The 55,081-nt window shown below is 64.7% G+C and carries 54 protein-coding genes (1 of these 54 cut by a window edge); 25 read left to right on the top strand and 29 right to left on the bottom strand.

The genetic code is table 11. The features are described from left to right. The 7 genes from ACR652_RS24975 to ACR652_RS24945 all read right to left on the bottom strand — a co-directional run. Positions 1-744, bottom strand: the 5' portion of a protein-coding gene (locus ACR652_RS24975) for a tyrosine-type recombinase/integrase (protein WP_434509176.1). 513 nt of this gene lie to the left of the window's left edge; 744 of the gene's 1,257 nt are visible here — the first part of the coding sequence; the start codon lies at positions 742-744; its stop codon lies beyond the left edge, outside the window. Positions 745-1,037: 293 nt separating this feature from the next. Continuing rightward, a complete protein-coding gene (gene guaA, locus ACR652_RS24970; protein ID WP_434509175.1) occupies positions 1,038-2,642 on the bottom strand; it encodes a glutamine-hydrolyzing GMP synthase in 1,605 nt (534 codons plus the stop codon). A 58-nt stretch (positions 2,643-2,700) separates the two neighbouring features. After that, the gene (locus ACR652_RS24965) at positions 2,701-3,063 is read right to left on the bottom strand and encodes an endonuclease domain-containing protein (protein ID WP_434509174.1); all 363 of its coding nucleotides are present in this window, start codon (positions 3,061-3,063) and stop codon (positions 2,701-2,703) included. Between the two features lie 192 nt (positions 3,064-3,255). Then, complete coding sequence (locus ACR652_RS24960) at positions 3,256-4,545, bottom strand: RsmB/NOP family class I SAM-dependent RNA methyltransferase (protein WP_434509173.1); 1,290 nt, start codon at positions 4,543-4,545, stop codon at positions 3,256-3,258. A gap of 57 nt (positions 4,546-4,602) precedes the next feature. After that, on the bottom strand, positions 4,603-5,589 hold the full coding sequence (locus ACR652_RS24955) for a fructose-bisphosphatase class II family protein (RefSeq protein ID WP_434509172.1): 987 nt from the start codon (positions 5,587-5,589) through the stop codon (positions 4,603-4,605). 9 nt (positions 5,590-5,598) lie between these two features. After that, positions 5,599-6,897, bottom strand: a complete 1,299-nt coding sequence (locus ACR652_RS24950) for a homoserine dehydrogenase (RefSeq protein WP_434509171.1) — start codon at positions 6,895-6,897, stop codon at positions 5,599-5,601. A gap of 152 nt (positions 6,898-7,049) precedes the next feature. Then, entirely contained in the window at positions 7,050-7,322 is a 273-nt protein-coding gene (locus ACR652_RS24945) for a hypothetical protein (protein WP_434509170.1), read from the bottom strand. Between the two features lie 197 nt (positions 7,323-7,519). Between ACR652_RS24945 and ACR652_RS24940 the strand changes: the two genes are divergently transcribed. Beyond that, on the top strand, positions 7,520-8,149 hold the full coding sequence (locus tag ACR652_RS24940) for a MarC family protein (protein WP_434509169.1): 630 nt from the start codon (positions 7,520-7,522) through the stop codon (positions 8,147-8,149). Positions 8,150-8,210: 61 nt separating this feature from the next. Here the strand turns inward: ACR652_RS24940 and ACR652_RS24935 are convergent, their stop codons facing one another. The 3 genes from ACR652_RS24935 to petA all read right to left on the bottom strand — a co-directional run bounded on the left by ACR652_RS24935 (position 8,211) and on the right by petA (position 10,933). After that, on the bottom strand, positions 8,211-9,062 hold the full coding sequence (locus tag ACR652_RS24935) for a cytochrome c1 (protein ID WP_434509168.1): 852 nt from the start codon (positions 9,060-9,062) through the stop codon (positions 8,211-8,213). A 34-nt stretch (positions 9,063-9,096) separates the two neighbouring features. Next, positions 9,097-10,335, bottom strand: coding sequence for a cytochrome b (locus tag ACR652_RS24930; protein WP_434509167.1), 1,239 nt, complete (start codon positions 10,333-10,335; stop codon positions 9,097-9,099). 64 nt (positions 10,336-10,399) lie between these two features. Further along, a complete protein-coding gene (petA, locus tag ACR652_RS24925) occupies positions 10,400-10,933 on the bottom strand; it encodes a ubiquinol-cytochrome c reductase iron-sulfur subunit (RefSeq protein ID WP_434509166.1) in 534 nt (177 codons plus the stop codon). A 287-nt stretch (positions 10,934-11,220) separates the two neighbouring features. On the opposite strand from petA, the gene ACR652_RS24920 reads away from it, so the two are divergent. Together ACR652_RS24920 and hemF are read left to right on the top strand one after the other, a co-directional pair. Continuing rightward, a complete protein-coding gene (locus ACR652_RS24920; protein WP_434509165.1) occupies positions 11,221-11,706 on the top strand; it encodes a tRNA (cytidine(34)-2'-O)-methyltransferase in 486 nt (161 codons plus the stop codon). An 88-nt stretch (positions 11,707-11,794) separates the two neighbouring features. Then, complete coding sequence (gene hemF, locus ACR652_RS24915; protein WP_434509164.1) at positions 11,795-12,706, top strand: oxygen-dependent coproporphyrinogen oxidase; 912 nt, start codon at positions 11,795-11,797, stop codon at positions 12,704-12,706. Positions 12,707-12,710: 4 nt separating this feature from the next. Here the strand turns inward: hemF and ACR652_RS24910 are convergent, their stop codons facing one another. Both ACR652_RS24910 and ACR652_RS24905 read right to left on the bottom strand, forming a co-directional pair. Then, the gene (locus tag ACR652_RS24910; RefSeq protein WP_434509163.1) at positions 12,711-13,085 is read right to left on the bottom strand and encodes a GtrA family protein; all 375 of its coding nucleotides are present in this window, start codon (positions 13,083-13,085) and stop codon (positions 12,711-12,713) included. Positions 13,086-13,092: 7 nt separating this feature from the next. Further along, complete coding sequence (locus ACR652_RS24905) at positions 13,093-13,383, bottom strand: c-type cytochrome (protein ID WP_434509162.1); 291 nt, start codon at positions 13,381-13,383, stop codon at positions 13,093-13,095. A gap of 180 nt (positions 13,384-13,563) precedes the next feature. Here ACR652_RS24905 and ACR652_RS24900 point away from each other — a divergent pair, with 180 nt between their 5' ends. Beyond that, positions 13,564-14,280, top strand: coding sequence for a response regulator transcription factor (locus tag ACR652_RS24900; RefSeq protein WP_434509161.1), 717 nt, complete (start codon positions 13,564-13,566; stop codon positions 14,278-14,280). 63 nt (positions 14,281-14,343) lie between these two features. Here ACR652_RS24900 and ACR652_RS24895 read toward each other — a convergent pair whose 3' ends face one another. Further along, a complete protein-coding gene (locus ACR652_RS24895; RefSeq protein WP_434509160.1) occupies positions 14,344-14,571 on the bottom strand; it encodes a hypothetical protein in 228 nt (75 codons plus the stop codon). Positions 14,572-15,083: 512 nt separating this feature from the next. Between ACR652_RS24895 and carB the strand changes: the two genes are divergently transcribed. The 5 genes from carB (at position 15,084) to ACR652_RS24870 (ending at position 21,350) form a co-directional block, all read left to right on the top strand. Next, positions 15,084-18,419 carry a carbamoyl-phosphate synthase large subunit gene (gene carB / locus ACR652_RS24890; RefSeq protein WP_434509159.1) on the top strand — a complete coding sequence of 1,112 codons (3,336 nt, stop codon included), beginning with the start codon at positions 15,084-15,086 and terminating at the stop codon, positions 18,417-18,419. Between the two features lie 128 nt (positions 18,420-18,547). Continuing rightward, positions 18,548-19,021, top strand: a complete 474-nt coding sequence (gene greA, locus ACR652_RS24885) for a transcription elongation factor GreA (RefSeq protein ID WP_434509158.1) — start codon at positions 18,548-18,550, stop codon at positions 19,019-19,021. Between the two features lie 39 nt (positions 19,022-19,060). Continuing rightward, a complete protein-coding gene (locus ACR652_RS24880; protein WP_434509157.1) occupies positions 19,061-20,092 on the top strand; it encodes a mitochondrial fission ELM1 family protein in 1,032 nt (343 codons plus the stop codon). Between the two features lie 42 nt (positions 20,093-20,134). Next, positions 20,135-21,100: a thioredoxin-disulfide reductase gene (trxB, locus tag ACR652_RS24875; RefSeq protein WP_434509156.1), complete on the top strand. Its 966-nt coding sequence runs from the start codon at positions 20,135-20,137 to the stop codon at positions 21,098-21,100. Between the two features lie 10 nt (positions 21,101-21,110). Continuing rightward, positions 21,111-21,350 (top strand): CDGSH iron-sulfur domain-containing protein, encoded by a 240-nt coding sequence (locus ACR652_RS24870; protein ID WP_434509155.1) that lies wholly within the window; start codon positions 21,111-21,113, stop codon positions 21,348-21,350. A gap of 170 nt (positions 21,351-21,520) precedes the next feature. On the opposite strand, the gene rsmI is transcribed toward ACR652_RS24870, so the two are convergent. Next, positions 21,521-22,435, bottom strand: coding sequence for a 16S rRNA (cytidine(1402)-2'-O)-methyltransferase (gene rsmI / locus ACR652_RS24865; RefSeq protein WP_434509154.1), 915 nt, complete (start codon positions 22,433-22,435; stop codon positions 21,521-21,523). 196 nt (positions 22,436-22,631) lie between these two features. Here rsmI and ACR652_RS24860 point away from each other — a divergent pair, with 196 nt between their 5' ends. Next, the gene (locus ACR652_RS24860; RefSeq protein ID WP_434509153.1) at positions 22,632-23,852 is read left to right on the top strand and encodes a penicillin-binding protein activator; all 1,221 of its coding nucleotides are present in this window, start codon (positions 22,632-22,634) and stop codon (positions 23,850-23,852) included. A gap of 36 nt (positions 23,853-23,888) precedes the next feature. Here the strand turns inward: ACR652_RS24860 and glyS are convergent, their stop codons facing one another. Then, on the bottom strand, positions 23,889-26,060 hold the full coding sequence (gene glyS / locus ACR652_RS24855) for a glycine--tRNA ligase subunit beta (protein ID WP_434509152.1): 2,172 nt from the start codon (positions 26,058-26,060) through the stop codon (positions 23,889-23,891). A 277-nt stretch (positions 26,061-26,337) separates the two neighbouring features. On the opposite strand from glyS, the gene ACR652_RS24850 reads away from it, so the two are divergent. Genes ACR652_RS24850 through ACR652_RS24840 form a run of 3 tightly spaced genes read left to right on the top strand, consistent with a single transcriptional unit; the run spans position 26,338 to position 28,557 of the window. After that, a complete protein-coding gene (locus tag ACR652_RS24850; protein ID WP_434509151.1) occupies positions 26,338-26,718 on the top strand; it encodes a YraN family protein in 381 nt (126 codons plus the stop codon). Between the two features lie 59 nt (positions 26,719-26,777). Then, the gene (locus ACR652_RS24845) at positions 26,778-27,608 is read left to right on the top strand and encodes a transketolase (RefSeq protein ID WP_434509150.1); all 831 of its coding nucleotides are present in this window, start codon (positions 26,778-26,780) and stop codon (positions 27,606-27,608) included. Next, on the top strand, positions 27,601-28,557 hold the full coding sequence (locus tag ACR652_RS24840) for a transketolase family protein (RefSeq protein WP_434509149.1): 957 nt from the start codon (positions 27,601-27,603) through the stop codon (positions 28,555-28,557). The genes ACR652_RS24845 and ACR652_RS24840 overlap by 8 nt, the downstream gene beginning before the upstream one ends. A 271-nt stretch (positions 28,558-28,828) precedes the next feature. Here ACR652_RS24840 and ACR652_RS24835 read toward each other — a convergent pair whose 3' ends face one another. After that, complete coding sequence (locus ACR652_RS24835) at positions 28,829-29,554, bottom strand: metallophosphoesterase family protein (RefSeq protein ID WP_434509148.1); 726 nt, start codon at positions 29,552-29,554, stop codon at positions 28,829-28,831. A 184-nt stretch (positions 29,555-29,738) separates the two neighbouring features. Between ACR652_RS24835 and ACR652_RS24830 the strand changes: the two genes are divergently transcribed. The 3 genes from ACR652_RS24830 (at position 29,739) to ACR652_RS24820 (ending at position 32,810) form a co-directional block, all read left to right on the top strand. Beyond that, positions 29,739-31,448, top strand: coding sequence for a multiheme c-type cytochrome (locus tag ACR652_RS24830; protein ID WP_434509147.1), 1,710 nt, complete (start codon positions 29,739-29,741; stop codon positions 31,446-31,448). A gap of 112 nt (positions 31,449-31,560) precedes the next feature. Further along, positions 31,561-32,511, top strand: coding sequence for a hydroxylamine oxidation protein HaoB (gene haoB / locus ACR652_RS24825; protein WP_434509146.1), 951 nt, complete (start codon positions 31,561-31,563; stop codon positions 32,509-32,511). A 68-nt stretch (positions 32,512-32,579) separates the two neighbouring features. Then, entirely contained in the window at positions 32,580-32,810 is a 231-nt protein-coding gene (locus ACR652_RS24820; protein ID WP_434509145.1) for a hypothetical protein, read from the top strand. 7 nt (positions 32,811-32,817) lie between these two features. Here the strand turns inward: ACR652_RS24820 and ACR652_RS24815 are convergent, their stop codons facing one another. Next, positions 32,818-34,353, bottom strand: a complete 1,536-nt coding sequence (locus ACR652_RS24815) for a PLP-dependent aminotransferase family protein (protein ID WP_434509144.1) — start codon at positions 34,351-34,353, stop codon at positions 32,818-32,820. 283 nt (positions 34,354-34,636) lie between these two features. Between ACR652_RS24815 and ACR652_RS24810 the strand changes: the two genes are divergently transcribed. Beyond that, on the top strand, positions 34,637-34,834 hold the full coding sequence (locus tag ACR652_RS24810) for a hypothetical protein (protein WP_434509143.1): 198 nt from the start codon (positions 34,637-34,639) through the stop codon (positions 34,832-34,834). Between the two features lie 443 nt (positions 34,835-35,277). Here ACR652_RS24810 and ACR652_RS24805 read toward each other — a convergent pair whose 3' ends face one another. Continuing rightward, positions 35,278-35,550, bottom strand: a complete 273-nt coding sequence (locus ACR652_RS24805) for a hypothetical protein (protein ID WP_434509142.1) — start codon at positions 35,548-35,550, stop codon at positions 35,278-35,280. A gap of 142 nt (positions 35,551-35,692) precedes the next feature. Between ACR652_RS24805 and ACR652_RS24800 the strand changes: the two genes are divergently transcribed. Continuing rightward, entirely contained in the window at positions 35,693-36,022 is a 330-nt protein-coding gene (locus ACR652_RS24800) for a hypothetical protein (RefSeq protein WP_434509141.1), read from the top strand. Between the two features lie 9 nt (positions 36,023-36,031). On the opposite strand, the gene ACR652_RS24795 is transcribed toward ACR652_RS24800, so the two are convergent. Next, a complete protein-coding gene (locus ACR652_RS24795; protein ID WP_434509140.1) occupies positions 36,032-37,123 on the bottom strand; it encodes an alpha/beta hydrolase in 1,092 nt (363 codons plus the stop codon). A 649-nt stretch (positions 37,124-37,772) separates the two neighbouring features. Between ACR652_RS24795 and ACR652_RS24790 the strand changes: the two genes are divergently transcribed. Then, positions 37,773-38,573, top strand: coding sequence for a hypothetical protein (locus ACR652_RS24790; RefSeq protein WP_434509139.1), 801 nt, complete (start codon positions 37,773-37,775; stop codon positions 38,571-38,573). Positions 38,574-38,713: 140 nt separating this feature from the next. Then, on the top strand, positions 38,714-38,905 hold the full coding sequence (locus tag ACR652_RS24785) for a hypothetical protein (protein ID WP_434509138.1): 192 nt from the start codon (positions 38,714-38,716) through the stop codon (positions 38,903-38,905). A 13-nt stretch (positions 38,906-38,918) separates the two neighbouring features. On the opposite strand, the gene ACR652_RS24780 is transcribed toward ACR652_RS24785, so the two are convergent. The 4 genes from ACR652_RS24780 to ACR652_RS24765 all read right to left on the bottom strand — a co-directional run bounded on the left by ACR652_RS24780 (position 38,919) and on the right by ACR652_RS24765 (position 45,888). After that, on the bottom strand, positions 38,919-39,902 hold the full coding sequence (locus tag ACR652_RS24780; RefSeq protein WP_434509137.1) for a histidine kinase dimerization/phosphoacceptor domain -containing protein: 984 nt from the start codon (positions 39,900-39,902) through the stop codon (positions 38,919-38,921). Positions 39,903-40,026: 124 nt separating this feature from the next. Next, a complete protein-coding gene (locus ACR652_RS24775) occupies positions 40,027-41,559 on the bottom strand; it encodes an efflux transporter outer membrane subunit (RefSeq protein ID WP_434509136.1) in 1,533 nt (510 codons plus the stop codon). Further along, on the bottom strand, positions 41,556-44,729 hold the full coding sequence (locus ACR652_RS24770; RefSeq protein ID WP_434509135.1) for an efflux RND transporter permease subunit: 3,174 nt from the start codon (positions 44,727-44,729) through the stop codon (positions 41,556-41,558). The genes ACR652_RS24775 and ACR652_RS24770 overlap by 4 nt, the downstream gene beginning before the upstream one ends. Then, positions 44,722-45,888 (bottom strand): efflux RND transporter periplasmic adaptor subunit, encoded by a 1,167-nt coding sequence (locus ACR652_RS24765; RefSeq protein ID WP_434509134.1) that lies wholly within the window; start codon positions 45,886-45,888, stop codon positions 44,722-44,724. The genes ACR652_RS24770 and ACR652_RS24765 overlap by 8 nt, the downstream gene beginning before the upstream one ends. Positions 45,889-46,495: 607 nt before the next feature. Between ACR652_RS24765 and ACR652_RS24760 the strand changes: the two genes are divergently transcribed. Both ACR652_RS24760 and ACR652_RS24755 read left to right on the top strand, forming a co-directional pair. Next, entirely contained in the window at positions 46,496-47,497 is a 1,002-nt protein-coding gene (locus tag ACR652_RS24760) for a hypothetical protein (protein ID WP_434509133.1), read from the top strand. A gap of 377 nt (positions 47,498-47,874) precedes the next feature. Next, entirely contained in the window at positions 47,875-48,105 is a 231-nt protein-coding gene (locus ACR652_RS24755; RefSeq protein ID WP_434509132.1) for a hypothetical protein, read from the top strand. 83 nt (positions 48,106-48,188) lie between these two features. Here ACR652_RS24755 and ACR652_RS24750 read toward each other — a convergent pair whose 3' ends face one another. Together ACR652_RS24750 and ACR652_RS24745 are read right to left on the bottom strand one after the other, a co-directional pair. Beyond that, complete coding sequence (locus tag ACR652_RS24750) at positions 48,189-48,578, bottom strand: hypothetical protein (protein WP_434509131.1); 390 nt, start codon at positions 48,576-48,578, stop codon at positions 48,189-48,191. A 192-nt stretch (positions 48,579-48,770) separates the two neighbouring features. Next, positions 48,771-48,962 (bottom strand): hypothetical protein, encoded by a 192-nt coding sequence (locus tag ACR652_RS24745; protein ID WP_434509130.1) that lies wholly within the window; start codon positions 48,960-48,962, stop codon positions 48,771-48,773. Positions 48,963-50,070: 1,108 nt separating this feature from the next. Here ACR652_RS24745 and ACR652_RS24740 point away from each other — a divergent pair. Continuing rightward, positions 50,071-50,262 (top strand): DUF6494 family protein, encoded by a 192-nt coding sequence (locus ACR652_RS24740; RefSeq protein WP_434509129.1) that lies wholly within the window; start codon positions 50,071-50,073, stop codon positions 50,260-50,262. A gap of 147 nt (positions 50,263-50,409) precedes the next feature. On the opposite strand, the gene ACR652_RS24735 is transcribed toward ACR652_RS24740, so the two are convergent. From ACR652_RS24735 to ACR652_RS24720, 4 genes are all read right to left on the bottom strand, one after another. Then, positions 50,410-50,760, bottom strand: a complete 351-nt coding sequence (locus ACR652_RS24735) for an integration host factor subunit alpha (protein WP_434509128.1) — start codon at positions 50,758-50,760, stop codon at positions 50,410-50,412. Positions 50,761-51,631: 871 nt separating this feature from the next. Then, positions 51,632-51,811: a hypothetical protein gene (locus ACR652_RS24730; protein WP_434509127.1), complete on the bottom strand. Its 180-nt coding sequence runs from the start codon at positions 51,809-51,811 to the stop codon at positions 51,632-51,634. A 234-nt stretch (positions 51,812-52,045) separates the two neighbouring features. After that, entirely contained in the window at positions 52,046-52,300 is a 255-nt protein-coding gene (locus tag ACR652_RS24725; RefSeq protein WP_434509126.1) for a hypothetical protein, read from the bottom strand. 84 nt (positions 52,301-52,384) lie between these two features. Beyond that, entirely contained in the window at positions 52,385-52,885 is a 501-nt protein-coding gene (locus tag ACR652_RS24720) for a CDP-diacylglycerol diphosphatase (RefSeq protein WP_434509125.1), read from the bottom strand. A gap of 616 nt (positions 52,886-53,501) precedes the next feature. Between ACR652_RS24720 and ACR652_RS24715 the strand changes: the two genes are divergently transcribed. Then, complete coding sequence (locus ACR652_RS24715; protein WP_434509124.1) at positions 53,502-54,242, top strand: FkbM family methyltransferase; 741 nt, start codon at positions 53,502-53,504, stop codon at positions 54,240-54,242. Between the two features lie 267 nt (positions 54,243-54,509). Further along, a complete protein-coding gene (locus ACR652_RS24710) occupies positions 54,510-54,959 on the top strand; it encodes a hypothetical protein (protein WP_434509123.1) in 450 nt (149 codons plus the stop codon). The last annotated feature ends 122 nt before the right edge of the window (positions 54,960-55,081 follow it).

Raw genomic sequence — 55,081 nt, 5'->3', positions numbered from 1 at the left:
GTCCCAAACTGCGTCCTGCAGCTCGCTCTTCCGGACCATGGTCAGGAGGTAGAGCTTCATGCCGAGGCGGATCGTTGGCAGCGTGGCAACATGCTCGAGCTGCTTGAGCATGATGCGGATCTCGGTCGCCGAGAGCGCACGGTCTTTGGGTGTGAAGGTGGCGATCGAGGCCGGACCGACGTCATCGGCCGGGTTTGCGACCTTCTCGCCGTGGAGAATGGCGAAGCCGTAGATCTGCTTCAGGATATCCCGCACATGGATCGCCGTCGCCGGTGCGTCCCGTTCCACGATCTTCGCGCAATGGGCGCGAAGGTCATCGGGCGTGATCTCGGTCAGCAAACGGTTCCGCCAGACTGGCATAAGCTCCCGCTCAAAGATCGAGCGGCGCATCGCGCGCGTGCTGTCAGCCATTGGCGCGTTGACCAGCCACTTCTCCCCGAACTCGCCGAAACTCTTGGCTTCCTTGATCCGGCGCTTTTCCCGCTGCTTCTCGATGGCGGGGGACCGCCCCTCTGCGATCGCCCGGCGCGCGTCCAGGCATAGTTCGCGAGCCCGGGCGAGCGAGATCCCGTCTCGGGCGTACTTGCCGAGATAGATGGTCTCCCGCCTGCCGTTCAGCCGGTAGTCGAGCCTGAAGGAGATGGCGCCAGACGGTGCCACGCGCACATACATGCCGTCACGGTCGGTCACCTTGAACATTTTCTCTCTAGGTTTCAGAGCCTTGAGCGCTGCATCGGTCAACATGCTGAGCCACCTTGCGAAAAGTACCGTCACGCGGTTTTCGGAGGCTCGTGGCGGTGAGAACGATTACTATTCAGTGTATTAGATCAAAAAAAGTACCGTCACGAGCCTCATTTGCCGTGACGGTACTTTCGATTTTCTCGTTGATCAATGGGGGCGAGGTCCGTCAGCGAGGCCGCCAGACGCGATTCATGCCCACCGATAGCCCCCGATAGGTATCGGCAGGATTATTTATTTTTTTCATATAGTTGCGTCGCGCGGTGGCGTAGTTCCGGATACCCTCGGATGGGCAAAAATTATTCCCACTCGATCGTGCCGGGCGGTTTCGACGTGACGTCATAGACCACCCGATTGACGCCCCTGACCTCGTTGATGATCCTCGTTGCCGCGCGGCCCAGGAAATTCATGTCGAAAGGATAAAAATCGGCGGTCATGCCGTCGCTGCTCGTCACGGCGCGCAGCGCGAGGACGTAATCATAGGTGCGGCCGTCGCCCATCACGCCGACGCTGCGCACCGGCAAGAGCGCCGCGAAGGCCTGCCAGATCTTGTCGTAGAGACCCGCCTTGCGGATTTCGTCGAGATAGACGGCGTCGGCCTTGCGGAGAATGTCGAGCTTCTCGCGGGTGATGAGTCCGGGGCAGCGAATGGCGAGGCCCGGCCCCGGGAAGGGATGGCGGCCGACGAAGGCCTCCGGCAGACCAAGCTCGCGGCCCAGGGCGCGCACTTCGTCCTTGAAGAGTTCGCGCAGCGGCTCCACCAGCGCCATGTTCATGCGCTCCGGCAAACCACCCACATTGTGATGGGACTTGATCGTGACGGATGGACCGCCCGTGAACGAGACGCTTTCGATCACATCCGGATATAGCGTTCCCTGCGCGAGAAACTGCGGCGCGCCGCGTCCGTCCTGCGCGATCTTCTTCGCCTCCGCCTCGAAGGTCTCGATGAACAGGCGGCCGATGGTCTTGCGCTTCACCTCGGGATCGTGAACCCCCTCCAGCGCGCCGAGGAAAAGCTCCTCCGCCTGCACATGATGCAGCGGGATGTTGTAGTGATCGCGGAAGAGACTCACGACCTCCTCCGCTTCGCCGAGCCGCAGCAGGCCATGGTCGACGAAGACGCAGGTCAGACGGTCGCCGATGGCCTCGTGAATCAGGACCGCCGCCACGGCGCTGTCGACGCCGCCCGAGAGGCCGCACAACACGCGCCCGTCGCCCACCTGCTTGCGGATCGCAGCGATGGCCTCGCCACGAAAGGCGGCCATGGTCCAGTCGGATTTCAGCCCCGCGACCTTGTGCACGAAATTCGAGAGCAGCCTGGCGCCGTCGGGCGTATGCACGACTTCAGGGTGGAATTGCAGGCCGAAGTAACGACGCTTTTCATCCGCGATCGCCGCCATGGGCGCGTTCCCGGAGGCCGCGATGACGCGGAAGCCCTCCGGCAGTTTCGTCACGCGATCGCCATGGCTCATCCAGACCGTATAGCTCGCGCCCTGTTTCCACACCCCGTCGAAGAGGGCGCTATGCTCCAGCGCGGTGATGTCGGCGCGGCCAAACTCGCGGTGATGCCCCGCCTCCACCATGCCGCCGAGTTGCGTGGCCATGGTTTGCTCGCCATAGCAGATGCCGAGCACCGGCACGCCGGACTCGAAGATCGCCTGCGGCGCCCGGGGCGAACCCTCGTCGGTCACCGAGCAGGGCCCGCCGGAGAGGATCACCGCTTTCGGCCGGATGTCGGCAAAGGCGCGGTCGGCGCTCTGGAAAGGCGCGATCTCGCAATAGACCCCCGCCTCGCGCACGCGCCGCGCGATGAGCTGCGTGACCTGCGAGCCGAAGTCGACAATGAGCACCTTGTCGTGGCGGTCGGCGATGTCGTGGTGGAAGCTGTCCGTGGCGGCAGTCATGGGTTCTCTTTTCGAGGCCCCCTCCCTACGCTCATGGTCGGCGCCGACGAGCCTGAGCCTATCGGCGACGAGGCTCTGACTCCCTCTCCCGCGAAGCGAGGGAGGGTTGGGGAGGGGGCGTTAAGGCCTCGGCGCGCAGACGTATCGTCTCCAGCACGCCCTCAAACTCTGAGTAAACCTGCCCATTGGTGACTCGCAAGACAGAAAAGCCGTTCGCCGCGAGCCATCTGTCGCGGGCGGCGTCCCGGCGCAGCTCGTCGTCGGTCGAGTGCGTGGCGCCGTCGACCTCGACGATGAGCCTTGCGCCGTGACAGAGGAAATCCGCGACATAGGGGCCGCAGGGGGCTTGCCGGCGGAATTGCAGGCCGTGGAAGCGGTGGCCGCGCAGGGCATGCCAGAGCTTGCGCTCGGCTTCGGACATTTCCCGGCGGAGTTTTCGTGCGAAAGCGATTTTTGGGAGCTTTCGCGGCACGACCCCCTCCCTGTCCCTCCCCCGCTTCGCGGGAGAAGGGACGCTCACCGGCAAGCATGACCATAAACTGAGCCGCACCGACATCTAACTCCCTCTCCCGCGAAGCGGGGGAGGGCTGGGGAGGGGGCCTCAACGCCCCACCTACCCCCTCCGCATCACACAAACATAAAACCCGTCAGTCCCGCTGGTCGCGGGCGAGAGCCGCAATCCCGCCCCGTGCAGCGAAGCGAAGCGGGCCAGCTCCGGCAACCCGGCCGCCTCGGTCATGTCAGCAGCCGAAACCGCCTTGAAATCGGCATGGGCCGCCAGAAACGCGGCGGCCTGATCCTCGTTCTCCTCGCGCAGCAGCGAACATGTCACATAGACCAGCCGGCCGCCCGGCTTCACGTAACGCGCGCCCTGCTCCAGCAGCGCCGCTTGTTCCTTCAACCGCAAGTCCAGCGCGCCGGGCGCGAGGCGCCATTTGGCGTCGGGATGCCGCCGCCAGGTGCCGACGCCGGTGCAGGGCGCGTCGATCAGCGTCAGGTCGCAGCGGCCTTCGAGATCGGCCAGCACATCGGCCTTGCCGCGCGGTTGACGCACCTGAATGTTTCGCGCCCCCGCCCGCTCCAGCCTGTCGTGGATCGGCATCAGCCGGCGGCCGTCGGCGTCATGGGCGTAGAGCTGCCCGCGATTGTGCATCTGCCCGGCCAGCGCCAGCGCCTTGCCCCCGCCGCCCGCGCAGAGATCGAGAACCTGCTCGCCCGGCGCGGCGGCGCAGAGGAGAGACGCAAGCTGCGAGGCTTCGTCCTGCGGTTCGACCAGCCCTTTGACATAGGCCGTCTCGGCCGCGAGCGCCGGTCCCCTGCCCTGCCCGGCGTCGATGCGCAGACCGATGGGCGAGAGCGGCGTCGGCGCCGGATCGAGATGGGACAGCCGCGCCTGCGCCTGCTCGCGCGACGCTTTCAATATGTTGACCCGAAGGTCGACTGGCGCGCGGGCCGCCAGCGCGGCGCCCTCCACGGCGGCGCGATCGCCGAAAGCGGCGGCGAAGCGATCCGCCAGCCATTCCGGAAAATCGCCGCGCACATGATCGGGGGCGCCCTCCAGCGTCGCCGTCTCCAGCCGATGGCGCTCCCCGTCCAAGAGCGGAGCGGGGGCGTGGCGCTCGCCGGAGCAGAGCGCGGCGATCGCCGCGGCGTCCAGACCACGCGCCTCGCGCAACGCCCCGAGCATGGTCGCGCGGGGCGTATCGGCGCCCATGATCCACTGGGCGGAGGCGCTCTTGCGCAACGCGTCGAAGACCAGGCTGGCGATGGCGGCGCGATCCTTCGAGCCCGCGAAACGATGCGACGCGCCCCAGTCCTTCAGCAGATCGGCGACGGGGCGGCGGCGCTGGGTCAGCTCGCCGAGAATCTCTATGGCGGCGGAAATCTGGGCGGCGGGAGTCATGCGGATCGGGCCTTCAGAAACGGCGAACGGGGCGAGGGCGCCCTGTGAAAAGGAATGTCAGGCGCCGGCGCGAGGCCGCCGCCGCGCGCCGATGCAGCGCACCGTGCCGGTGGCCGAGCGATAGACGAGGGTCTCGGTCTCGATGCGCCCCTTGTCGAACACCACGCCGTCCACCAACGGCCCGTCGGTGACGCCGGTGACGCAGACGACCACGTCGCCGGTCACCATCTCGCGCACGCCATATTTCTTGCGCGGGTCGGTGAGACCGTAGCGGATCGCGCTGGCGCGTTGCTCCGGCGTCTCCAGCACCAGACGCCCCTGCATCTGCCCGCCAGCGCAACGCAGAACCGCCGCCGCCAGAACGCCTTCCGGCGCGCCGCCACGGCCCAGATACATGTCGACGCCGGTCTCCGACGGATCGGTGACGAGCACGATTCCCGCCACGTCGCCGTCCGAAATCAGCCGCACGCAGGCGCCCGCCTTGCGGCATTTGGAGATGATCGCGGCATGGCGCGGCCTATCCAGCACGCAGACGGTGATCTCATTGGTCGCCACGCCCTTGGCCTCGGCCAGCGCGCGGACATTGTCGGCCGGGTCGCGGTCGAGGTCGACCACGCCCTCGGGATAGCCCGGCCCGACGGCGATCTTGTCCATGTAGGAATCGGGCGCGTGCAGAAACGTGCCGGAGGTCGCCGCGGCGGCGATGGCGATGGCGCCGGTCATGTCCTTGGCGCAGAGCGTCGCCCCTTCGAGCGGCGCCACCGCGAGTTCGACCAGCGGCCCCGCCGCCGCGCCGAGCTCGGCGCCGACGAAGAGCCCCGACGAATCCGCGTCGTCACCCTCGCCGATGACGATGCGCCCGCGCACCGGCAGCCGCGCCAGCTCCTCCTGCATGGCCGCGACGGCGGCGCGGTCGGCGCTCATTTCGTCGCCGCGACCGCGCAGATGCGCTGCGGCCACCGCCGCGCGTTCCGTGGCGCGCGCCAGCTCGATGGTCAGCAGGCGGTCGATCGAAGGGGCGTCGAGCTGTGGCGGTTGCGCCATGGGTGAGACCTACTCGCGCTCGATTCGGATGACCTGGGCGCGGGAGACGATGGTGCCGTCCTCGAAAATAAGGTCCAGCGCCTCGCGGACGAGATGCTCGCTCGTCGCATGCGTGATGAGGATCACGTCCACGGCCGCCCCCGGCGCGCCGCGGCGCCCGCGCTGCATAATGCTTTCGAGCGAAATCTGCCGCTCGGCCATGCGCCCGGCGATTTTCGCGAAGGCGCCGGCGACGTCGCGCACCGACATGCGGATGTAATAGCCGCCCTCGTGCCGGCGCATCGGCGTGCGCTTGAGCTCGACGAGCTGGGTCGACGGCAGGCCGAAGGGCGCCGAGCGCACGCCCTTGGCGATGTCGGCGATATCCGCGACGACCGCCGAAGCCGTGGCGTCGCCGCCGGCGCCGGGGCCGACGAGAGTCAGCTCATGCACGGCGTCGGCGTCGATGGTGACGGCGTTGAGCACGCCCATCACCTGGGCGATGGCGGAAGTCTTGCTCACCATGGTCGGATGCACGCGCTGCTCGATGCCGTCCGCCGTGCGCTGGGCGACGCCCAGCAGCTTGATGCGGAAGCCGAGTTCATCCGCGGCCTCGATGTCCGCGAGCGTCACGCGCTCGATGCCCTCGATGTCGATGGACTGGGCGGAAATGCGCGTGCCGAAGGCGAGCGAGGTCAGAATCGCGAGCTTGTGCGCCGTGTCGAAGCCGCCGATGTCGAAGGTCGGATCGGCCTCGGCGTAGCCGAGCTTCTGCGCCTCCGTCAGACATTCCTCGAAGGAGAGCTGCTCGCGCTCCATGCGGGAGAGGATGTAATTGCAGGTGCCGTTCAAAATGCCGTAGACGCGCTCGATCGAATTGCCGGCGAGGCCCTCGCGCAGCGTCTTGACGATCGGGATGCCGCCGGCGACCGACGCTTCGAAGGAGAGCGCGACATGCTTTTCTTCAGCAAGCTGCGTCAGATGCACGCCATGGGCGGCCAGCAGCGCCTTGTTGGCGGTGACGACCGATTTGCCATGCGCCAGCGCGGCCTCGACGCTGGCGCGGGCCGGGCCTTCAGAGCCGCCGATCAACTCCACGAACAGGTCGATCGTCGGGGAGGCGGCGAGCCTGACCGGGTCGGAGAAAAACTCCACGCCGGAGAAGTCCGCGTCGCGCTTCTTGTGCTGGTCGCGCGCGGAAACGCCCGAGACGACGATTCGCCGGCCGGTGCGCGCCATGAGCGCCTCCGCCTGACGGTGGAGAAGCCGCGCCACAGCCGCGCCCACGGTGCCAAGCCCCGCGATGCCGACGCGCAAGATCTCCGACATTTCGACCTTCCGGAAAAAAGCGACGACCCCGACAAATTCGGGGTCTGGAAGGGGCCTTGTGCACGATTTCGGGTGGGCGATCAAGGAAGACGCCCGGTTGCGCGTCGGGACCGGGCCTTGCGGCCAGACGGATCAGCTCGCGGGCCGTTTTTTCACGGCGCCAGGATGTAGATCGGCGCGAGAACCAGCGCCAGCGCCAGCATTCTGCCCGCGAAGCCGAGCGGACCCCCGATGAAGATCCAGTAGCCGAGGCGATTGGGCAGTCCGCCGACAAACATGAGGACCTCCGCCCTCAGCCTCGTAAGCCAGAGCATGCGCAAGGCGATGACGCCGCACAGCAGGAAAACGAAATTGAGGCCGTAGTTCTTCTCCGAGGCGAAGATGACCACGGCGACGATGAAAAGCGCATTGGCGAGCGATCGCATGTGCGCGCCCTTCTCTCGCAGGCCCCCGCGGGCCCGAATACTCAAGACATGGGGCGCGCGGCGACGGCGGCAATTCGGGACGCCGCTCACGCCCCTGTCGCGCCGCCGCGCGATGCCGCTTCCTGCGCGAATCCGCCCTAGGTGAGGACGAGGAAGGTGAGGTCGCGGCGCGCCCGTCGCCGTGGCGGGGTGCGCGAATGACCACGGTGCTCAGCGACTTCATCGGGGCCTTCGTCACCTTGTTCGTGGTGGTCGAGCCCCTGGGGCTCGCCCCCGTCTTTCTCGCCGCGACGGCCGGTCACAGCGGTGCCGCCCGCGCCAGCATCGCCGCGCGGGCCTGTTTCTACGCCTTTCTCATCCTGACCGGCGCGGCGTTCGGGGGCGCGGCGCTGCTGCGCGCCATGGGCATCACTCTGCCCGCCTTCCGCGTCGCGGGCGGGCTGCTGCTGTTCTCGATCGCGTCGGAGATGGTGCTCGGGGTGCGCCTTGGCCGCGACTCCGCGACGGCCCATCAGGCGCTGGGCGAAAACGGCCGCAACGTCGCCGCCTTCCCGCTGGCGATACCGCTGATGGCGGGGCCTGGCGCGATCACGGCGACGCTGCTGATCGCGGGCGAGGCCCATGGCGACGCGGCGCGCCTTGCCGCGCTCATCGGCGCGATCCTCGCGGTGGTCGTCCTCTGCTGGATCGTCTGCCGGCTCGCGACGGGCGTGCAGCGCCTCGTCGGCGCCTCGGCCAGCATCGTGATGGAAAAGCTGATCGGCGTGCTGCTGGCCTCGCTCGCCGTCCAGTTCGTCATGGACGGCGCGAAAAGCCTGTTTTCATGAGCGCGCCGATGAAGGCCCCTCCCAAGCGATGACGGGAGGGACAGTGAGCATCGAACGCCGCTCAGTGGGCGACGTTCGACCAGATCTTGCGCTTGGTGAAATACAGCAGCAGCGCGAACACGATGAGGAAGGCCAGAACGCCCTGCCCGATGTGTTTGCGGGCCTCGAGATGCGGCTCGGCGACCCACATCATGAAGGCGGTCACGTCCTTCGCATATTGGTCGACCGTCTGCGGCGCGCCGTCGTCATAGGTGACCGCCCCGTCCGAAAGCGGCGGCGGGATGCCGATGCGATTGCCCGCCATATAGACATTGTAATACTGGCCGTCGGGCACCTTCACGTCATGCGGCGGGTCCTGATAGCCCTTCAGCAGCGAGGCGATGTAATCGACGCCGTGCTCCTGGTAGGAGAGACCCGGCAATGCGTCGAGCAGGAAGGTCGGGAAGCCGCGGCCATAGCCGCGCGCCTTGGCCAGCACCGACATGTCCGGCGGATAGGCGCCCGACATCGCCGCGCGCGCGGCCTGTTCGTTGGCGAAGGGCGGCGGGAAGCGGTCGCTCGGCCGCGCCGGCCGGTCATAATATTCGCCGCTGTCGTTGGGGCCGTCCTTGACCTTGTAGGTCGCAGCCAGCTCCGCGACCTCCTTTTCGGAAAATTCCGGTCCGCCCGGCTGGCTGAGGTTGCGGAACGCCAGCATCTTGATCGAGTGGCAGGTCGAGCAGACTTCCTTGTAGACCTTGAAGCCACGGCGCAACTGCGCCTTGTCGTAATGGCCGAAGAACCCGGCGAAGGTCCAGCTCTGGACCTCGGGTTTCTTCTCGTGATGTCCTTCCGCCAGCGCCGGCGAAGCGGCGACTGCCGCTGCGAGCAGAGCGGCGCCCGAAAGGAAAGACAAGAACAGTCTGCGCTTCATCGAAGAGTCCCGTTGGGCAAACATGTGTCCGGCGTCACGCATGGGAGGCGCTCCCGGCGGCGACGGCGGCGTCGATCGACTCCGGCAGGGGCTCGGGCTTCTCGTATTTCGCGATCAGCGGCAGGATGAGCACGTAGTGGAGGAAGTAATAGAAGGAGAAGATGCGGGCGAGCAGCAGGTAGACCCCTTCCGCCGGCTGTGCGCCAAGGTAGCCGAGGCCAATGCAGACCGCGACAAAGACCCAGTACGCCTTGCGGAACATCGGGCGGTAGCTGCCGGACTTCACCGGCGAGCGATCAAGCCAGGGCAAGGCCGCCGCGATCAGGATCGACAGGAACAGCGCGATGACGCCGAGAAGCTTGTTCGGGATGGCGCGCAGGATCGCGTAGAAGGGCAGGAAATACCACTCCGGCACGATGTGCGGCGGCGTCACCAGCGGGTTCGCCTCGATGTAATTGTCCGGATGGCCGAGATAATTCGGCACGAAGAAGGCCATCCAGGCGTAGAGCACGAGAAAGGCGCCGATCGCATAGCCGTCCTTCAGCGTCGCATAGGGCGTAAAGGGCACGGTGTCCTTCTTGATGTCCTTCACCTCGACGCCGGTCGGATTGTTCTGCCCCGTCACGTGCAGCGCCCACACATGCAGCGCCACAATGGCGATGATGATGAAGGGCAGCAGATAATGCAGGGCGAAGAAGCGGTTGAGCGTCGGATTATCGACCGAATAGCCGCCGAGCAGCCAGGTCGTGATCGCCGTGCCGACGACGGGGATCGCGGAGAAGAGGTTGGTGATGACCGTCGCCGCCCAGAAGGACATCTGGCCCCAGGGCAGCACATAGCCCAGGAAGCCCGTCGCCATCATCACCACGAAGATGATGACGCCGAGTATCCACAGCACTTCGCGCGGCTCCTTGTAGGAGCCGTAATACATGCCGCGGAAGATGTGGATATAGACGGCGAGGAAGAACATCGAGGCGCCATTGGCGTGCAAGTAGCGCAGCGCCCAGCCCCAGTTCACGTCCCGCATGATCTTCTCGACAGAGTCGAAGGCGAGCGTGGTTTCCGGCGTGTAATGCATCGCCAGCACGATGCCGGTCACGATCTGCGCCACCAGCATGAAGGAGAGGATGGCGCCGAAGGTCCACATGTAATTCAGATTCTTAGGAGTCGGATAGGACACGAAAGAATCATGCATGAAGCTGAGGATCGGCAGCCGGCGCTCCAGCCAACGGGCGAAGCCGCTCTTGGGCTTGTACTGGGAATGTCCGCTCATGGAACTTTCTCGAATGCGTGCGGCGCGGAAAAGGGCGCGGGAAAAGACGGAGAGGCGAAAACGACTATCCGATCTTGATCTTGGTGTCGGTCAGGAAGCTGTATTGCGGCACTTCCAGATTGCTGGGCGCGGGGCCGCTGCGGATGCGGCCGGAGACGTCATAGGTCGAGCCATGGCAGGGGCAGAACCAGCCGTCGAACTCGCCGGCCTTGCCCGTCGGGATGCAGCCGAGATGTGTGCAGACGCCGATGATCACGAGCCATTCCGGCTTCTGGACGCGCTTCGAATCGGGCTCCGGGTCGGGGAGTTCGGCCAGCGGAACGTCTTCGGCGGCCTTGATTTCCTCCGGGGTGCGATGGCGAATGAAGACGGGCTTGCCGCGCCATTTCACGGTCACGATCTGGCCGACGGGGATGGCGGACAGATCGACTTCGGTCGACGCGAGAGCCCGCGTGGAGGCGTCCGGGTTCATCTGGGAGATCAGCGGCCAGACCATGCCGCCGGCGGCCACGGTCGCCGCCGCGCCGGTCGCGATGTAGAGAATGTCCCGACGGCTCGGCTCAGCCGGCGTCTTCTGTGTGCCGTTAGTGATGTTCACGCCTGACCTCTCCCGTCGCGCCGCCGCCACGCCCGCCCCCGGAACAAGCGCGGGCTCGACTCGGCGCAATCGTTCCACTTTTACCTGCCGCACGCCAGCCTGCAAGGGCGCAGCCCGGCAAAAGACGCTTGAACCACGCTCGCGCGCGGCTTATGTGGCGCCGATCCGCCACCATGTCCACTTGGGCGAGGCGGGATTTTGCGCCTTTGCCGCCCACTTTGCGCCCGGGCGCGCCATCGCGGCGATTTGCCGCAAATTCCAAAGGCTTCCCGCTGGTTTCTCCGCACATGCCCCCCCTCGCCCTCGCCCTCTACCAACCCGACATTCCGCAAAACGCCGGGACCATGCTGCGCGCCTGCGCCTGCCTCGGCGTGGAGGCGGCGATCATCGGCCCGGCCGGCTTTCCGGTCACGGACGCCGCGTTCCGGCGCGCCGGGATGAACTATCTCGACCTCGTGACGATTCACCGACACGCCTCCTTCGACGCCTTTCAGGCCTGGCGCGCCGCCTCGGCGGCCGGGGGCGCGGCGCGGCGGCTGGTGCTGCTCTCGACCCGCGCCGCCGCGAGCTATACCGCCTGCGCCTATCAGCCGGGCGACATTCTCCTTGTCGGCCGCGAATCCGCCGGCGTGCCGGACGCGGTCTTCGCGGCCGCCGATCTCGCCGTGCGGATCCCCATGCAGCCGCGGGCGCGCTCGCTCAATGTCGCCGTCGCGGCGGCGATGGTCATGGGCGAGGCGCTGCGTCAGCTCGGCGCGGGTGAAGGAGGCTGACGGCCGTCGCGGCCGGGGCCTGTCATCGCGCCATGAATTGACAAGGCCCGGACCGGCGTTGAAAAGGCGGCGCAACCAGGAGACGCCCATGATCGCCGCGCAGGACCAGATCGACGCCCGCAAGACCGCCGCGCGGGAGTGGTTCGAGGCGCTTCAACTGCGCATCTGCGCCGCCTTCGAGGCGCTGGAGGACGAGGCGACCGGCCCCTTCGCCGAGGCGACCGCTCCCGGCCGCTTCCAGCTCACGCCCTGGGAGCGGCTGAACCATGACGGCGCGCCGGGCGGCGGCGGCCGCATGGGCATGATCCACGGCCGCGTTTTCGAGAAGGCTGGCGTGCATTGCTCGACCGTCTTCGGCACATTCAAGCCGGAATTCGCCAAGCAGATCCCCGGCGCGGCGGACGACCCGCGCTTTTTCGCCACCGGCATTTCGCTGATCGCGCATCCGTGGAATCCCAATGTGCCGGCGGTCCATATGAACACGCGCTTCGTCGTGACGACGAAAGCCTGGTTCGGCGGCGGCGCGGACCTCACCCCGGTGCTCGACGCCCGCCGCACGCAGGAAGACCCCGACACGATCGCCTTCCACGCAGCCATGCGCGGCGCCTGCGAAAGGCATCCGGTCGCCGACTACGCGCGGTTCAAGGACTGGTGCGACGAGTATTTCTACCTCCCCCACCGCAAGGAGCCGCGTGGGATCGGCGGCATTTTCTATGATTATTTCAACAGCGCGGGCGACCCCGACAACAGCGCCTGGGACAAGGACTTCGCCTTCACCCGCGACGTCGGCGAGAGCTTTCTCGCGATCTATCCCGAACTCGTGCGCCGCAATGTCACGAAACCCTGGACGGCCCAGCAGCGCGAGGAGCAGCTCATCCGCCGCGGCCGCTATGTCGAATACAACCTGCTCTACGACCGCGGCACGATCTTCGGGCTGAAGACCGGCGGCAATGTCGACTCCATCCTGTCCTCCATGCCGCCGAGCGTGAAATGGCCCTAAAGGCTCAGCGTCGCCCGAAGGTCCATGTCCTGTTGATGGAGAAGGTCAGAAACATGGCCAGCACGGTCGTGACGATCTGCGCGGGCAGATAGGGCGCGCCGAGGCGCTCCACGAACAGGCTCATCGACATGTACGTGACGCAAAAGCCGAGAAAGGCGGTGAGCGCAAAGCGCCACCCGGCCTCGGCATGCGGGCGATCGCTGGCGAAAGTGTGCCGCCGGTTGAGCGCATAGGCGACGACGCCGCCGGCGACGTAACCGATCAGGGTCGCCGGAACCGGCCGCCATCCGCCAGCCTCCACGAGGCCCACGAGAATCGCATAATGGACAGCCGTGGCCACGGCGCCGACGGAGGCGTAGGTCGCAAGCTGACGGAACATCAACCGATCAACGCGGCAATTGGGCGTAATAGCGGGCGAGGCCCTGCATTTCAGCGTCGGAAAGCTGCCGGCTCTCGTAGCGCATCTCCTTGTGCGGGCGCTTGCCGGATTTGAAGTTCTGCAGCTGCCGGTAGAGGTACAACTCGTGCTGGCCGGCGAGATTGGGGATCTCGACGTCCCGCCCGATTCCATCATCGCCATGGCAGGCGGCGCATTCCGTGAGCGCGGCGAGCAGATTTTCGGCCTGCGCCGGCGGGCGCGCGGCGATCGACAGCCCGCAGAAGGCGGCGGCCGCCATGATCGCGCGTTTCCAACGCCGACATGGCGCCACGTAACGCGGCATATTGCCTCGCTTTGGACGACAGGCCCAAAATGAGCATATTAACTGTTCGATTTCATTTCCCAATTTGGCAATTTGCTCCGGTAACGCTTGTGCATTTGTCACGAAGTTCCATCTGACGAACCCTTGGGGGGCTCTTTGCCCGATTCCAACGATAGGCGCCTGAGCAAGATCGCCGCTGGCCTCGAGCTGGTCAAGCGGCTCGAGCAGCCGGCGGGCCGGGCCGAGTTCTACGCCCATTTGCTCGAGTTGGTCGGGCCGTTCAACGTCGTGTCGATCGCTGTGGGCGTGATCCCCTATGAATGTCGCGCGGGAGAGCCCGGCCTGTGCGAAGAGATCGGGATCGCACCCTTTCCGCCACGTGTGCGAAACTCGGACGCCCCGCTGGGCCCCCTCCCCCTGCAGCTTGGGACGCGTTTTTTCACGCGCGACCCGGGCGGCGCGCTGCTGTGCTGGTCTTACGACGGAGCGGGCGCCCAGGACGTCTGGGCGCCTGGAAAAGGGCTTGTCTTTCCCAGAATAGCCGACAACCAGCGCGCTTATGGGCTTTGTTGCTTCGGGCCTGAGCTCGCCTCGGACATGGCGGCGAAGAGGACCCTTTCCTTCATCGCGAGCTACAGCTTTGCGAGACTTCTGCGGGCGCAGGGTCTGGGCGCGCCGCCGCGGCTCTCGTCGCGTCAGTTGGAAGCGCTGCAATGGGCGGCGGAAGGGAAGACGAATCAGGAAATCGCGATGATCATGGGCGTGTCGGAATACACGGTGGACAAATACATGAGGCAGATGAACGAGGCGCTGAATGCGGTGAACCGCACGGCGGCCATTGTTCAGGCCATGCGGTATGGATTGATCGCCTGAAGGAGCGACCCCGGCTGCAGGCGGGAAAACCCCAACCGCGCCGGCGCCGCTCCCCCCGTCAGCCTAGCCCCCCGGCTGAACCTTGATCCCCGCCCGACTGACGCGCAGCGTCACGTCAGCCTTACGGTTCGTCTCTTTGAGGAAGTCGATGAGTTTCGCCTGGTTCTCGAAGCTGAGCGTGGAGAAGGCGCGCAGCATCTCCAGCGAGTTCTCCTCCTCCAGGAAATAAAAGATTTCGATCAGATTGGACCCTCTGAGATCGAGAATCCTCCTGCCGATAGCCTCGGCCATGGCCGATTCAGTAAAATCGCGCCTTTCAGTGCCCATCCTGTGCCCCCAAGCGCGCCGTAGCACGACTCAACTCCTTGATCTTTGCCATTTAAAATCCGTTTGAAAAGTACGTAATTCCGTACGTACGTACGGTTACAAGTTGTTGCAGAAAAAAGAGATTTTTCTTCCTGGCGCCAAATCCGCGCGCTACGTCGCGCGCCTGCCCTCTTCTCATCCGAGCGATAATCGTCTAACAGAACGACGACTTTCGAGCCGGGCGCGCCCCGCTCGCCGCCCGCAAGACGGGCATCACGGGACGCGTGCCGGTCCTAAAGGCCGGAAATCGCGGCCTTTTTTTATGCGCGCTCTCCCAAGGGGAGCGTGGACGGGCGAAGGCGACCGATTCCGTGCCGGAAACGGAAGCCGGCGGAACAATTCTCCTGCCTGTCCCGCCGTTCGCGGCCTGCCCTGCAGGCCCGCGGGCTCGGGATGGGCAAAAGCGCGCGCACGCCGCGCCGAACCACAGAAGCGACATGCCGAAAAGAACCGACATCTCGACCATCCTGATCATCGGCGCCGGCCCCATCGTCATCGGCCAGGCCTGCGAATTCGATTATTCCGGCACGCAGGCCTGCAAGGCGCTGAAGGCCGAGGGCTATCGGATCGTGCTCGTCAACTCCAATCCGGCGACGATCATGACCGACCCGGATCTGGCGCACCGCACCTATGTCGAGCCGATCACGCCGGAATTCGTCGCCAAGATCATCGAGAAGGAGCGCTACGCCGTCCCCGGCGGCTTCGCCCTGCTGCCGACCATGGGCGGCCAGACCGCGCTCAACTGCGCGCTCTCGCTCGAAAAGATGGGCGTGCTGAAGAAATTCGACATCGAAATGATCGGCGCCACGGCCGAAGCGATCGACAAGGCCGAGGACCGAGAACTCTTCCGCGAGGCGATGACCAGGATCGGCCTCGACACGCCGCGCTCGCATCACGTGAAGACGCTGACGGCGGCGCTGGACGCGCTCGACGACATAGGCCTGCCCGCCATTATCCGCCCATCTTTCACGCTGGGCGGCACCGGCGGCGGCATCGCCTACAACAAGGCGGAATTTATCGAGATCGTGGAGCGCGGCATCGACGCCTCGCCGACGAGCGAGGTGCTGATCGAGGAAAGCGTCCTCGGCTGGAAAGAGTATGAGATGGAAGTGGTCCGCGACAAGGCGGACAATTGCATCATCGTCTGCTCCATCGAGAACATCGACCCGATGGGCGTTCATACCGGCGACTCCATCACCGTCGCCCCGGCGCTGACGCTCACCGACAAGGAATATCAGATCATGCGCGACGCCTCGCTCGCCGTGCTGCGCGAGATCGGCGTCGAGACCGGCGGCTCGAACGTGCAGTTCGCCGTCGATCCGCGCACCGGCCGCATGATCGTCATCGAGATGAATCCGCGTGTGTCGCGTTCGTCGGCGCTGGCCTCCAAGGCCACCGGCTTCCCCATCGCCAAGGTCGCCGCGCGACTGGCCGTCGGCTACACGCTCGACGAGATCGCCAACGACATCACCGGCGGCGCGACGCCGGCCTCCTTCGAGCCGACGATCGAGTATGTCGTCACCAAGATTTCCCGCTTCGCCTTCGAGAAATTCCCCGGCTCCGAGCCCGTTCTGACGACGGCGATGAAATCGGTCGGCGAGGCCATGGCCATCGGCCGCAATTTCGCGGAATCGCTGCAAAAGGCGCTGCGCTCGCTGGAGACGGGCCTGTCGGGTCTCGACGAGATCGAGATCGACGGGCTCGGCAAGGGCGACGACATGAATGTGCTGCGCGGCGCGCTCGGCACGCCGACGCCGGATCGCCTGCTCGTCGTCGGACAGGCGCTGCGCCTCGGCATGAGCCAGCAGGAAATCCACGAAGCGAGCAAGATCGACCCCTGGTTCATCGCGCGCGTCGCGGAGATTGTCGCGCTCGAAGCAAAGGTGCGCCAATTCGGCCTGCCGAAGGACGCCGAGAATCTGCGCAGATTGAAATTCGCGGGCTTCTCGGACGCGCGTCTCGCGACGCTCGCCAGGATGGAGGAGAAAGACGTGCGGGCGGCGCGCCATGCGCTGGACGTGCGCCCCGTCTACAAGCGCATCGACACCTGCGCCGCGGAATTCGCCTCGCCCACGGCCTATATGTATTCGACTTATGAGACGCCTTTCGTCGGCGTTCCGGCGAGCGAGGCGCAGCCGTCGGATCGCCGCAAGATCGTCATTCTCGGCGGCGGACCGAACCGCATCGGCCAGGGCATCGAATTCGACTATTGCTGCTGTCACGCCTGTTTCGCGCTGGACGACGCCGGCTACGAAACCATCATGATCAACTGCAATCCCGAGACGGTCTCGACCGATTACGACACCTCGGACCGTCTGTATTTCGAGCCCCTCACCAATGAGGACGTGAGCGAAATCCTCGACGTCGAACGGTCGCGGGGCGAGCTCGTTGGCCTCATCGTGCAATATGGCGGGCAGACGCCGCTCAAGCTGGCGCATGGGCTCGCCGCCGCCGGCGCGCCGATCCTCGGCACGCCGGTCGACTCGATCGATCTCGCGGAAGACCGCGACCGCTTCAAGCGCCTGCTCGACAAGCTCGGCCTCAAGCAGCCGAAGAACGGCATCGCCTATTCGGTGGAGCAGGCGCGCATCGTCGCCGGCGAGCTCGGATTGCCGCTGGTCGTGCGTCCCTCCTATGTGCTCGGCGGCCGCGCCATGGCGATCATCCGCGACACGAACGATCTGGACGATTATCTCCTCGGCACGCTGCCGAGCCTCGTGCCGTCCGAGATCAAGACGCGCTATCCCAATGACAAGACCGGGCAGATCAATATGGTGCTCGGCAAGAATCCGCTGCTCTTCGACCGCTATCTCACGGATGCGATCGAGGTCGACGTCGACTGCGTCGCCGACGGCGAACAGGCCGTCATCGCGGGCGTGATGGAGCATATCGAGGAAGCGGGCATTCATTCCGGCGACTCGGCCTGCTCGCTGCCGCCGCGCTCGCTGACCCCCGAGACCGTCGCCGAGCTCGAAAAGCAGACGAAAAGCCTCGCCATGGCGCTGGGCGTCGTGGGTCTGATGAATGTGCAGTTCGCGCTCAAGGACGGAGAAATCTACGTCCTCGAGGTCAATCCGCGCGCCTCTCGCACCGTGCCCTTCGTGGCCAAGGTCGTCGGCGCGCCCTTCGCCAAGATCGCCGCCCGCGTCATGGCCGGCGAGAAGCTTTCCGCCTTCACTTTGCCGAGCGGGCCGCTCGAGCACATTGGCGTCAAGGAGGCGGTGTTCCCCTTCGCGCGCTTCCCCGGCGTCGACACGGTACTCGGCCCGGAGATGCGCTCGACCGGCGAGGTCATCGGCCTCGACACCGCCTTCGACGCGGCCTTTGTCAAAAGCCAGTTGGGCGGCGGCACCAAGGCGCCGCGCGAGGGCGTGGTCTTCGTCTCGGTGCGCGACGCGGACAAGCCCCGCATCCTGCCGGCGATTCGGGAGCTGAAGGAGATCGGCTTCAGCGTGGTCGCGACCGGCGGCACCGCCCGCTATCTCCAGGAGCAGGGCATCGCGGCCCAGAAGATCAACAAGGTCTCGGAGGGCCGGCCGCATATCGTCGACGCCATCAAGAACGGCGGCGTTCAGCTCGTGTTCAACACGACCGAAGGGGCGCAGGCGCTGGCGGACTCGCGTTCCTTGCGCCGCGCCGCCCTTCTGCATAAGGTTCCCTATTATACGACCCTCGCCGGGGCTGTCGCAGCGGCGCAGGGGGTGAGAGCCTATGTGTCGGGGGATCTGGAGGCGCGGGCGCTGCAGGATTATTTCCCGGCCGGCAGGGACTGAGAAAACCGGGCAGAACGGCACGCGGGCGCTGCGGCGGGATTGGCCGGCGGCGCCGCTTTTGCTGCAATGAGCTCATGATTCGGGGTCCGCTTTCCCCGAAGGCAACCGAAAGGCGAAGAGCGAGAGCAATGGAGAAAGTCCCCATGACAGCCCCGGGCTATGCGGCGCTCGGAGAGGAATTGCGCCGCAGGCAGCAGGAAGACCGCCCGCGCATCATCCAGCAGATCGCCGAGGCGCGGGCCCATGGCGATCTCTCGGAGAATGCGGAATATCACGCCGCAAAGGAGGCCCAGTCGCTCAACGAAGGCCGCATCGCCGAGCTCGAGGACAAGCTCTCGCGCGCCGAGGTCATCGACGTTTCGAAGCTTTCGGGCGCGACGATCAAATTCGGCGCGACGGTGACGGTGGTCGACGAGGACACCGAGGAGGAGAAAGCCTATCAGATCGTCGGCGAAAGCGAAGCCGATGTGAAGAGCGGCCGCGTCTCGCTGACGAGCCCCATCGCCCGCGCGCTGATCGGCAAGAAGGTCGGCGACACGGTGGAGGTGAAAACCCCCGGCGGCGGCAAGAGCTACGAGATTCTGAAGGTTGCGTTTGTGTAATCCGCTCCCCTCTCCCCGCGCAACGGGGAGAGGGTCAGGGTGAGGGGCAAGGCCACATCCGGCGCGCTCGGGGAAGCGGCTTCGCCCCTCATCCCAGCCCTCTCCCCGCAAGCGGGGAGAGGGGGGGATTGCGGGGGCGCAACCCTCCGCGTCCTCACCGACGGTCGCGCCGGCCATGAAGCGCAGGCGCTCGGCCTCGCCGAGGCGCTGCGGCTTGCCCCCGATATCCGCCGGGTCGCGCCCGGCAAGCCCTATGAATGGCTCGCCCCCTTCGGCCCGCCGGACCCCCGCGACGCTCCCGCCTACACGCCGCCCTACCCCGATCTCTGCATCGCCGCCGGACGCCGGACCATCCCCGCGCTGCGGCGTCTCAAGCGCGACTCCGGCGGCAGGACCTTCACCGTCTATCTCAACGCCCCCGCCACCGGCCCGCGCACGGCGGACCTGATCGTCGCCCCCCGCCATGACCGCCTGAGCGGCCCCAATGTCGTCGCGCCTCTGACGCCGCCCAATCGCATCAGCGCGGAACGCCTTGCGCGCGCCCGCGCCGCGCCCGGCCCGCGCATCGCCCGCCTGCCTCATCCGCGCGTCGCCATGCTCATCGGCAGCGCGGAAGGGATCGCCCATGATCTCGACCATATCGCCGCCTCGCTGCTTTCCGGCGGCTTTGGCGTGATGGCGACGGCGTCGCGGCGCACGCCGCCGGAACTCATCCGAGCGCTCGGCGCGGCGCTTGCCGCGCCCGGCGGCTGGTTCTGGGACGGGACGGGCGACAATCCCTATCTCGACATGCTCGCCAACGCCGACCGCATCCTCGTCACCGGCGACAGCGTGAACATGATCGGGGAGGCCGTCGCGACCGGCGTTCCCGTCCATGTGATCGAGCCATTGGCCCCGCGGCGAAAGTTGCGCGCCTATGTCTCGGCGCTCGAAGGCGCCGGGGCGGTTCGCCGGTGGCGCGGCCCCTTCGAGGACTGGCCCTGCGCGCCGCTCAATTCGACGCCCTTGGTCGCCGACCGGATCGCGGCGGCCTACGCGGCTTTCGGCGCCCGGTTGCGGCGCGGCGCATAATCGCTAGATTGCGCTCTCCTTTCAGGCCGGGAGAGAGGTCCCATGTCCGCCCCACAGCATTCGCGCGTCATCATCATCGGCTCCGGGCCGGCCGGCTACACGGCCGCCATCTACGCCGCCCGCGCCATGCTGGAGCCGGTGCTGATCGCGGGCTTCGATCAGGGCGGTCAGCTCATGATCACCACCGAGGTCGAGAACTATCCCGGTTTCGCCGAGCCCATACAGGGCCCCTGGCTGATGGAGCAGATGCGGCTTCAGGCCGAGCATGTCGGCACGAAGCTCGTCTCCGACCACATCGTCGAAGCGCGCCTCGACAGGCGCCCGTTCACGCTCGTCGGCGACAGCGGGACCACGTACACCTGCGACGCGCTCATCATCGCGACCGGCGCCAAGGCGAAATGGCTCGGCATTCCGAGCGAGGAGAGATTCAAGGGATTCGGCGTCTCGGCCTGCGCGACCTGCGACGGCTTCTTCTTCCGGGGCAAGAAGGTCATCGTCGTCGGCGGCGGCAATACGGCGGTGGAGGAAGCGCTCTACCTCTCCAACCTCGCCTCCCATGTCACGCTGGTGCACCGCCGCGACACGCTGCGATCCGAGCGCGTGCTGCAGGAGCGCCTGCGCCGCCAGGCGAATGTCTCGGTGCTGTTCGACCATGTGATCGACGAAGTGCTCGGAACCGAAGGGCCGCTGGCCGTCACCGGCGCGCGGGTGAAAAACGTCAACACCGGCGAGACGCGGATCATCGACGCCGAGGGCGTCTTCATCGCCATCGGCCACGCGCCGGCCTCGGAGCTGTTCAGGGGCCAGATCACGGTGAAGCCCTCCGGCTATATCGCCGTCGAGGCCGGCACGACCCGCACCAATCTTCCGGGCGTCTTCGCGGCCGGGGACGTCGCCGACGAGGTCTACCGGCAGGCCGTGACGGCCGCCGGTCTGGGCTGCATGGCGGCGCTCGAAGTCGAGAAGTTCCTGCTCGACGCCCCCGCGCTGGCGACCGAACCCGTTTAAGGAGAAACACATGTCGGAACGCGTCATCTTCCAGAAGAAAGCCATGCCGGTCGAGGTGGAGGCCGGCAAGACCTATTACTGGTGCGCCTGCGGCCTCAGCGCGCGGCAGCCCTTCTGCGACGGCTCGCACGGGAGCACGGACATCCTCCCTGTCGCCTACAAGGCCGAAGCCACGGGCAAGGCCTTCTTCTGCGGCTGCAAGCACTCGAAGAACGGGCCGCTTTGCGACGGCTCGCACAAGGAGCTTTGAGGACGCCGCCCCTCTCCTCCGCCACAGGGCGTCTTTAGGGACGCCCGTCCAACAGACGGGCTATGGCGGGAGAGGGAGCAGAACCGGGCTTCGCTGAGAGCGCTGATCGTGAGCGTCCCCTCTCTCGCGGCAGCGGGGGAGGGACAGGGAGGGGGTCAGGCCCCCTCCACTTATTTCCCTTTCTCGACCGACAGTTGCAGCGCGCGGGAATAGACCTGCCGGCGGGGTTGTCCCGTGGCCGCCGACACGACGCTGGCGGCGTCCTTCACCGAATGAGTCGCGAGCGCGTCGACGATCCGCGCGTCGAGATCGGCCTCCGCGAGCGCCGCGGCTCCCTCCTGGGGCGGCGCCACGAGCAGCACGATCTCACCTCTCGGCGGCCCTTCCCCGGCCAGCGCCTCGGAGAGGTCGTCGAGCCGGCCGCGACGCACCGATTCATACATCTTGGTCAGTTCCCGCGCGATGGCGGCGTCGCGGGGACCGAGCACGGCGGCGCAGTCCACAAGCGTCTCGGCCAGGCGGCGCGGGCTCTCGAAGAAGACCAGCGTGCCCGGCACATTGGCGAGCTCAGCGAGGCGGGCGCGGCGCGGCCCGCTCTTGTGCGGCAGAAACCCCTCGAAGAAAAAGCGGTCGGTGGGCAGGCCCGCGACCACCAGAGCCGCCAGAACCGCCGAAGGGCCGGGGACCGAGGTGACGTGCACGCCGCGCTCCAACGCCTCCTGCACCAGCTTGAAGCCCGGATCGGACACGAGCGGCGTGCCGGCGTCGGACACCAGCGCCAGCCGCTCGCCCGCCTCCAGCCGGGCCAGCAAATGCGGACGAATCACCTTCGCATTGTGCTCGTGATAGGCGATCAGGGGTGTGGATATCCCATAATGCGCCAGCAGCGTCTTGGTGACGCGCGTATCCTCCGCGATCACGGCGGCGGCGGCCGCGAGCGTCGACAAAGCGCGGAAGGAAATATCCTTCAGATTGCCGATCGGAGTCGCGACAACGTGAAGGCCTGGCTCAATTTTCTCGGCTTCGGCGCGAAGGCCGAAGGCAGTGTAGCCCGCTGCCGGGAGGGGGGCGTCGTCAAGGGCCATTGGCGCGATCTCTCCGCAATGTTCGTTATGTCGTCTCAATTGTTCGGAATATGAAACAGTCGGGGTTCTTCGCGCAAGGCGTTCAAACTGAGGCTCGGGGCTGTCTATTGACTTTCGGCCCTGGAAACGGACCCTATGCTCAACTTAACGCGCGCGCGAGCCCGACGGGCCGGGCGCAGGGGGTTCGAAACTGGAAATGAGCAAATTTTCTGTGGGCTCCGACGGCGTTTTCCGGCGCATGCGCATGGGCCTCGCGGCCTGTGCGGCGGCGCTTGCGCTGTCCGCCTGCCACCCTGGCGCCGGCCCCGGCATCCCCGGCATGAAGATGGACGCGGGCGCGCCCGGCGCTCCGGCCGGGCAGGCCGACGCCGGCGAGACGATTGGCACTGGCGCCGTGAAGGTGGGGCTGATCGTGCCGCTGACGGGTCCCAACGGCCCGTCCGCCGTCGGCGCGTCGCTGCGCAACGCGGCGAAGCTCGCCTATGCCGACAGCGGCACGAGCGACGTCACCATTCTCGTCAAGGACGACAAATCGACCCCCGCCGGCGCGGCCGCCGCCGCGCAGGCCGCGATCAACGAGGGAGCCGAGATCATTCTGGGGCCCGTCTTCGCCACGGACGTGAAGGAAGTGGGGCGCGTCGCCCATTCGGCGGGCCGGCCGGTGATCGCCTTTTCGACCGACTCCTCCGCCGCCGGGCGCGGCAATTATCTGCTGTCCTTCCTGGTCGAGGGCCATGTCGACCGCGGCCTGACCTTCGCGGCCCAGCGGGGCAAGAAGTCGGTCGCCGCCCTGGTGCCCGAAAGTGATTACGGCACGCTGGCGCTGGCGCAGTTTCAGCAGAGCGCGGCCACCGCCGGCCTGCGCGTGCCGCTGATCGAACGCTACAAGCCCGGCGCGCCGGGCGAAGCGGTCCAGCGCCTCGCCGCCGCCCGCGACCAGTTCGACGCGATCTTCATTCCCGAGCAGGCGGACGCCATGGCCTCGGTGTCGAAGGAGCTGATGGCCGCGAACCTGGATTCGAAGAAGGTGCAGATCATCGGCACCGGCGTGTGGAACGATGGCCGCACGCTGAGCCTTCCGGCCTTGCAGGGCGCCTGGTTCACGGCGCCCGAGAACGCGGGCTTCAACGCCTTCGCGCAGCGCTACAAGGCCAAATTCGGGTCCGACCCGGCGCGCATCGCGACGCTCGCCTATGACGCCGTGTCGCTGGCGATCGCGCTGTCGCGTTCGCAGGGCTCGCAGCGTTATTCGGAAAGCGTGCTGACCAATCCGTCGGGCTTCAACGGCGCGGACGGCGTCTTCCGCTTCAAGCCGGATGGAACGAACGAGCGCGGGCTGTCGATTTTGGAGATTGGCGGCGGATCGGCGAAGATCATCTCGCCCGCGCCGCGCAACTTCACCGGAAACGGCGCCTGACAGACGCCCCTCTCCCCGCACGCGGGGAGAGGCGGCTCAAGCCGCCCCGCCCTCGCCCGCGATCTTGCCGAAATCCGCCACGCCCATCATGACCCGGCGCAACTCCGCCAGCAGGCGCAGGCGGTTGAGGCGCAGGTCGGCGTTGTCGGCGTTCACCGTCACGTGGTCGAAGAAGGCGTCGACAGGTTCGCGAAGCTTGGCCAGCGCATGCATGGCGCCGGCGAAATCTTCCGTCGCGAGCCGCTCCGCCGTCTCCTCCTGCGCGCGATGGATCGCGGCGGCGAGCTTGTGCTCCTGCGGCTCGATCCGCAGATTCGGCGCGTGGGGCAGGGAATAGGCCTCCGCTCCGTCCTTCTTCTCCTCGGCCTTGAGGATATTGCTGGCGCGCTTGTAGCCGGCAAGAAGGTTCCTGCCGTCTTCGGTCGAGAGGAAGCTGTCCAGCGCTTCCACCTTTCGCGTGATCATGAGCAGATCGTCCTGTAGGGGGGCGCTCACCGTCGCGCCATCGGCGAACGCTGTCGCCCCCAGCGCCGCATCAATCAGATCGTACCGCGCCCCCTTGTCCCGCAAGTAGACCTTCAGGCGATCGACGAAAAAGTCCAGCAGGTCGATGGCGGTCACGCCGACCATGCCGCAGTCGGTTCTTTTCACGGACTTCGCGTGGAAGGAGAAGGCGTTGTAATGGCGGTCGACGATCTGCGAGAGACGCGCGCGCAGCTCGTTCTCCAGCACGATCCGGATCACGCCCAGCGCGGCGCGGCGCAGCGCATAGGGGTCCTTGCTGCCGGTCGGCTTTTCGTCGATGGCCCAGAAGCCGACGAGCGTGTCGAGCTTGTCGGCCAGCGCCACGGCGATGGAGACCGGGTCTTTCGGAACATAGTCGCCCTGGCCCTGCGGCTTGTAATGCTCGTAGCAGGCGTTGGCGACCGACGCGTCCTCGCCCTGCGCCCGGGCGTAATAGCTGCCCATGAGCCCCTGCAACTCAGGGAACTCCCCGACCATTTCGGTGACGAGATCGGCCTTGCACAGCGTCGCCGCCCGTGCGGCCTTCTCCGGATCGGCGCCGACGATCGGCGCCAGCTCGCCGGCGAAGGCGGCGATACGCTTCACGCGCTCGCCCTGCGTGCCGAGCTTCTCGTGGAAGACAATCTGGTCGAGCTTCGGCAGACGATCCTCGAGCCGGGTCTTCAGGTCGGTTTCATAGAAGAATTTCGCGTCCGAGAGGCGCGCGGCGATCACGCGCTGATTGCCCGCCACCACCGTCTCGCCGCCGTCCGTCGCATCGATGTTGGAGACGAGGATGAAGCGATTGGTCAGCGCCTCGCCCTTGCGCAGCACGAAACATTTCTGGTTGACGCGAATGGTGGCGCGAATGACTTCCGGCGGAATCGACAGGAAGCTCTCGTCGAACGACCCCATCAGCGTCACCGGCCATTCGACGAGGCCCGCGACTTCTTCGAGTAGTCCGGCGTCCTCGACGAGGTCGAGCCCCTGCGCGAAGGCAAGGTCCCGGGCGTCATGCAGGATGATGTCGCGCCGGCGCTCCGCATCGAGCACGACGTTCGCGCGCTCCAGCGCCATGGCGTAATCCTCGAAGCGCCGGACGCGAATCTCCCCGGGCGCGAGGAAGCGGTGGCCGCGCGTGACGTCGCCGGCGACAATGCCGTCGACCTCGAAGGGCACGACGTCGGGCGTCTCGGTCTCCGGGCCGAACGTGGCGACGATGGAATGCAGCGGCCGCACCCAGCGCAGGCTGTCGGTGCGCTCGGACGCCGCGCCCCAGCGCATGGATTTCGGCCAGGGGAAGTTCTTGACGATCGCCGGAAGGATGTCGGCGAGCACGGCGATGGTCTCGGCGCCGGGGCGCTCGATCACCGCGAGATAGAATTCCGCGCCCTTCTTGTCCTTTTCGATCCGCGCCTGCTCCAGCGAGGCGAGGCCCGCGCTCTTCAGAAAGCCCTGGATCGCCGCCTCCGGCGCGCCGACGCGCGGCCCCTTGCGCTCCTCGCGCACATCGGGCTGGCGGCCCGGCAGGCCGACCACCTGAAGCGCGAGGCGGCGCGGAGTGGCGTAGGCCGCGGCGCCCTCATAGGCAAGCCCCCGATCGACCAGCGCGTTGGTGACGAGCTTTCTGAGGTCGTCCGCCGCCTGCCGCTGCATGCGCGCGGGAATTTCTTCGCAGAAGAGTTCAAGGAGAAGGTCGGGCATTCCGATTCGTCTTTTGGCGGGGCCGAGGGTTGCGACATGTTTAGTGACCCCTGCCGCGCTGCGCAAATCCTGTCGGGGCGACACGCGCGGGGCGCGGGCCGGTCCCTCCCCTCCGGTAGGGTGTCCGAGGGGACCGGGTGGGGTCCGCCCCGCTCCACAGTCATGGCGGCCAGAACCCCACCCGTGAAGGGGAGGTATGGGGATAACCGGCTGGAACCGGTTTTCTGAAATTGGAATCAGACTACAATGCCAACGTTCAAGCTGACAGGGAGCGTCGATGGAGCACAGGGACGAAAACGCCCGCCGCGCCGCCCATGCCTGGGGCCTGAAGGCCGAAACCATCGCCGCCCTCTGGCTGCGCGCGCGCCTTTATACGATCCTCGATCGCAATTACCGTGTGAAAGGCGGCGAGATCGACATTGTCGCGCGGCGCGGCGAAACCATCGCGTTCGTCGAGGTGAAAGCCCGTGGCTCGCTGGAGGATGCCGCCATCGCCATCACGCCGCAGAAGCAACGCCGCATCTCGCGCGCCGCCAACCGCTGGCTCGCGACCCACCCCTGGGCGGCGTCCTGCGCCTGGCGCGGCGACGCCCTCCTGATTGCGCCGGGGAAACTGCCCCGGCATCTCGAAAACGCCTTCGAACTCTCCGTTGGCTGATTGTCAGAGCTTTGCACACAGCTATAGCATGGCAATTCGATTCGAGCCCGCCGAGACCCATGCCCCTTGCCCCTGATTGCGACACGGCCGCCCTCGCGAAGCGCATCCGTCTCCACGTCGTCCGCATGACCAATCGCGGAAAGAGCTCGCATGTCGGCTCCGCGCTCTCCATCGCAGACATTGTCGCCGCCCTCTATGGCGCCGTTCTCGACATCGATCCGGCCAACCCTCTGAAGCCCGACCGCGACCGCTTTCTGCTCTCGAAGGGCCATGCGGGCGCGGCGGTCTATGCGGCGCTGGCGGAAACGGGGTTTTTCGATACGGGCCTGCTGGTGCAGCACTATCAGAACGGCTCGATCTTCTCGGTCCATGTCTCCCACAAGGGCGTGCCGGGCGTGGAGCTGTCGACCGGCGCGCTCGGCCATGGACTGAATGTCGCGACCGGCATGGCGCTGGCGGCGAGGCGCGGCGGCGAAAGGTGGCGCGCCTTCGCCCTGCTCTCGGACGGCGAATGCGACGAAGGCTCGACCTGGGAGGCCGCCCTGTTCGCCGCGCATCACCGGCTCGACAATCTCGTGGCTGTCGTCGACTACAACAAGCTGCAAAGCCTCGGCCCGGTCGAAGAGACGCTCGCGCTGGAGCCCTTCGCCGACAAGTGGCGGGCCTTCGGCTGGTCCGTCGAGGAGGTCGACGGCCACAGCCATGCGCAACTGCTCGCCGCTTTCGGACGCCTGCCCTTCACGGCGGGACGCCCGAGCGTGGTCATCGCCCATACGATCAAGGGCAAGGGCGTGTCCTTCATGGAGAACCAGGTCGCCTGGCATTATCGCACGCCGCTCGGCGCGGATTTTGACGCGGCGATCGCCGAACTCGAGGCCGCCGATGCGTGACGCCGTCATCGAAACGCTCGCCGACCTCGCGGCGCAGGACCTGCGCGTGATGCTGATCACGGGCGATCTCGGCTATGGGGTGATCGGCAAATACGCCGAGCGCTTCCCGAACCAGTTCGTCAACGCCGGCGTCGCCGAGCAGAACATGACCGCCATTGCCTGCGGCATGGCGCTGTCCGGCTGGCGCGTTTACACTTATTCGATCGCTAATTTTCCGACGCTGCGCTGTCTGGAACAGGTGCGCAACGACATCTGCTACCACGATTGCGACGTGACGATCCTCGCCGTCGGCGGCGGTTTCTCCTATGGCCAGCTCGGCATGTCGCATTTCGCGACCGAAGACCTCGCCATCCTGCGCGCGCTCCCCAACATGCGCGTCGTCGCGCCGACCGAGACGTGGGAGGCGCAGGATCTGGTGCGCGATCTCGCGAAGACGAAAGGCCCGGCCTATCTGCGCATCGACAAGGACGCCGGGGGCATGGCGCGGCGCGCGGGCGAGCGCGCGGTTCTCGGCAAGGCGCGCCGCGTCCGCGAGGGGGCCGACGCGACCATCATCGCCACAGGCGCGATTCTGCGCGAGGCCCTCGCCGCCTCCGATCGGCTTGCGGCGCGCGGAGTTCAGTGCCGCGTCGAGGCGATGCACACGATCAAGCCGCTCGACGCGGCGGCGATTGTCGCGGCGGCGGCGGAGACCGGCGGCGTCGTGACTCTGGAGGAGCACAGCCGCATCGGCGGCCTCACCGGCGCCGTGGCCGAGACGCTGCTTTCGGCCGGCGCGCGCCCGGGGTTCTTCAGGGGCGTCGCGCTCGACGACGTGTTCCCGACGGTTGTGGGCGATCAGGCCTGGCTGCGCGCCCGGCACGGGATGGACGCGGCGGCGGTGGAGGCGGCGGTCGTTTCGGCGCTCTCTCATGGAGCGCCGCTGGGGAAGCTGGCGGAGACAGCCTGACCTCCATGAAGGCTTACGGGGAGGGTGGTCCCGAAGGGACCCGGTGGGGTCCACCCCATCCACAGTCGTAGCGGCTCGGACCCCACCCGGCGGTCTCCGACCGCCGACCTCCCCGCAAGGGGGAGGTATGGGGATCACATCGCCAGACGGACACTTAAATCAGCCCAAGCGCTGGTCATGAGCTCATCCCTCCCCCTTGCGGGGAGGGTGATCCCGAAGGGACCGGGTGGGGTCCACCCCGATCCACAGACGTAGCGGCGCTTCAAAAAATCTAATGCGCCGTATCGAGAAACCGCCGCTCCGCGCCCTCCAGCGCGACGGCCGTCAACACGCCGCTCCTGAAGGCGTGGGTGTCGAGATTGATCCGGTTTTCGAGACTCTCGACCTTGGTGTGCGGCGTGTGGCCGTGGACGACGATCTTGCCGAAGTCGCCCCTGTATTCGAGGAACTCATATCGAATCCACATGAGGTCGCCCGGGTCCTGCCGATCGAGCGGCACATGCGGCCGCACGCCTGCGTGGCAAAAGAAGTAATCGCCGAATTCCACCGAATATTTCGTCTCTTCGAGAAAGCGGCGATGCGCGTCCGGGAAACGCGCCAGAAAGGCCGCCTGCACCGCGGGCGCGCCGCCGCGCCGCATCTCCTCGCCCGGATCGACGCCATATGAGGCGAGCGTCATCAGCCCGCCGAACATCACCCATTGCGGCAGCGCCGGCGCGTCGTCGAGAAAGCGCAGCATGGCCTCCTCGTGATTGCCGCGCAGCGGCGCGATCGGAGTCGGAAAATCGTCCAGCGACAGACGCTCCAGCACGCCGCGCGAGTCGACGCCGCGATCGACATAGTCGCCAACGAACACGGTCGTCGCCTTCGGGCAGGGCCGCGAGGCGAGATCGGCGTCGATCTTGCGGGCCAGCCGGTCGAGAAGGTCCGCCCGGCCGTGAATGTCACCGATCGCGTAAATCCGCATGCCGTCCGGCGCCGTCGCTTGCAAGGGCATTTGTCCCGATTTGGCTTCTTGTCTGATCCTCATTTAACGTGCGGGCGTGGCGGCGGCGAGCGGCGCCGCGGTGGGGAAGAAAGCTGGGGTGGCGCCATTCGCGCCCTGAGCTGTGGTCCTTTCCACTGGCTGCTCCGCTACCGACAATGCCGCCACAGGGGGAATCTCGCGCGCCGAGGGGAAAATGTTGAATTTTGGAGCGGTTCTTAGCCGACGCATCCGCGTCGGCCTCTTCGCGCTTGTCGGCGCGACTCTGGCGGCGCTCGCGCCCGCCGCGGCGGAGACGCCGGACGAAACCTACAAGGCGCTGGGCCTCTCCAAATCAGCCACGCCCAAGGATCTCTACGAGGCGCTGACGAAGCGCTATCACGACGAGGCCCAGGGCGCTGGCAAGGGCTCGCTCTCCAAATACTGGGAGCCGATCCCGATCTCGAAATATCTGAACCCGCAGAGCTTCTACAAGCCGCCGCAGACGGTCGACGTCGACGCGACGCGGGCGCAATGCGTCGAGTGCCATCAGCAGACGACCCCCGGCTGGGCGCATAGCTGGCAGAAGAGCGTCCATGGCAATCTGGACGAAATCCGCAAGCTGCCGGACAGCGACTCGCGCGCCTACAAGAAGGCGATGATCAAGGAGGTCGAGTCGAACCTCCAGTCCATGGGCAAGCTCAAGGCGGGCGAGCCCCTGAAGGACGTAGGCTGTATCGACTGCCATGTCGGCGTCGGCGCCGATCATGGCCAGCACAAGGCCGATCTGAAGATGCCGGACGCGGCCGCCTGCGGGCAGTGCCATGTGCAGCAGTTCGCCGAACGCGAATCGGAGCGGGACACCTTCACCTGGCCGCAGGACCAGTGGAAGCCCGGTCATCCTTCGCATGCGCTGTCCTACAAGGCCAATGTGGAGAACGCCATCTGGGCGGCGATGGAGCAGCGTGAAGTCGCGGAGGGCTGCACCTTCTGTCACACGCCGCAGACCACCTGCAACAGTTGCCACACGCGCCACGAATTCTCGGCGGTCGAAGCCCGCAAGCCGCAGGCCTGCGCGCAATGCCACAACGGCGTCGACCACAATGAATTCGAGGGCTACATGCTCTCCAAGCACGGCACGGTCTATCAGGCGCGGGGCGATCAGTGGGACTGGAACGCCCGCCTCGAGGATGCGCTGGACAAGGGCAATATGAACGCCCCGACCTGCCAGTTCTGCCACATGGAGTATCAGGGCAAGTTCACGCACAATATGGTGCGCAAGGCGCGCTGGGCCTTCATGCCCATGCCGAAGATCGCCGAAAACCTGAACCATCCCTGGTTCACGCAGCGCAAGGAGTCGTGGGTCTCGACCTGCTCCAACTGTCACTCCGACAGCTTCGCGCGCGCCTATCTCGACATGATTGACAAGGGCGTGATCTCCGGCCTCGACATCACCGAGCAGTCGCGCAGCGTGCTCGTCAAGCTCTACAATGACAAGCTGCTGCCCGGCCAGACGACGAACCGCCCTGCCCCGCCCGCCCCGGAGAAGGACGAAGCCGGCGGCTTCTTCCAGCTCTTCTGGCAGAAAGGCAACAACCCCTCGGCCGTCGAATATGAATTCGCCGAGATGTGGGAGCACCACCAGATCAAGCACTACAAGGCGCTCGCCCATATGAACCCCGGCGGCTACACCTATTCCGAAGGCTGGTCGCAGCTCATCAAGAGCGCGGCGCGCATCAACGACGAGGACACGAAGCTGCGCGAAGCGGCCGCGATCCGCGCCGAGCTGAAGCGCATCTCCGGCGTGAAGCGCGGCGATCTGGACCTCGATACGCCCGCGCGGCGCGCATGGGCGGCGGGTCTCGGCGCGCTTGCGGTGCTTGTCGGCGGCGGTCTGCTGCTGCGGCGCGATCGGAAGAAGGCGTGAGGCGAGCCCCTCCCTGTCCCTCCCCCGCTGACGCGGGAGAGGGACCCCTCACGATGAGCCCATGCGGTCAAGGCGCGGCCCTGCTCCCTCTCCCGCGGTTGGGGAGGGGGCGATGAAGCGTCTGATCGGCGCCGGTCTCGTCGCCGGCGGCCTCGCCTTGCTCGGCTGGGCGGCCTATTCCACCTTCCGCCCGGTCCCTCACTACGCGCTGACCATCGCCGCCGCGCCCGCCGACGCGGTGAAGGAGATCGCGCCTCTGGGGCTTTCGCCCGAAAGCCTGCAGCGCGTGGAAATCGCCAGCCCCGACGAGCGCCGGCCCATCGCCTCCGGGCTCGTCGCGCGCGAGGGCGAGCGGCTGGTCCCCCTCGTCTGGCGTAACGAAGTGACGGAGCCGATCCTCTTCGCGGACGTTTCCGCCGCCGATATGACGAAGGTTCTCGCGGCGATTCGTGAACATGCGCCCGAGGGCGCGGTCGTGCTGGCCTGGTGGGACCTCTCGCGCGCGATCCGCCTCGCGGCGAAAAAGGACGCGCCGATGGACGACCCGCAGGCGCGCGGACTGCAAATCCCGCAGACGTGGACGGATGCGCGGGAGACCGAAAGCCGGCGCTGGGGCGCGGGCGCGCCGCCGCAATCGGCGGACTCCTTCGGCCAGTTCATCGACGCCCTGCTCGGCGACGAACCGCAGGGCGCGGCGGCGCTCGCGAAGCTTGCCGGCGGAAAGCCCGCCTATGTGGCTGTCCATATTTCCGACGTGTGGAAGGCAGCGGCCGCGCGGCCCGGACGTCTCTCCGTGGGCTACAAGGATTTTCCGTCCTCCGGCGTTTCGCACGGCGTCATCAAATCCGCCACCCAGTGGATGCGCGATCAGAAGATCGACGGCGGCTTCGCGGCGGAGCCGATCAATGGCGCGACGCGCCTGCATTACTTTCAGCGCAAGGAAGACGGCGACACACTGCTCGCGAAACTGCTGCCGTTCTCGACGTCCAATCCGATGCAGCTCGAGAGGCTGGAGCTCGTGTATCAGCACAAGGGCTGGTGGGTTTACCGGCTGAAGGATTGAATGGCCGGAACACGCGCCGCTGAGGCCAGTTGAAGGGCTTTCCTTCCCGGCCCCCGGAGCGCGCCGTCATGAAAGCAGCCGCCGCCATCCTGCTCTGCGCGTTTCTGACGGAGGGCGCGCTCGGTCAGAGCGCGCCGCCGCACAACAGCGCCGCGCAGGGCGCGTATGCGGCGAGGCGGGCGCCAGAGAGCGGCTACCACGTCGCTTACACGCGACGCGGCTGCCGGATCGAAGAAAACTGGGACGGGACGCAATACAGCGCGTCTGTGAGATGCGCGCCCGGCGTTCGCCCGAATTGAGGGCCTCTTATCCCTTCAGCGCCGTGGCCAACCGCGCCACGCCCTCTTCGATTTCTTTTTCCGACAAGGCGACGAAGCCCAACATCAGGAGACGGTCGCCGCCGTCGTTCCGGTCGAAGCGCAGCGCCGAGCCCGTCGCCAGCGAAATGACGCCGACGCCCGCCGCAAGGCCCTTCTTCTCCACCTCCTCGGCGCTGGGGAAATGTTTCGGCAGTTTCCAGACGAGATGCATCCCGGCCTGTTCGCCATACACTTCACATTCGCCGAAATGCTTCTGCAACGCGCCCAGCAGCGCGTCGCGCCGCTCGCGATAGAGCTGGCGGATGCGGCGCAAATGACGGCCGAATTCGCCGCTCGCCATGAAATCCGCCATGGCCGCCTGCTCGAGCCAGCTCTGGCCGTTGTTCATGAGCATCTTCATGCGGCGGAAACGCTCGACCAGCCGGCGCGGCGCGACCACATAGCCCAGCCGCAGGCCGGGTCCCATGCATTTCGAGAAGGTGCCGATATAGATGACGCGCTCGTTGCGATCGAGGCCCTTGAGCGCGGTGAGCGGCGATCCGACGAAGCGGAAGTCGCTGTCGTAATCGTCCTCGATGATATAGGCGTCGTATTGGGTCGCCCATGACAGCAGCTCGATGCGCCGCTGAAGGCTCATCGTGACGCCGATGGGGTATTGGTGCGAGGGCGTGACATAGGCCACCGCCCCCTCGACATGCGGCAATTGCGTCACGTCCAGCCCGTCATGGTCCACCGGCACGGGATGCAATCTGGCGCCGAGGCTCTCGAGCACGAAGGCCGCGCCCTGATAGCAGGGCGATTCCACGACGGCCGTCGATCCCGGCTTCACCAGCAGGCGGCCAACGAGATTGAAACCATCCTGACAGCCGCCGACAATGATGATCTGGTCCGGGTCGCAGACGATGCCGCGCGCCGGCGCGAGATGTTTGGCGATCGCCTGGCGCAGCTCAAGCAGTCCAGCCGGATCGCTGTAGGTGGTGAGCTTGGTTCCGGCCGATTTGAGCCGCGCCTTGATGTGCTGGGACCACGCCTTCAGCGGAAACGTGCGCGCGTCCGGGCGCCCGACCCAGAAATCCGCCGCCAGGCGGCGCCGGTTGGGGTCGGCCAGCCGATGCGTGCGCAAATGCGGCTCGTCCTCGCCCCCCTGATGGGCGGCGGTCGCGTCGTGGGCGGCGGTCGGCGCGGCGGTCGCGCTTTCGGACGCGGAGAGGAACGCCGTGTCGGGCAAATCCGGCGACACGAAGGTGCCGACATAAGGCTTTGTGCGAATATAGCCTTCCGCGATCAGTCGCTCATAGGCCAGGACGGCCGTGTTCCGCGACACGCCAAGCTGCGCGCTCAATTCGCGCGTCGTCGGCAGGGGATCGTCTCCGCGCAATTGCCCGTTGAGAATCATGGTGCGGATCTGGTCGAAGATCTGGGTCTGAAGGGTCGACTTGTCCGATTCTCTCAGGATGATCGACAACTGCACATGGCCGCTTCTGACCACCGGCGATGAACGACCTAGCGTAGCAATGCCCATCTTGTTCCTTGCTCTGCCGAGGTGGACCGAAGCGGACTGGACCGCCTTGTCCGCAGAATTACGGCGGCGCGCGACAACCGCATAGAGCCACCCCGCCGGCCATGGCTGGCGCCACCGCGGCCCAGGCTGCGGCGAAACGGCGCAACCAGTGGTCAAAGTTTCACATGGTCAAAAAACTGTTAACTGGCGCCACTAGCTGGCGACTGGCTGGCGCTTTGCCAGTTTGCGCTTTTACCGGACGATCAGAGCCATGGGAGGACCGGGGAACGCCGGGGAGAAAAATATGTCGCTCGAAAAGTCCAAGATCGTGCCGACCGCATTCTGGGTCGGCTTTCTCGCCCTCGGCTTCGTCACCAGCCTTGGCGGCCCCGCCAAACACAAGGGAGTCGCGGCGGCCCGGCCGGCAAAGGCCGTGGAGGCGGTCGTCGCGCAGTCGGAGAAGCCGGCCAAGCTCGACGCCAGGGCGGCGGCGCAGGACTGATCGGCGCGCCAGGACGGCCAGCGATGAGCGCTCCCACGGCAATGGTCCTCTTTCTCCTCATGGAGCTCATCAGCATTCTGACGCTCATGGTGGCGACGCGAATGCTGGACAGCTTCATGTAACCCCGGCTCCTGCGCGCCGCCTTGCCATTCTCCGAGGCCGATCCTATTTCAGCGACAGGCGGCGCTCGAGGCGTCGTCCGGACGAGCGGCCCGAGCGCGGATGGAGCGACGGGCCGTTTTGCTGACAGGAATGCGACAATGCCTGAGGGGCTTTACAAGATCGTTCTCATTGGAACCGTTGGCTTTTTCATCGGCGCCGCCCTGATCGGCTGGGCCTACGGCTAAAAGACGGGCCTTTGTCCCGCGCGATCCTGTTCAAAAGGAAACCGCCCCGACTGCGGCGCAGCGGGGCGGTGCGTTTTTTCGCCGAGTCACAAAGCGTCAGCAGGGGGCCCTGACGCGCTGATACTGAACGAAATTGCCCCAGCTGTCGTAGATCGGCTGCCAGGCCGGGCACAGGCGGCCGCGACGCGGCGGCGCGTCGTAATAGGGCTGCGCATACTGGTTCTGTGAACTGGCGATCGCCGCGCCGGCGAGGGCGCCGAGCGCCAGGCCGCCAATTGCGGCGCCCGCGATCGCGCCGCCATTATTGTAGCCGTAGCCATAGCCCCAGCCGGGACCCCAGCCCCACTGGGCGGCGGCGGGCGTCGCCATCGCCGACAACGCCAGAACACAAATCGCGGCCCTTTTGCAAAAAGACGCCATGTTAGCCTCACTGTTGCTAAAAAAGTATTATTGCACAGTTTTCGCAGTCATGCACTGATCGTCTCCATTTCGGCAAAGGGAGCGCGAAAATATGAGACGCGTCGCAGCGGTCGTCCTTCTGGCCACGGCCTGTCAGCTCCCGCCGGGCGCCAGCGTCGCGGGCGAGGCCGTCATCAAGGTCGAGAACTGGAAGCCCTGCGCGACAGGACCCGATTACGATACGGACGTTCCGTCCTGGGCCAAGTCCAAAGCGCTGCGCCCCTATTACGATGACAATATCAGGCGCCTGGCCATCCACGGTTTATGCAATGCAAAATTCAGGCGGGTCGTGGTGTGCGATCCGGAAATGGACGATCTCGATCCGGACGGGAAAAATCCGGCCTACGCCGTCTGCCGAAAGTATTTCTCCCAACAAAAGTAAGGCGCGGCGTCAGCGACCGAGATGCGTGTCGAAAAACCGTGCAATGTCTTCGAAGATCTCTCGCGCTTCCGGCATCTCGGGCCCCGCGAATTGCGCATGGCTCATGCCTTCGTAGACGTTGAGATCGGCGAGGACGCCGGCGCGTCGCAAATTGCGATGAACGCGCACGGTATTCGACAGAAACAGATCGCGCGTCCCGACGGTCAGGATCGTCGGCGGAAAATTACGAAAATCGCCGTAGACGGGAGAGAGATAGGGATTCTTCAGGTCGCGGCCGTTGGCGTAGAGCTGCGCCGCGCCGCTCAACCAGCCGTCCCATGTGACCAGCATGTTGTCCACATATTCATTGGCGTAATAGCTGTCGCCGACCTTGTTGAGATCGGACCAGGGCGTCGCCGCCGACACCGCCGCGGGCAGCGGCAGTCCCTGATCCTTCGCGCGCAGGACCGTTGCGAGCGCGAGCCCGCCGCCCGCCGAAGACCCGAAGATCGCCATGTTCTGCGGCTTCACCGTCTGCGAGAGCGCCTCCCAGACCATCACCGCGTCGTCCAGCGCGGCCGGGAAGGGAAAGGCCGGCGGCATGCGATAATCAATCGAAATCACCCTGTATCCGCCAATGCCCGCCATCATGATGGCCTCGGAGGTCGCCGCCTCGCCGCCGCCGGAGACATAGCCCCCGCCATGCACATGAATGAGCATGCGATTGCGGTTGCCCGCGGGCAGATTGTTCGGCGTGACGAGCCACGCCTTCACGCCGGCGATGGTGGTCGGCTCGACGCTGACCCCAAGCGATTTGCGCAGCGCGGCGAGCGTCTTGGACCATTCCGTATCCATGCGCTTGTCCAGCGCGCCCCATTCTTCGCTCGTCTTTGGCGGGGGCGAGAGAGCGCCCGGCGGATAGGGCGCGCGGATCAGGGCCTGAAGCTGCTTGCTGACGTCTCCGGGCACGGGAAGGACGCGCGAGGGAACCCTGCGCGGCCCCGGCGTCGCATTGGCGGCGGCGGCGGATTGCGTGTCGGCTGAAGGCTTTGACTTGCCCCAGGCCAAAGGCGCGGCGGCCAGCGCGGCGCAGCAACAGATCAAAAGGAACCAGTTTCTCACGCGCCGTCCTCACCGCCGTTTGCGATCGCCCCGACCTGGATCGGACGCGTCTCGGGAAAGCGTCTCCGCGCCGCGTCGGCGCATTCTACCCGAACGCGCGACGCAGGGCAGTCCGCATCCCGGCGCGTGCGCTCGATGAAAATGGCGAACGCGACCAACGTCGTAATGTGAACTTTCCAATTGCGTTCATCTTACATCCACAAAATTTCCGGCCGTCCGCCCTTTCCTGCTTGGTCCGCGCAAGCACACGATGTTATAGCTAAGTTCAAGCCGCTCGATTCTCTGCCCGTTTCGAGCGGTCAGGCCCGGCGCGTGGGCCCCCCATGCGCCGGGCCGCGCAACTGCGAGATCGAGCAGCCGCAGGCTGATCACATGCGACGCCGGGGTCGCCATGCCGGGAAGGTGTGGCGCCGTTGCAACTGCGTTCAGCAGTTTGCCATGAACACTGTCTATGCCTTACTGCTACGCTTGGCGAGGCGCTTGGCCGCGTCTAGGCTTCTGGCGTTTTCAGGGTGGGATTTGAGGGGATGCGACGGCCTGTCGGGGCGCCCTGACAGGCCGTCTATTCATCCGCGGCGCTGGGGTCCGGCCCTTTTGCGGAGCGATATCCTTGCGTTAAATGCTCCCGGCAAAAGCGGGAGGGGCGCCGGTGACAGTCTTCGAGAATCTGCCGTTCTGGATCATCTTTCTCACGAGCGTGTGCCTGTTCGCGGCGGCCTCGGAGATCGGCCACAGGCTCGGGGTCCGTGACGGGGGCGAAGCCAATATCGCCACGCTGGAGGCGTCCATCCTCGGCCTGCTGGCGCTGATGCTCAGTTTCACCTTCGCCATGGCGGTGACGCGCTTCGACGACCGCCGCGAAGCGCTGCTTAAGGAGTCGAACGCCATCGGGACGGCCGCGCTGCGGGCGCGCCTGCTGCCGGCGCCGCACAACGCCGCCTGTGTCACGCTCCTGCGCGAGTATATCGGCGTCCGGGTGGAACTCGCCAAAGCGATATCGCAGCCCGCGCCGATCGAGAAGGCGATCTCACGATCCAACGCCATCCAGGAAAGCCTGTGGAAGGAGGCGAAGGCGGTTGCGTCGAAAGATACCGGCATGGTCCCGACCGGCCTTTTCATTCAGGCGCTCAATGATGTTTTCGACGCTCAGGAAAGCCGTCTCACGGCGTTTCGGCTGCGCGTGCCGCGCATCGTCTTCCTGGCGCTTTATGGCATTGCCGCCGTGGGCATCGGATTTTCGGGATACGCCAGCGGACTCGAAAAGCGCAAATGGCGGCGGCCGGTCTACATCGTCAATCTGCTCGCCGCCTCCGTGATCCTGCTCATCCAGGATATCGACCGGCCCGACTCGGGCTCTGTTCGGGTCGACACGCAGCCGATCATGGATACGGCGGAAGCGCTCGCGAACGACAGGATGGATGTCGATCCATCTCCCGCGCGTTATCGGTAACGAGGCGCGCGCGTCCGGCGTCGCGCGCTCCCCTTGCGCCCTATCTGTCATGCCATGACGGTCGCTCCGCCACGCCATGCGGCGTCGGGGCCGAGTGAAGGTTCGGCGTGATGGCTTCTTTCGAGAGCAGCGAGCACAGGATGGCGCGGATTCTGGAGGCGCATGGATGGCAGAACGTCTGGGACATCTATTGGGTCAAGATGCAGGACGGCCGGCCGGTTTCGCTCGCCCTGACGACGGAAGACGCGTTTGACCTCGTTTCAAGGGAAACGCATGGCCGCGCCGGCGACGACGGCCGCGAGCCCTCCCCTGTGGAGCGCCGCCGGAACTGAACGGGACCTGGCGCTACGTCAGCGAGCCGCCGAACTTCACCTTGAGCGACATGCCCGCCTTGTCCGCCACCTCGAGCGAACCTCCAAGCTGGGTGGCGAAGGCCTCCATAATGCCCATGCCGAGCGAACGCTCCTGCGCATTGATGACCGCGGCGCCCATGCCGGGGCCATTGTCCTTCACGGCGAGATTGAGACATCCCGTCTCGTCTCTCGACAGGGAAACTTCGAAACAGTCGCCAAGTCCTCGCGAGAAGACATGCTTGACGGAATTGAGCGCCGCTTCGTTCACGAGCAGGGTGATCGCGGTCATCTGGTCGATCGACAGGTCCGGCACGCCCGACAGCTCCACCCGGAACTTCACCGGAAGCTCGCGGAAGGCGTTGGCGAGCATCTCCCTCAGCAGCGGTTCAAAGCCGAAGACGAAAGCGGTGCCGTCGTTCAGGCGGCGATGCAGTTGCGACATCGCAATGATGCGCTCCTCCGCGTCGTGCAGGGTTTCCGCCGCGACGACCGGGTTGCGCAGATTGCGCTGCGCGCTGCGCAGCATCGCGACGACAAGCTGAAGATTGTTGGCCACGCGGTGCTGGAGCTCGCTGAAAAGCGTCTCCTGCGCGATTTTCGCGATCTCCAGCCGCCGCACCGTTTCGCGCAAGGCTGCGACGAGAAGCAGGATGAACCCGGCGACCAGGCAGAAACCGACAAGGCTTCCCACTGTCGCCTGATCCTTGATCACGAAGCTGTTGAGCGGCTCGAAGAACAGGTACCAAGCCGAAACCGTTGCCAGCAGGAGCACCAGGACCCCTTGCCGCCAGCCGCAAATCAAGGTGGCGAGCGCAATGGCGGGGTAGAAGGTCAGAAACTTCATGCCCTCCAGCAACGGAGCAGTCAGGATGCGAAGGGCAAGGGCGACGGCGAAGAGGGCGACCGCGATTCCCCACGACTCGACGCCCTTCCCATGGTTTCTCGAGAGCCTGGCGACCTGGTGCACCCACGGCATGCGCGTCCCCCGCATGTGCAAGCCTTTGCGTAGGCTTTCACATGCTAACTGGAACCACTGCGCTCAGGTTCCACGGCGACGCCCAGCCACGCACACTCGGCAGCCCAATTCGGGCGCGCGCCGCTCAACGATTCCACCAGCCGCCGCCCAGCGCCATGAAAAGCGCCGCGGTGTCCGAAAGCCGGGTCGCCTCCGCCTGCACGAGGGACAGCGAGGCGAGGAGATAGGTGCGCTGGGCGTTCAGCACCTCGATCTGCGAGACTTGCCCGTATTTGAGCTGCATGCGCACAATGTCGAGGCTTCGCTTCGCCGCGTCCTCTGATTTGCGCGCCGTCGCGACCGCCTTCGCGTCCGCTTGCAGCGCGCGCAGGGAATCCGCAACGTTTTGAAAAGCGTTGATGACGGTGCTGCGATACTGCGCGTCCGCCTGCTCCAGGGCGGCTTCGGCGGCCTTCTGCTTGTTGAGAAGGGTCATGCCGTCGATGATCGGCTGCGAGATATTCGCGGCGGCGGTGTAAAGGCCCGTGCCGGGCGTGAACAGCTCCGCGGCCTTGAAAGCGCTGGCGCCAAGATTGGCCGACAGCGTGATGTTGGGCAGCCGGTTCGCGATCGCCACGCCGACATCCGCCGAGGACTGATGCAGCGCCGCCTCCGCCGCCCGGATGTCCGGCCGCTGCGCGACGAGCCGCGACGGCACGGTCACCGGAACGGTCTCGGGCAATTTGAAACTCGACAGCTCGAACGTCTCTCCCGCGCCCTCGAAGGAAAGGCGCCCGGCCAGCGCGGTCAGCAGATCGCGCTGGATGGCGAGCTGCTTCTCGAGCGGGGGGAGCGTCTGCTCGGCCTGCGCGAGCGCCGCTTCCTGCGCGATGACGTCGGACTTCGCGATGGAGCCGAAGGAATACTGCCGCCGCAATATGTCCAGCGAGTCGCGCAGGATGGTGATGATGTTTTTCGTCGCCTCGATCTGGCCGCGGATCGAGGCTTCCTGAATCGCCGCGACGATCACATTCGTGGTCAGCGCCAGATGCGCGGCCTCAAGCTGCCATCGCTGCTGCTCCGTCCTGGCCTGCGCCGACTCCACCGACCGCGCGATCCCGCCCCAGATGTCGGGCGTGTAGGAAATGGTGAACTGCTTCAAAAGCAGCGCATAATTCGCCGTCGGCGGATTCTGGGTGTTGACCGAGGGCGCGTTCAGCAGAACGTTGGCGGGCGACGGATAAAGCTGGTTGTAAATGACCTGATTTATGGTCGACAGCGAACGGTTGTTCGACTGGAGATTGGTGCTGTCGTTCGAATTGAAGAAAATCTGCGGCGAGAACCCGCCTTTCTGCGCCTCCGCATTGTAATAGGCGATACGGACCGCCGCGTCCGCGGCCTGAAGCGACGGGTTGTTGTCGAGCGACTCCCGCACCAGCGCATCGAGCGGTTTCGATCGAAAGAGCGTCCACCAATCCGCCGGAATGTCCCTGTTCTCGGCGAAACGCTGCCCCTCGCCGGGCGAGGCCGGCGGCTCGGGCGTGACATGCGCAGCCTGCGGCGCGGGCGGGGTCGCGAAATCGGGCCCGACGTTGCAGGCGGAAAGAGCGGCGGCGACGAGCGCCGGCAGCATGAGATGCGCGCCGGTGAGGCGGGGCTGAAATCGCGCATGCGTCATCGCGTCGGCGCTCCCTCGCGCGCGAGGGCGCTTTCCGTGCGCGAGCGGACATAGGCCTCGACCACGAAATAAAAGGTCGGGAGGATGAATAGCGTCAGCAGCGTCGCGACGATCAGGCCGCCGACGATGACGGTCGCCAGGCTGCGCTGCACGTCGCTGCCGACGCCGGTGGCGAGCGCGGCGGGCAACATGCCGACTGTCGCCACGGTCGACGTCATCAACACCGGCCGGAATCGCTCCGCCGCGCCTTCCAGCACGCCCGTCCTGAGCGCGGCGACGGTGTCGCGCACCCTCCCCTCGAACTCGGTTTCCGCCACCACCCAGCGCGCCCGCGCCGAGGCGATCCGCACCGCGGTCGTCCTGTTCAGGCTCGCCACCATGATGATGCCGTTCTGAACGGCGACGCCAAAGAGCGCGAGGAAGCCGACGCCGGTCGCCACATTCAGGCTGTCGCTGCGCAAATGCAGCGAGACAAGGCCGCCGAAAGTGGCGAGCGGCACGACCGCGAGGATGAGAAGCGCATAGCGCAACTTGCCGAAGCCGATGAAGAGAATGACCAGCATCAGCGCCAGAACGGCGCCGACGATGACGGTCAGACGCGCCTGCGCGCGCTGCTGATTTTCGAATTTGCCGCCCCAGACCACCTTGTAGAGCGACTTGTCGTAATGAACGTCTTTCGCGATGCGCGCCTGCGCGTCGGCGAGATAGGAGGAGAGATCGCGGTTCTCGTAATCGACGCGCACCGTGAGCGAGCGCTTGGTCTTGTCGTGGGAAATGGCGCTTTCGCCATTTTGCAGCGAGATTTTCGCGATCTGCGAGAGCGCGACCTGCGCGCCGCTCGTGGTGTTCACCAGAAGGCTGCCGAGCGCCTCGGGGCTGTTGCGCGCGTCCGGCGGGAAGCGGACCGTCACGTCGTAACTGCGATCGTTGACATAGACCTGCCCGATGGGGCTGCCGCCGACGCCGGTCTGGATGAGATTGGCGACATCGGCGACATTGATGCCGTAGCGCGCCGCGGTGGTGCGATCGACGTGGAAGGCGATCTGCGGGATCGGCGGCTCCTGCACGATCGAGGTTTGCGTCGTGCCGGGGGTCTCGCGCAGCGTCAAGACGATCTCCTCCGCGATGCGGCGCGCCTCCTTCAGGTCCTGTCCGAACACCTTGACGACCAGCGCGCTGTGAGCGCCGCTGACCAGATCGTTGACATTGTCGATGATGGGCTGGCTGACGCCGACTTCGACGCCGGGCAACTGCCTGAGGCGCTCGGACAGACGGCGGATGAAATCCGCCTTGGTCTCCCCTGCCGGCCATTCGTCATAGGGCCTGAGCCCGATCGGCGCCTCGACATGGCTCGTCGTCCAGGGGTCGGTTCGGTCGTCGTTGCGCCCGATCTGGGTGACGATGAAGGAAATCTCGGGGAACTCCAGCACCGCGTTGCGCAGATCGCGGGCCATTTCCTGCGCCTTGCCGATCGAAATCCCGCTCGGCAACTGAACCTGAAGCCACAGCGACCCCTCGTCCAGATTGGGCAGGAACTCCCGGCCGATGGTCGCGCCGGCGAGGATCACCCCGATGAAGGCGGCGCCGGCGGCGGCGTAAATGATGCGGGGCGTATCCACGCAGGCGGCGAGAAGGACGCCATATCGCGCCTCCAGCCGCTCGAGCACGACATTGTGGAACACCTCGGCGGGCTTGTGGAAGGCCATGAAGGCGAGGCCCGGCGTCACCAGCAGCGAACAGAGCAGCGCGCCGATCAGCGCATAGGAAATCGTGTAGGCGACGGGCGAAAACAGCTTGGCCTCGACGCGCTCCAGGCCCAGCAGCGGCAGATAGGCTGTAATGATGATGATGGTCGCGAAGAAGATCGGGTTGACGACCTGACGGACGACGAACAACACGGTGTCGGTTTCCAGCGGCCGCGTCGGATTGTGCTCGCGAATGCGCAGGATCGCCTCTGTGACGACGATGGCGCCGTCGACGATCACGCCGAAGTCGATGGAGCCGAGAGACAGAAGATTGGCCGGCAGCCGGGTCAGGTTCATCAGAATGAAGGTGACGCTCAGGGCGATCGGGATCGTCAGCGCGACGACGACGGCGCTGCGCGGACTGCCGAGAAACAGGATGAGCACCACGAAGACGAGCGTGACGCCCTCGCCCACCGTATGGCCCACCTTCTCGACCGTCGCGTCAACGAGTTCGTTGCGGTCCAGATAGGTCGCGATCCGGACGCCCTGTGGCGCCAGCTCCGCCTGCAACTGCTCCAGCCGCTCATGCACCGCGCGCAACACCTGCCCGGCGTTCTCGCCCTTGAGCATCTGCACGGTGCCCTGGATGGTGTCGGAGTTGTGGTCCTTGCCGAGCACGCCCTCGCGCTCCTGGCTGGCCATGCGCGGCGTGCCGAGGTCGCGGGTCAGAACCGGCGTTCCCTTGCTCTCCGTCACGACGATATTGCCGAGATCCTCCAGATTGCGGACGAGGCCGATGCTGCGGATGACGTAGGACTGTTCGCCGCGCGTGATGCGGCTGCCGCCGGAACTCGCGCTGTTGGAGGTGATGGCGTTGGCGACCTCGGTCAGGCCGAGGTTGTAGCGCTGAAGCGCGAGCGGATCGATTTCGAGCTGGAACTGCCGGGTGAGCCCCCCGAAGTTCGCGACGCTGGCCACGCCCGGGACCTGATTGAGCGCCGGCACCACGATCCAGCGCTGGATCTCGGACAGTTCCGAGAGGTTCTTTTCGTCCGACTCGAGCGCATAGCGCAGGATTTCCCCGACAGGGCTGGTGAGCGGGCCGAGAGTCGGCTGGAAGCTGGACGGCAATGGCGCCTGGCTGACGCGCTCCAGCACGCGCTGGCGCGCCCAGTAATCCTCGACGCCGTCCTTGAAAACCATCGTGATCAGCGACAGGGCGAAGGTGCTGCTCGAGCGTATCGTCACCAGCCCGGGCGTGCTCGCGAGCACACGCTCGAGCGGGACGGTGATCTGCTGCTCCACCTCCTCCGCCGCCAGGCCGCGCGCCTGCGTCGTGACGACGACCGTTACGTCGCCCACGTCGGGATAGGCTTCGAGCTTGAGCTGAGTCCAGGAAAAGAGGCCGTAGAAAAACACCATGACCGTCACGAGCAGGACGATCAGGCGCTTCTGAAGGCAGATTTCGACGGCGCGCTCAATCATTCAGCAGCACCCCGCCCTTCACCACGATCCGCTGTCCCGGCTCCAGGCCCCGGACGATCGTCGACCCTTCGTAATCCGCCTCGATCGTCACCGGCTTGCGCTGGAAGGTCCAGGGCGCCGCCTCGACAAAGACGCTGGTGTCGTCGTTGACGATGAACAGCGCCGAGGGCGGGACCAGAACGCTTTGCGCCGCCGGCGCGAAGAAGCGCACGGTCGCGAACATGTTGAGCTTGAAGATGCCGTGTGGGTTGTCGAAGGAGATGCGCACCTTGTTGCGCCGGGTGTCGGCTTCCAGCAACTGGCTGATGACCTGCACGCGTCCGGAGAACACCTCGCCCGGATAGGCCAGAAGCGACACCTCGACCCGCTCGTCCCTCTGCACGAAGGACAGGTCCTTCTCCTGCACGCTGGCGGTCACCCAGACTTTCTCCAGATTGGAGATCGTCATCATCGACTCGGTCGCGTTGTCGATGAAATCGCCCGGCGCGGTTTCAAGAGAGGTGATGGTGCCGTCGATCGGCGAGGTCAGGACGATCTGGCGCTGGCCGGAGACGGTGCCGCTGTCGCCGATGACTTCCAGACGCGCCTCGGCGCGCTTCAGCTCGGACGTCGCCTGATGATAGTCGTTTTGCGCCTGCTCCAGCTCCTTGAGGGCGAGGCCGCCCGCCTTGTTGAGCCCCGTGGCGCGTTCGAGCGCGCTCTTTGTCAGCTTGACGGTCGCGCGCGCTTTCTCGGCGTCGGCCACCGCCTGGGCGAGATCGCCCGAATCGATCGTGGCGAGGCGCTGCCCCTTTTTCACCGTGTCGCCCAGTGAGACGTCCAGCGCGCCAACGCGCCCGGCCACCGGCGCGAGGATTTTGACCGTGCGCGTCGGATCGGCTTCGACCGCGCCCGTCACCACCTTGCTGCGGCTGATGTTCTTCTGCTGCGCGGCCGCGACGACGATCCGCGACCGGTAGGGCGAGCCGGGCGGGATGAAAATCTTGCCTTTCTGTCGAACGATCTGCGCGCCATCCTGAGACGCCTGCGCGCCGTCCGGGGATTTGTGCGCTCCCTTCCAGACAAAAAACCCGCCCAGCAGGATCGCCGCAGCCGAAGCGGCGGCCACGAGTCCGAGCCTCGATGGCGGCAGCCGGCGCAGCCATTTCATAGGTGTCATTGAGAGGCTTTTTCCTGAATTGGGCGGCGCGTGCATAGGTTACTGTTCGAAACACTTCGTCAACTGGGCCGGGGCGACTCAACAGGCGCTCGTGACCCCTTCGTGACGGCCGTGCTCATGTTCGTCCTTCGCTCTGCAAGCACACCCCGACGGCGGATTGCAGCTTGAAGGCAGCTTTTGACACAGGATACTCTTCCGTCAACAGACTCCGTCAATAGCCTCGGTCGCGCCAGAAGGCGACAGGCGCAAGGTCCAGTGAAAATTATTCGATGTGAAAATTGGCTGGTGCGCCGGGATCCCCGGCTTCCGGCAAGGAACAAACTCCGCGCGGGCAGAGCCTTGGGCGCCAACACCCTATTTTCTAAAGCGTTTCGCTCGAGTTTGGGTTTCCGGATGTTTGCTGGGTCAGGATGGTTGTGTGTCCAAACCTTGTCTCAAGCGTGGCTATGTCCGGGTCACTGGAAAGGTCTCGCGCAACCGCCGGCCCCACCCATTTCGCGGCTGCGGCGAAATTTCACGTAGCGCTTCGTTACAATTGAACTAGCTTATGCAGAGCAACCGCCGCTCGGGGGCTCTTGGCAGGCGGTTCGCGATTGGAGTTTTTGCAATGAGAACATTGACCGTCCCATCCATTGGGGCATTTCTGACCATCGCAGCGTCGGCCGTTCTCGGGCTGGGAGCCGCCTCGGTGGCTTCGGCTCAGTCGCCGACGCCGCCCGGCGGCACGTCTTCGCCGACTTCCGCCAACGCCGGCACGATCGCTGCGTCCGTCACTTACTCCAACGCGCAATATGCGACGGGGGGCGTCAGTTTGCGGAACAAGCGCGTGGGCGCCATCAATATCAGCGGCGTAACGGGCGCAGTCAAAAAGGCCTACCTCTACTGGGCCTATCTCTACCCGGTCGGGACGACGCCAGCCGCGAACCAGTTGCTGGGCAATTTTTGCAGATGGTCCACGGGCGCCACGGGCGGCGTGAACATCGCCTGTTTTGGCACCCTGCAAGGATCGCGGATCGCGACAGGCGCCGATACGTGCTGGGGCGGCGGCGGCATTGCCGTCTATCGCGCCGATGTAACGGGTCTGGCGAATGCGAATGGCACGTATCAGGTCACCCTGAGCTCGACCCAATCCGCCGATTTCAACAACGCGGATCCCTGGGCGGCGCCGGTGAAGTTCCCCGCCGCGGAGGGAGCGTCGCTGGTGCTCGTGGGAACCGGCGCCAAGACGGTGGCCATTTATGACACGAACCTCGCGGGGAAGACGTTCAGTTCGACTCTCAATTATACGCTGACCCTTCCCGGCGCATACTCATCCGGACCCTTCCTCTGGGATCACATCGGCGCCGACGGCCAGATCGGCGCGGGGCGCGTTCCCGGACTGGGCGGCGAAACCGTCAAGATCAACAGCGCTCTGATTTCGGGTCCCACCGCCCCGAACGCCAACAGCGACTGGGACGGTTCCGCAAGCTGGCCCCTGTCGCAACTCTGGGACGACACGGGACACGATATCTCGGCGGCGGTTTCCACGGGCGCAACCTCCATCGCGGTCGTGCACACCAGTCCGAACGGGGACTGCCTGTCCCCCATCGCCAATGTCGTCTCCTACTGAAGACAAGCTGAGGCCGACGGAGAGAAGCGCGCTTCTCTCCGTCTTTTCATCGCAACCCGCCGCCGCTGAAGCGAGCCTGACCGCGCCGCGCCTCTCTGGATTGCTCCAGGAATTTCAGCGCCTTCCGCGTCTTTGGCGCACGCTCCTTCTCATGGCGTCCATTCCCTCGCGGCCGCAGACGAGAACGCCTTTCAGGCGCGTTGGGGGCGCAACAGGCAGCGCCGCCAGCTTGGAAAGAGACTGAACCGCTTCGCTCAAAGAGTTACTTTGTTGCATTTCGGTGACAGATTCAGGCGGGGCGTCAGCGCCGTGCGTTGAGGCTGGATTGACGCGCGCGCGGTGACGCGCGACCCTTGTCGAAACGACAGGAGCCGGCCATGGAGTTCACCGCGCCAATCATCATCGCCGCCCTCGCCGCTCTGGCCTGCGGCGCCGGCATGTGCGGGCTTGCACATCGGTTCTTCAATCGCGGCGCGCGCGCCGACGCGCATTGTGAGGCGCGCGCGGGGCATGGAAACAGCTTGTCTCGCATCGTTCCGCTGCTCTTCAGCGCGCTCTTTTGCGGGCTGGCGATGGCGGTGGCTTTCGCCTACCTCCCGCCTCGCTAGGCCAGCCGCGCAAGTTCCAGTTGGCGGGTTGCGTCGCGCCTGGCGCCTTTGCCGACCATGCTGATGGCGACGTTCGCCTCTCTTTACCGTTCAGCATGCGTGATCGCGCTGCGATGGGCGTGCCATGTTCCGCTGCAAATGCCTGGCGACGACCACCAGGCGCCGGAACCGGACGCTCCCTCGACTCGTCCCGCCGCGTGCAGGGAGAATCCCATATCGAATTGGTGGCTGGCGACCAACGACCCGTCCTTGCCGACGGCTCCCTGGACTGGCAGTCCAGAAACCTGAACCACTCGGTTCTGAACGATCACCCCGACGACGTTTCGCTTTGAAACCGGGCACGCAACGCCCGAGGCAATCGCCTCTATTGTCCAGCGACCATCAAACCGACCGGAGGCCGCATTGGCCTCCGGGAATGAAACGACAAGGATCACAAACGCGACCGCCAATCGCAGACAGGCTTCACGGCTCATCGGCTCTCTCGACTCGGCGCAGGCACATGTTCAAGGAACACAGCCACCGGTACGTGGGGGCGTTGAGCCGCTGGGCAAGCGCTGCGGAAGCAACCTCCCCGAGCATGGACCGGACATGCGGCGTCCCGACCTTTGCGCTAGGCAAGGTCGCGAGCTTACAGCGGCCTTCGGGACCTTGACGCGCAGCGCTTGTCACAATCCGAGAAACCCGAGCAACCCCTTCTTTTTCAGCCGCCTCGTCTCGATGGTTGCCTGACGGACGGCATTCCGTATTTCGAGCAGTCGCTCGTCAGGAATTGAAAAGTCCATCGCGGCCAAGCCAAGGTTGCGCCGCGCGTCTTCAAGCTTCTCCTCTGCGTAGGCAGCCAGAGTCTTGTTTGCCATCGATTTTCCCCATCAAATTGGCTGATTGATCTTTCGTGGACAGAAATCCTATCGGCGGGCGGACAGCGGGGCAATCCTGCCGTCCTTCTCAGCCCTTCCGAGACTTGCGATTTTCCTGCCCGTTTGCTCCAGCCTCCGTTGCAGGCCCCAGATCTCTGGAGAAAGCCGCGTGGCTGTGTTCACGCTCTTGCAGGCGTAGTGGCGGCAATGGGAAGAAGACGTTCCACCAAGCATTTTGGGAGGTATTTGATTTGAATGGTGGGCGCGACAGGGATTGAACCTGTGACAGCATCGGCGATGAACTTAGATATATTGACGTAACAACCGGGCAAATTATCGGCCACACCGCGAGAGGCGTAACGGCGCGGCATTACATCCGCAGACCCGATGTGGCCCTTGTTGCGGCGGCAGATCATATAGCCAGGACGATTTCCGCCGCTCTCGACGGCGAGGAAAGTGCGACAATACTTCCCATCAAGAAGCTATCCAACGCAGATTAAATAGCAATAACTCGATTATCGTCTCCAGGAGTAAAGTCTTGAGAAAGTTCGTTCCATTGTTTGCCTTGACCGCGATCTTGTCCGGCTGCGGATTGGCAAGGCAGTCGGAAAAGAGGTGGCTATCGAGCGTGCCATCAGCTCTTTCCCACGTTGGAGCGCAGCACAGCCGTTGAGCGCATAAAGTGCGAGAATGCAGCCATCATGCGACCGTCTCTAGGGCACAGCGACCTGATCAACCTCCACAACACAAGCGCCGCGCCGAACGCTTCGAGAATGGTCAGATAACACAAGCCGAGGCCGAACAGCAGCTGGCGCTTATGCGTTCGCAGATCGTCAGCGAAGCGGAACGTCGAGACGCAACCGGCCAAGCCGCAAGAAGAGCGGCGAACAATGCCCTGATTAATGCAGGCGCCGCTATGATGAGCGGACCGAGTTCGCCCTCGACGACATGCACAAGAAACGGGACCACCCTCAACTGCGCAACCTACTGACGGGCAGCGAGAGGCTGGATCGGTTGAACGCTCGGATTATTTGTCAGAGTGCAACGGAATGGTGACGCCATTCCAGACAGCGTTAGCTAGTCGTTTGATAGAACGAGGAGTCGTGGCATGGATGAAGATGCACTGAACATGGCCATTCGCAAATTCCTAAAGGAAGTTGGCGTCACCTCGCAGCGCGAAATAGAACGAATTGTGCGCGAGCACAAATTCAGCGACGGAAGGTTGAAACTTCGGATGACGCTCACGGCCGAAGGGACGCCGCTTGAGCATATCGTGGACGCGGAAATTCCGATTGCATAACTCGCGGAAATAACTTCCTCGTGCTGTGATCAAGCTCGCAGCCAGTCCCCTGGGCGCAGTCGCAGGAAACGCTGGCCTTTGCAGCCGCTCGGCAGCGAATATCAAATCAGCCCCCGAGGCAAAGACCACCACGCTACCCCGCTGGCTCTACTCTTCGCCCCCGTTCTCAACCCCGTCGGCCCGACCGTTCACCATCGCCTTAAGGAGGGGGGATGGCTTGAAGGTGATGACCCGGCGTGGAGTGATGACCGCTTCGACGCCGGTCGCTGGATTTCTGCCAACCCTCTCGCTTTTCGAACGGACTTTGAACGTCCCGAATTCGCGCAGCTTAACGAATTCGCCGCGAAGCAGCGCCTCGCTGATTTCCTCCAAGGCAGCGTCAACAACGGCCCGCACCTCGGCCCGCGAGAGCGTTGGGCAGGATCGATAGGCGGCGTCCCGTAGCGCATCCCGCGTCAAGGTTCCTTCCGTTTGGTTTTCCGTCTCTGCGCTTGCCATCTTCGGCGGCCCTGCTTGATCAACATGCAGGGAGCTTAAAACTTGTTGCGCGATTTAGAAAGCTGCTGTCGCTGCACAGTTTCGCTCATGCCATTCAATTTATTTAGCCGAGCTGCTTCAGTCATCGTCACCCCTCTCTATGCAAAGACGATGGTCGAGGCTACGCTGATCCCCCTCGGACGCGACAGGAGCGGCTATGCACTTCATTCTAACGGTCTTTGCTTTGCTGTGGGCCACATGGGCGACGCCATCGGCGGCTCAACCAAGCCCTCAATATTGCTATGGGCGTTACGCTCTCTGCGCAGCTTCAACCTGTGCCTTGACTGGCAGAGAAATTTCGACACGAGTGGTCTCGTCGACGACGGGGCAGCTGCAAGGCTTTCGTATTTATCCCGAGGCCGTTTGTACATGTCCTGTGCTCGACGGAAAATTCCAGGCGTCCGGAGCGAACCTAGGCCAAATGCAAGGGAGATGCGATCAACCCGGACCCAATCAAGTCTGGTCTCTTTACAGCCCCATGCCCGTGCCCCAAGCAATGCACAGCTACAGCCTAACTCAACCGGATCAGAGACCACTCGTACAGGTTTGCGCAGCAAAGAAAGGCCGGTCTTTTGCCAACTGCTTTGGGTTCAAATGCGTCCTCAACCCAGAGACTGTGAACGGCATACAGATGGCGACCTGCTATTGCCCGATCAACGACGACACCTACGGCAATCCTGTGCCGGCAGGCAGCAGCGCCTTTAAAAATGAAGCCGGGCAGTGTGATCAAAATTATTGCTCACTTTTGCCTGCCTCTGTCCCATATTCGCCCAGCACCGCAGGAGGGGCGTGCCTAGGGGTAGCTCCCCCTCTGTGATCGCGCTGAAGTTGATTAGTGTTGTTCCCCCTGCCAGCGGATCAGCAAGACTCGCCGGCCTTCAGCCTCCAGCCGGGCCCTGTCAGCTTCGACCTCGGTAAGCTCCGAAGGAAACCGTGCGAAGACAATGACGAGCTTCCCGGCTTCCTTCGCGCCCTCCAGCTTGTTGAGCCGCACTGTCAGTCCCTTACTCATGCTTTCCCCCTAAGATCCGTGCGACACGGGGCGACGCGGCTGCGATCGCCTCGGCCTCCAGACGCTCGCGGAACTGTCCACGTGGCTCACCAGGCTGCCTGAACCAGCGATTCCCCAGCGCGTCGCGATATGTCTCCGGCTCAACATAGCTTCCATCGGCGTTGAAAGGGACGCGCTCGATGCAGTTCACGCGGGTCCCGCCGTGAAATCGTTCCAGCCGCTCCAGCCGGTTCATTACAGCCGGTCGCATGCCTTCTCCCTCTGTTCCAGCGCAGACAGCCTTGCCTCGAATTCTGAGCATTCCAGCGCCTTTAAGTGCGTCTCCACGATCTTCGCCACGGCTTCCGCCTCTACCGGCGTCACGTCGCCCGACGCCACAGCGGAGAGGATCGTCCCCGTCGCCTTGGTCGCGTCCGCCGCCGTCCCGATTTTCGGCAGCTCGAAGCTCACCGGCCTATTGCGCCCTCCAGGTATCTCGTCGAAAACCATTTTGAATATGTTGTCCCCGATCGCCTGCTGGGGAACAAACTTTATGAAAAGGCCTGAGCTAATCGAATTGGGGCGAACGAGCCGCTATTTCTGCACATCAGAAATGGGCTCGGAAGCAAGGAAGCTGCGCAGCTGCTGATTGATACAACCCAGGTAGATATGAAGCTGATCCTGACTTCTCGTAGCCATCGAATTGATAGCGAGAATAACGTCGGACCACGCCAAACGATGCTTCGGCGCCTCATCAAGAAGCCTCCGCTCCTTACATGCGGCGAGCCAAACCTTCTCCGGGCTTTCTTTTGCCGATGTTGCGCTCTCAATCCCCTCCACTCTGGTGGTAGGCGTTACGATGAAATCCAGTCGTTCGCGCGAGGGAGACCGAATCACGGCATAGCCTCTGGCTCGATCCACTTTTGACGCAAGCGAAGGCCAAGCCGAAATAGCTTGCTGGAACACAAGCAGTCCGAACCAAGCTCCACAACGCCTGGCGATCCGTCGGCATCCCCAATCCGTTGGCCGTATCGTTAAGGCACGGCAGGTGAGGATCAAGCGCCGCTTTTGCAAATCTGCAAGAGCTATCGACATACTGAGCCGCTGTTTCGTTACGCGCAGGCAAGCCGAAAGCCAAGCGTCCACCGAGAAATACCAAGCAAAGAGACGAGGCAACTGCTGCTATCCGTTCGGACAAGTATCGGCAGTGCACGCGTCGTTTCCGCCCCAACATCTGGCGAGTTCTCCTGCGTTCCGGCGTCTCGGTCTGTGAAGGCTGTTGACGGGTCCTTGAATAGGCCAGACAGCAAGTTCCACTAAGCAAACCCAGCCGGGACCCTCGGCCATTCTGCGCGACGCTCGCCGCCAGTTCGGGCGTCAGTGCGTCCGTTATTCCTGGACCCGCGCCAAGGCCACGGAGGACCGCGACGGGACTCCGCGCGCCATGGATATGATCCGCTCGACGTCCCCGCTAGTTAATTCGCGCAGCCTGGTCTGGCCTATCTTTTGCGTCACTTTTGTCGTATGTCACATTTCTGTAACAATATTTTTTTCGATTACAAAGTTTCTGTATGTTTTCTCGAGATTTTCTCTTCACCTAATAAGCCCAGATGCGTCGTTGACCGCTGTCCGTTCAGCGTATTATCGATGCGACTCGGCGGAGTAGTCTTGCTTAACAGTAAGCCCGTCCAGCTTGTTAGGGGAGGTAACTTTGCAGTCCGCAGGCGATCGGGGCTTGACGCAATTTGAAATGAAAACTCTTCAATATAAGCAAAAGATAAGAGATTTCCTCCTAACTGAAGTGAAGGTCAACGACCGTCAATTCGAAAGCGTGTTCGTTTGTGAAAACGACATGCAAGCTGCGAGAGCATTGTCGCTGTGGATAAAAGAAGCTGGAACAATGGAGTGGCTGGATCAGAACTTGAGGCATGGAGACCGCTTTCTCGATATCGGGGCAAATATCGGTATCTACTCAATTGCAGCTGCACATCGCATTGGACCGACGGGAAAAGTCTATTCAGCCGAGCCTCATAAATTCAATGTCTGTAGCTTGCTCAATAATATTCTTCGTAACGGTTTCGAAGACCGCATCAGAGTCTTGACAGTGCCGTTGACCTCCGAGAAATGCGCCACTGAGTTCAACTACAGCAGCATCATTCCTGCATCTACCGGTAGCCAACTCGGCTCAACAATGCGAGATGGACGGCAAGGAAACTACTTCATTCCCGTGCTGACCGAATTGTCTATCGCCCTGAGCCTGGATGAGGTCATAGAGCTTAAATTGATAGATCATCCTGACTTGATTAAAATAGATGTGGATGGAATAGAACTAAAAATCCTCCAGGGCATGAAACATCTGCTTACTTCCTCTCATCGCCCGCGAAGCATCCAAGTTGAGCTGAATATTGGTGAGCAAGAGGACGTCATCGATTTCCTTCTTTGTTCCTGCTAATTGAAATCGCGTCGATTTCTCCCGGCGCTTGTAAAACAAGGGTTCATTCGATGTCAGAAGACAGCGGTGCGATCTCGTTCTCCGGCGCGCAGGTGAGATACGAACCGTTTCCAATTGCATATGAATCACGGATATGATTTACACCATCGGCATCTCACTTTGCAGGGTAAGTTTTATATGGAATCCGGAAAGAGCCTTTCCGAAATAGCGCACAACGCCGGACAAGGAGGCTTTCTTGCCCAATTCGGCCGTAGCCTTGAATAAATTTTGGCTTGGCCAGGAATCGACAAGTCGATCGTAAAGCGGCAGGTCAATAAATGGCTGAAAGAAAGATATAATGCCGAAAATTACTTCAGGTTTTTATCGTCGAGCCCGGAATGGGCCAGATTTCACACCTTCATAAAATCAGATTTTTTCGTAGAAGAAACACTCCGATTTCTTGCCTCCAAAAATGTCGTGCTCAATCTCGATAATTTTCGCGTCGTTTCCAAACGCAGCCTGAAAAGACCGAGCCTCATCGGCCGGCTGAAGATGCGACAGGAAATCTCAGCGCGGTTCGAATTTTCGCTGATGCATGCCCATGGCGGAAGCATCCTGCCTCATACGGACTCGCCTAATAAACTCATCACGCTGGTTATCTCCATGGTTAGACCTGACGAATGGAACGAGGCATGGGGCGGCGGAACGGAGATTTGTCTTCTGTCAGTGGCGGATTAAATCTCCCCAGTTATGGCATTTGAAAATTCCCCAGTTTTCGTGACGACCGGGCTTCCAGGGCATGCCCTGGAAGCCCGGTCGGCGCGCCGACTCACCGATGCTTCTCCCCTTGGCGGCAGGGA

This window comes from Methylocystis sp., assembly GCF_051061225.1.
Lineage (GTDB): Bacteria > Pseudomonadota > Alphaproteobacteria > Rhizobiales > Beijerinckiaceae > Methylocystis.
The sequence above is the reverse complement of the archived record's forward strand: the minus strand, read 5'-3'. Positions and strand labels throughout refer to the sequence as shown.

Excerpts from the sequence above, each read along its gene's own strand:
- guaA (WP_434509175.1), bottom strand. The coding sequence starts at position 2,642 with ATGACTGCCGCCACGGACAGCTTCCACCACGACATCGCCGACCGCCAC.
- ACR652_RS24965 (WP_434509174.1), bottom strand. The coding sequence starts at position 3,063 with ATGTCCGAAGCCGAGCGCAAGCTCTGGCATGCCCTGCGCGGCCACCGC.
- ACR652_RS24960 (WP_434509173.1), bottom strand. The coding sequence starts at position 4,545 with ATGACTCCCGCCGCCCAGATTTCCGCCGCCATAGAGATTCTCGGCGAG.
- ACR652_RS24955 (WP_434509172.1), bottom strand. The coding sequence starts at position 5,589 with ATGGCGCAACCGCCACAGCTCGACGCCCCTTCGATCGACCGCCTGCTG.
- ACR652_RS24950 (WP_434509171.1), bottom strand. The coding sequence starts at position 6,897 with ATGTCGGAGATCTTGCGCGTCGGCATCGCGGGGCTTGGCACCGTGGGC.
- ACR652_RS24945 (WP_434509170.1), bottom strand. The coding sequence starts at position 7,322 with ATGCGATCGCTCGCCAATGCGCTTTTCATCGTCGCCGTGGTCATCTTC.
- ACR652_RS24940 (WP_434509169.1), top strand. The coding sequence starts at position 7,520 with ATGACCACGGTGCTCAGCGACTTCATCGGGGCCTTCGTCACCTTGTTC.
- ACR652_RS24935 (WP_434509168.1), bottom strand. The coding sequence starts at position 9,062 with ATGAAGCGCAGACTGTTCTTGTCTTTCCTTTCGGGCGCCGCTCTGCTC.
- ACR652_RS24930 (WP_434509167.1), bottom strand. The coding sequence starts at position 10,335 with ATGAGCGGACATTCCCAGTACAAGCCCAAGAGCGGCTTCGCCCGTTGG.
- ACR652_RS24920 (WP_434509165.1), top strand. The coding sequence starts at position 11,221 with ATGCCCCCCCTCGCCCTCGCCCTCTACCAACCCGACATTCCGCAAAAC.
- hemF (WP_434509164.1), top strand. The coding sequence starts at position 11,795 with ATGATCGCCGCGCAGGACCAGATCGACGCCCGCAAGACCGCCGCGCGG.
- ACR652_RS24910 (WP_434509163.1), bottom strand. The coding sequence starts at position 13,085 with ATGTTCCGTCAGCTTGCGACCTACGCCTCCGTCGGCGCCGTGGCCACG.
- ACR652_RS24905 (WP_434509162.1), bottom strand. The coding sequence starts at position 13,383 with ATGGCGGCCGCCGCCTTCTGCGGGCTGTCGATCGCCGCGCGCCCGCCG.
- ACR652_RS24895 (WP_434509160.1), bottom strand. The coding sequence starts at position 14,571 with ATGGCCGAGGCTATCGGCAGGAGGATTCTCGATCTCAGAGGGTCCAAT.
- carB (WP_434509159.1), top strand. The coding sequence starts at position 15,084 with ATGCCGAAAAGAACCGACATCTCGACCATCCTGATCATCGGCGCCGGC.
- greA (WP_434509158.1), top strand. The coding sequence starts at position 18,548 with ATGGAGAAAGTCCCCATGACAGCCCCGGGCTATGCGGCGCTCGGAGAG.
- trxB (WP_434509156.1), top strand. The coding sequence starts at position 20,135 with ATGTCCGCCCCACAGCATTCGCGCGTCATCATCATCGGCTCCGGGCCG.
- ACR652_RS24870 (WP_434509155.1), top strand. The coding sequence starts at position 21,111 with ATGTCGGAACGCGTCATCTTCCAGAAGAAAGCCATGCCGGTCGAGGTG.
- rsmI (WP_434509154.1), bottom strand. The coding sequence starts at position 22,435 with ATGGCCCTTGACGACGCCCCCCTCCCGGCAGCGGGCTACACTGCCTTC.
- ACR652_RS24860 (WP_434509153.1), top strand. The coding sequence starts at position 22,632 with ATGAGCAAATTTTCTGTGGGCTCCGACGGCGTTTTCCGGCGCATGCGC.
- glyS (WP_434509152.1), bottom strand. The coding sequence starts at position 26,060 with ATGCCCGACCTTCTCCTTGAACTCTTCTGCGAAGAAATTCCCGCGCGC.
- ACR652_RS24850 (WP_434509151.1), top strand. The coding sequence starts at position 26,338 with ATGGAGCACAGGGACGAAAACGCCCGCCGCGCCGCCCATGCCTGGGGC.
- ACR652_RS24845 (WP_434509150.1), top strand. The coding sequence starts at position 26,778 with ATGCCCCTTGCCCCTGATTGCGACACGGCCGCCCTCGCGAAGCGCATC.
- ACR652_RS24840 (WP_434509149.1), top strand. The coding sequence starts at position 27,601 with ATGCGTGACGCCGTCATCGAAACGCTCGCCGACCTCGCGGCGCAGGAC.
- ACR652_RS24835 (WP_434509148.1), bottom strand. The coding sequence starts at position 29,554 with ATGCCCTTGCAAGCGACGGCGCCGGACGGCATGCGGATTTACGCGATC.
- ACR652_RS24830 (WP_434509147.1), top strand. The coding sequence starts at position 29,739 with ATGTTGAATTTTGGAGCGGTTCTTAGCCGACGCATCCGCGTCGGCCTC.
- haoB (WP_434509146.1), top strand. The coding sequence starts at position 31,561 with ATGAAGCGTCTGATCGGCGCCGGTCTCGTCGCCGGCGGCCTCGCCTTG.
- ACR652_RS24820 (WP_434509145.1), top strand. The coding sequence starts at position 32,580 with ATGAAAGCAGCCGCCGCCATCCTGCTCTGCGCGTTTCTGACGGAGGGC.
- ACR652_RS24815 (WP_434509144.1), bottom strand. The coding sequence starts at position 34,353 with ATGGGCATTGCTACGCTAGGTCGTTCATCGCCGGTGGTCAGAAGCGGC.
- ACR652_RS24810 (WP_434509143.1), top strand. The coding sequence starts at position 34,637 with ATGTCGCTCGAAAAGTCCAAGATCGTGCCGACCGCATTCTGGGTCGGC.
- ACR652_RS24805 (WP_434509142.1), bottom strand. The coding sequence starts at position 35,550 with ATGGCGACGCCCGCCGCCGCCCAGTGGGGCTGGGGTCCCGGCTGGGGC.
- ACR652_RS24800 (WP_434509141.1), top strand. The coding sequence starts at position 35,693 with ATGAGACGCGTCGCAGCGGTCGTCCTTCTGGCCACGGCCTGTCAGCTC.
- ACR652_RS24785 (WP_434509138.1), top strand. The coding sequence starts at position 38,714 with ATGGCGCGGATTCTGGAGGCGCATGGATGGCAGAACGTCTGGGACATC.
- ACR652_RS24780 (WP_434509137.1), bottom strand. The coding sequence starts at position 39,902 with ATGCCGTGGGTGCACCAGGTCGCCAGGCTCTCGAGAAACCATGGGAAG.
- ACR652_RS24775 (WP_434509136.1), bottom strand. The coding sequence starts at position 41,559 with ATGACGCATGCGCGATTTCAGCCCCGCCTCACCGGCGCGCATCTCATG.
- ACR652_RS24770 (WP_434509135.1), bottom strand. The coding sequence starts at position 44,729 with ATGATTGAGCGCGCCGTCGAAATCTGCCTTCAGAAGCGCCTGATCGTC.
- ACR652_RS24765 (WP_434509134.1), bottom strand. The coding sequence starts at position 45,888 with ATGACACCTATGAAATGGCTGCGCCGGCTGCCGCCATCGAGGCTCGGA.
- ACR652_RS24760 (WP_434509133.1), top strand. The coding sequence starts at position 46,496 with ATGAGAACATTGACCGTCCCATCCATTGGGGCATTTCTGACCATCGCA.
- ACR652_RS24755 (WP_434509132.1), top strand. The coding sequence starts at position 47,875 with ATGGAGTTCACCGCGCCAATCATCATCGCCGCCCTCGCCGCTCTGGCC.
- ACR652_RS24750 (WP_434509131.1), bottom strand. The coding sequence starts at position 48,578 with ATGAGCCGTGAAGCCTGTCTGCGATTGGCGGTCGCGTTTGTGATCCTT.
- ACR652_RS24745 (WP_434509130.1), bottom strand. The coding sequence starts at position 48,962 with ATGGCAAACAAGACTCTGGCTGCCTACGCAGAGGAGAAGCTTGAAGAC.
- ACR652_RS24740 (WP_434509129.1), top strand. The coding sequence starts at position 50,071 with ATGGATGAAGATGCACTGAACATGGCCATTCGCAAATTCCTAAAGGAA.
- ACR652_RS24735 (WP_434509128.1), bottom strand. The coding sequence starts at position 50,760 with ATGGCAAGCGCAGAGACGGAAAACCAAACGGAAGGAACCTTGACGCGG.
- ACR652_RS24730 (WP_434509127.1), bottom strand. The coding sequence starts at position 51,811 with ATGAGTAAGGGACTGACAGTGCGGCTCAACAAGCTGGAGGGCGCGAAG.
- ACR652_RS24725 (WP_434509126.1), bottom strand. The coding sequence starts at position 52,300 with ATGGTTTTCGACGAGATACCTGGAGGGCGCAATAGGCCGGTGAGCTTC.
- ACR652_RS24720 (WP_434509125.1), bottom strand. The coding sequence starts at position 52,885 with ATGTCGATAGCTCTTGCAGATTTGCAAAAGCGGCGCTTGATCCTCACC.